A 56,784-nucleotide genomic window follows, 5' to 3' on the forward strand; every position below is an offset into this window, starting at 1 on the left:
TTTCGAAGAATTCTTCAACAACTTCAACCACTTGCGCTTCCGATCTCTCGTTAGCGGGAGGCGAATTCTACAGCGTTACACGCTGCTGTCAACACCTCTTTTTCACCGCTTTCGACCGAGAAGACCGAACCGTCAAAAGAGCCAAACATCACCGCCCCTTCAACTCCTTCCAGGCTTCGATAAACTGAAGCAAGCCACTGTCGAAAACTTCGTAACTCATTGAATCCCAAGTAGTTTTCCGTTTCGACTGCGCCGGAAGTGGGGCGAATTATAGACCTCCAGAATCTGCCGTCAACCGTTAATTTCAGTTTTATTGCAAAACCTGCTTTTTAGCCAATAAACGCGGGATTCGACGGGCAACAGTAGGCACACGCAGCAGTAAAAGCACTGCACCTATAAAGGTATAGATCGCCCACTCCTTGAGATCAGCACGCACGATCCACAACATATGCAGCAATCCCAGCCCCAGAATCACGTACACCACCCGATGCAATTTCTTCCAGCGCACACCCAAACGACGCTGACTGTAACGATTTGAGGTTACTGCCAGTGCCAACAATCCAAGAAAACCCAGCGTACCCACAATAATGTATGGCCGCTTGCGTAACTCCACACCCAACTGTGACCAGTCGAAACCAAGGATGAACGCCATATAGCTGAACAGGTGCAGAACCACATAGGCAAAACACCAGAGCCCCAACTGACGGCGAACAGCAATCCAGCCCGCCCACCCCGTCAATTTCTGCAACGGCGTCATGCTCAACGTGATCAGCAGGAATACCAGCGTCCCCAGCCCCAGTCGATCAACCAGCACCTTGCCGGGATCCGGACCGAGCAAATCGGCAAACGCCTGATAAAACCAAAACAGTGGCCAGATCGCCGCCGCAATAAAAACGCCTGCACGCCAAAACGGATATCGCATCAGTAGTTCTTCCGCAGATCGAGCCCTGTATATAAAGAAGCGACTTCATCCGAGTAGCCGTTGAACATCTGGGTATCGCGTACATTCGGCTTGAACAAACTGTTCGGCAGACGCCGCTCTCTTGCCTGAGTCCAGCGCGGATGATCGACCGTCGGATTCACGTTGGCATAAAAACCGTATTCATCTGCCGCAATGCTCTGCCAGGTAGTCTTGGGCTGCTCGCTGACGAGACTGATCCGCACAATGGATTTCACACTCTTGAAGCCATACTTCCACGGCACCACCAGACGCAGCGGCGCGCCATTCTGATTGGGCAATTCGCGGCCATACATGCCAACCGCCAGAATCGCCAAGGGATTCATCGCCTCATCCAGACGCAAGCCCTCTACATAAGGCCAGTCGATCAGCGCGAAACCCGAGCGCTGCCCAGGCATGCTCTTGGGATCCTGCAAGGTTTCAAAGCGAATGTACTTGGCGTTAGAGGTCGGCTCGACCTGCTTGAGCAGTGCGGAAATCGGAAAACCAATCCAGGGGATGACCATCGACCACGCCTCAACACAGCGAAGACGATAGATACGCTCCTCCAACTGGTACGGCTTCATGAAGTCTTCCAGCGCGTAACGCCCGGGCTTACCCACCTCCCCATCGACGACCACGCTCCACGGCTCGGTTTTCAGCGAGCCGGCATTGGCTGCGGGATCGCCCTTGTCGGTGCCGAACTCATAGAAATTGTTGTAATGGGTCGCGTCTTTATAAGGCGTGATCGCCTCATCCTTGACGTTGACTGCCCCCCACTTGGTAGAAGGGAGCTTCTCGGCAAACCAGGCAGGCGCCTTGCCTGGCTCGACATCAGCATAGCGCGCCGCGTCCTCGGCACTGGCCCAACGCGGCAGGCTGCTCACGGCGATACCGGCCGCAGTAGCTCCGAGCAATTGACGACGGGAGAGATAAATGGACTCAGGCGTGACATCCGACTCATGGCAGTCGGACGCTTTGGGGATTTTGATCAGCATGGCAACTCCGCAGCTTTGGAGGACAGATGCACCCATAGACTGCGGAGTATGCGGGAAATTACATCACTCGGCGTTTTTGTGCCGACGAAGATGCAACAGGTATTGCACCGGTCCGGAAGCCGCGTAGGCGAGGAACACCAGCAGCAAAATACGCGGTGGATCGCTGAACACCACAGCGAACACCAGGACCACGGCGAGGATCGCCACGAACGGCACGCGCCCCTTCAGGTCCAGCTCCTTGAAGCTGTTGTACTTGATGTTGCTGACCATCAGCATGCCGGCAGCCGCCACCATCAGAGCGACCAGGAACGACATCTTCGAACCCTGAATACCGTAATCGCTGAACGCCCAGACAATCCCCGCCACCACGCCTGCCGCCGCCGGGCTGGCCAGGCCGATGAAGTAGCGCTTGTCGGCCGTACCGACCTGAGTATTGAAACGCGCCAGACGCAGCGCTGCACCGGCTACATAGATGAAGGCCACCATCCAGCCGACCTTGCCCATGTCGCCCAGCGCCCAGCCGAACGCCAGCAGCGCCGGTGCCACACCGAAGGCAACCATGTCGGACAGCGAGTCATACTCGGCACCGAAAGCACTTTGCGTATTGGTCATCCGCGCCACGCGGCCATCAAGACCATCGAGCACCATGGCCACGAAAATCGCGATCGCGGCAAAGGCAAAATACTTGCTCGCATTCGCAGAATCCCCGGCGCTCAAGGCAGCCTGGGCACTCATCGAGTTGATGATGGAATAAAACCCTGCAAACAGGTTCGCAGTGGTGAACAGGTTCGGCAGCAGATAGATACCACGATGCCGGACTTTACGACCTTCTGCGTCGTGCCCTTCCTCGACATGTTCATCGATGGGCAGCAGGCTTTCGGCGTCAGAAGCCTGGTTCGGCTCTTCGGGACGTTCGCTCATGGACATTACCTTGCAACGGTTTGGAAAGTTTCGACAGGTGTCTGTGACGACGGTTCGGCCACAAACGATGCAGCTTTATACCAGAACCATCGGTTTCAAACGAAAAAACGCGGCCGAGGCCGCGTTTTTCGTACAAGGGACGACGACTTAGTTTTTGGCTTTGTCGACGATCTTGTTGGCACCGATCCACGGCATCATGGAGCGCAGTTGCTCGCCGATGATTTCGATACCGTGAGCGGCGTTGTTACGACGCTTGGCGGTCATCGAAGGGTAGCCGGTTGCGCCTTCGCTGATGAACATTTTGGCGTATTCGCCGTCCTGAATACGTTTCAGGGCATTGCGCATGGCCTGACGGGATTCGGCGTTGATTACTTCCGGACCGGTCACGTACTCGCCGTATTCAGCGTTGTTGGAGATCGAGTAGTTCATGTTGGCGATACCGCCTTCGTACATGAGGTCAACGATCAGTTTCAGTTCGTGCAGGCATTCGAAGTAGGCCATTTCCGGCGCGTAGCCAGCTTCAACCAGCGTTTCGAAACCGGCCTTCACCAGCTCAACGGTACCGCCGCACAGTACGGCTTGTTCGCCGAACAGGTCGGTTTCGGTCTCGTCCTTGAAGGTGGTTTCAATGATGCCGGTACGACCGCCGCCCACGCCAGCTGCGTAGGACAGCGCAACGTTTTTGGCGTTGCCCGAGGCGTCCTGGTAGATCGCGATCAGGTCAGGGATACCGCCGCCCTTCACGAACTCGGAACGTACGGTGTGGCCCGGAGCTTTCGGCGCGATCATGATCACGTCGAGGTCGGCACGCGGAACAACCTGGTTGTAGTGGATCGCGAAGCCGTGGGAGAAGGCCAGGGTGGCGCCTTTCTTGATGTTCGGCTCGATTTCGTTCTTGTACAGCTGGGACTGGAATTCGTCCGGGGTCAGGATCATGACCAGGTCGGCGCCGGCAACGGCAGCAGCCACGTCGGTCACTTTCAGGCCATGAGCTTCGGCCTTGGCAACAGTGGCCGAACCTTTACGCAGACCGACGGTAACGTCGACACCGGAATCTTTCAGGTTGCACGCCTGGGCGTGGCCCTGGGAACCGTAACCGATGATGGCAACTTTCTTGCCCTGGATGATCGACAGGTCGCAGTCTTTATCGTAGAAAACTTTCATGAATTTCCCCTATATATCCAGGCCGTTCAGGCCATTCGCTAATTTGGTTTAGATGCTGAGTACTTTGTCGCCGCGGGCAATGCCGGTCACGCCGCTACGGACGGTTTCCAGAATCGATGCGGTGCCGATGGACTGAATGAAGCTGTCGAGCTTGTCGCTGGTACCGGTCAATTGAACGGTATACACGCTGGCACTGACGTCGACGATCTGTCCACGGTAAATATCGGTGGTGCGTTTGATCTCGGCGCGCTGGGCGCCAGTGGCCTTGACCTTGACCAGCATCAGCTCACGCTCGATGTGAGCGCTTTCCGACAGGTCCACCAGCTTGACCACTTCGATCAGCTTGTTCAGGTTTTTGGTGATCTGCTCGATGATTTCATCGTGGCCGACAGTGGTCAGCGTCAGACGCGACAGAGTCGGGTCTTCGGTTGGCGCCACCGTCAGGCTTTCAATGTTGTAGTTGCGCTGCGAGAACAGGCCGACTACGCGAGACAAAGCACCGGGTTCGTTTTCCAGAAGCAGGGAAATAATGTGCCGCATGATTAAGTACGCTCCGTCTTGCTCAGCCACATATCGCGCATGGAGCCGTCTTTGATCTGCATCGGATAGACGTGCTCGCTGGTATCGACCGAAATATCGATCACCACCAGACGATCTTTCATGGCGAACGCTTCTTCCATCTTCGACTTCAAATCCTTCGAATCGGTGATGCGCACGCCGACGTGACCGTAGGCTTCAGCCAGTTTGACGAAGTCAGGCAGCGACTCCATATAAGAGTGCGAGTGACGGCTGCCATAGCTCATGTCCTGCCACTGACGAACCATCCCCAGAACACCGTTGTTCAGGATGACGATTTTCACCGGCAAGCCATATTGCAGGCAGGTCGACAGTTCCTGGATGTTCATCTGGATGCTGCCTTCGCCGGTGACGCAGGCAACGTCGTCATCCGGGAAGCTCAACTTGATGCCCATGGCCGCCGGGAAACCGAAGCCCATGGTGCCCAGGCCACCGGAGTTGATCCAGCGGTTCGGCTTGTTGAACTTGTAGTACTGCGCCGCGAACATCTGGTGCTGGCCCACGTCGGACGTGATGAAGGCATCGCCCTTGGTCACTTCGCACAGGGTCTCGATCACGGTCTGCGGCTTGATCAGGCTGCCGTCGCCCTTTTCATAAGGGAACAGGCCGCGATCACCGCGCCACTCATCGACTTGCTTCCACCAACTGGCCACGGACTCCTTGTTCGGGGTCTCGCCGATTTCCTTGAGGATCGCGACCATTTCGGTCAGGACACTCTCCACCGGACCAACGATTGGCACGTCGGCCTTGATGGTCTTGGAGATCGAAGCCGGGTCGATATCGATGTGGATGATCTTGGCGTTCGGGCAGAACTTCGCTGCGCCGTTGATCACACGGTCATCGAAACGTGCGCCAACAGCCAGGATCACGTCGGCATGGTGCATCGCCAGGTTGGCGGTGTAGCTGCCGTGCATGCCGAGCATGCCGATGAACTGACGATCAGTACCCGGGAAACCGCCCAGGCCCATCAAGGTGTTGGTCACTGGCAGGTTGAGCATTTTCGCCAGTTCGGTCAGCGGTGCGGAACCGTTGCCCAGAATCACGCCGCCACCGGAATAGAGCACGGGACGCTTGGCCGCCAGAAGCATTTCTGCCGCCTTGCGGATTTGCCCGGAGTGACCGCGAACGGCCGGGCTGTAGGAGCGCAGCTTGGCTTTTTTCGGGAAAACGTATTCGAACTTCTCGGCCGGGTTGGTCATGTCTTTCGGGATATCGACCACGACCGGGCCCGGACGACCGGATTGCGCCAGGTAGAACGCCTTCTTCATGACTTCCGGGATTTCCGAGGCGTGCTTGATCATGAAGCTGTGCTTCACGATTGGCCGGGAGATACCGATCATGTCGGTTTCCTGGAACGCGTCGGTACCGACCATGGTGCTTGGCACCTGACCGGAAATGATCACCATTGGAATCGAATCCATATAGGCGGTGGCAATACCGGTGATGGCGTTTGTGGCGCCTGGACCGGAAGTCACCAATACCACGCCGGCTTTACCGGTGGCACGGGCGTAGCCGTCAGCCATATGGGTCGCCGCTTGTTCGTGACGAACCAGAATGTGGGTCACTTCCGGTTCTTTGAACAGGGCATCGTAAACATGCAGGAGAGCACCACCCGGGTACCCGTAGATATATTTGACGCCTTCGTCACGCAAGAAGCGGACGAGCATCTCACCGCCAGATAAAAGCTCCACGTTGTTCACCTCTAAAACGCCAGAATACCGTCCACAAAAAGGGGCGGGTCTTAATAGGTTTACTTCTCGGCAGAGCATGAGCGACGGTGGTCGCCGACTACGTCAGCACTGACTGAGCAAGTATTGGGATCGTCCCAAGTGTTGCGGGCCTTTCCCACCCAGCGCGAGGTAACGCGTTGCGGGTGTAACAGGTCGACGCGGATAGGCGCCTCATGATCTGCCGAGTGGGTCTGCTTCTGGCAGTCCCTCTACAGCGGACTTTGGATTCTTCTGTTTCGCCCTCTCCAAGTCAAGCCGTCAATGTGCTTAATTGTGGGTAAGCACATGAGAACGCAAGAAAAAACCTGAAAACAGCTACTCTGTTAGCGTCAATTGCGCAATTTTGCCAAGGAATCAGCATGCGAACGCTTCTGTTAACTCTGCTGATCGGCCTCAGCCCCTGGTGCTCGGCCGCTCAGATCTACAAATGGGTCGACGTTCAAGGCGTCACGCACTTCGATGCGCAGCCGCCGCAAGGGCTGCCGGCGACGACTGTGCAGACGCCCTCCTCGCCCCCACCGAAACCTGCCGCCATGCCTGGCAGTGGTGCGCTGGGCGATCAGAAAGCCATCGACGACAAGGTGAAGAAACAGGTGGCGGAGCAGCAGGCGCAGCTCAAGGCATTTTGCGAACAGGCACGGACGAACCTGGCGCAATTGCAGAACAATCCGCGTTTGCGGGAGGAAGTGGAGGGACAAGTACGGCGGCTGGATGATGCGCAGCGTCAGGAGCGCATTGTCGAAGCGCAGAAGCAGATTGCGCAGAACTGCGAATAAAAATCTGTAGGAGCTGCCGCAGGCTGCGATCTTTTGATGCTGTTTTCAAAAGCAAGATCAAAAGATCGCAGCCTTCGGCAGCTCCTACAGGGGATCGGCTCTAGCGGGAAGCGGTGATCAGCAGATCGAACTCTTTAAGCAGCACCTGCAACTGGCGATCCTTGCCCTGCAGATTACGCTGGGCGAAGACCATTTCAGCCATTTCCTGAATGCCCGAGGCATTGGGCAACGGCAAGTCCTGCTCAAGGATCATCTTCATTCGCGGCAGGAAGATCCATTGCAGCCACTGCTCGAAATCCAGCGTGTCGACCGAAAACGGTTCGACACTGCTCAAGGCTTCGGCTGATGGCTGGATCTCATCCCACCAACCCTGCGTGCGCAGTTCACGCTCGATCAGCAGCAATTGATCGGCGATTTTCGGGAAACGGGTGTCCATCAGAGCGAAACCTTGGCCTTTTGACGAGCCAGTGCAGCGCCGGCGGAGTCGCCCTGCTTCTCACGGGACTGCGCGATGATTTCCCACAGGTTGGCTTGCAGATCCGGACGGCCGTTGGCCATGGTCAGCGCGCGACGGGCGAACTGTTCCGCCTGCGGCGCATCACCTTGGGCCATGCGCACCTGCGCCAGACGGTAGAGCACTTGCGGCTCACGCGGAGCTACACGCTGAGCGCGCTCCAGACTGGAGGATGCACCGTTGAGGTCGCCGCCGGCCTGCTGCTGTTGCGCAGTGGTCAGCAAGGCGAGTACCGGACCATCCAGTTGCTCGTCGGCGGACAGACCTCCGCCACTGCTGGCCGAAGGAATGCCGCTCGGCGTCGAAGGCATGCTGTAGCTGCCAGTGTTGATCGGTGCCGACTCGACCGGCGAAGGATTGTACGGACCCGCCGTAATCCCACCGGACGCCGGACCAGGAACGATCGGCGAGGAGCTGATCGGCGCCGATGTCGCAGCACCGCCACCCGGCACCATCACCACCACACCGGTATCGCCTTGCGGAATGGCCTGGGATTGCGCCTGCCCCTGCACTGGACGTTTGACTGTCGTCTTGCGGAAACCGCCATTGGCCGACAGACGTTCGCTGTTGGACACGGCTGTGCCGGAATCCACCACCGGGATCGAACCACGCTGTACGGTAGAGCAGCCGCTGAGCAAAGCCACGGCGGTCACCGCTGGAATCAACCACTTGTTCACTTGAAACCCTCTTTGCTTAATTCATCCAGCCCTTGACCCAATCCATCACCGACTCCGGCGAAGCAGGCGTTTCGCTTGCACACGCGGCACCGGGTGGCGGTTCACTGCCGCGAATATACGGCATCTGCACGGCTCCCGGACAGTTGGCATCCGACCCTTGCCCGGTACGCGAATCGACCCAGGCCTGAACGATGTTGTCCGGCTGCGGCATGTCCAGCGGCAGCGGATCGGCCTTGCGCATGAAACTGGTCCAGACCTGCAGCGCACCGGTCGCCCCGGTGAACGGGGTCTTGCCGTTGTCGTCACGACCGAGCCAGACCACCGCCAGCAGATCCTGACTGAAACCGGCGAACCAGCTGTCACGCGAGTCGTTACTGGTACCGGTCTTGCCGGCCAGCGTCAGGGTCTTGGGCAGCACGTTGTAAACCGAGCTGCCGGTACCTTCACGCATCACCCGCTGCATGGCGTTCTGGATCAGGTAAATGGACGCCGGATCGAAGCGCTGCTCGATCTGGAACGGATAACGCTTGAGCGGTTCACCCTCGGCGGTCAGTACGCTGCGAATCCCACGCATCGGCGTATTGAAACCACCGTTGGCGAGGGTCTGATACATGGTCGCCACTTCGATCGGGGTCATGCCGCCAGCCCCGAGCAACATCGACGGGAACGCCGGGAATTCCCGGGTCACGCCCAGACGCGCAATGGTCTTGAGCACATTCGGCACACCGACTTCCAGGCCCAGACGCGAGGTCGACAGGTTGTAGGAATGTGCCAGCCCCTGATAGAGGAAGACCGTGCCGTGGGAACGACGGTCATAGTTCTGCGGCTTCCACACCTGGCCGTCCGCGCCTTTGATCGACAGCGGATCATCCGACAGCCAACTGGTCAGCGTGTAGTGGCTCGGTTTCTCCAGCGCAGTCAGATAGACCGCCGGTTTTACCAGAGAACCGATTGGCCGCACGGCGTCCAGCGCCCGGTTGAAACCGGCGTAACTGGCCTGACGGCTACCAATCATCGCCTGCACTTCGCCGGTCTCCGGGTTGGTCACGACCATCGCCGCTTCCACATCATCGGAGCCCTTGCGTCCAGCCAGACGTTTAAAGGTGTCGTTAACCGACGCTTCGGCTTTCATCTGCAGAATCGGGTCGAAACTGGTGAAGATCCGCAAGCCTTCTTCGGTCAAGTCTTCGTCGCGGTAGTCTTCACGCAACTGGCGTTTGACCAGATCGATGAAGCCCGGGAACGAGCTGTCGGCGAGCTTGCCGCGCGTGGTTACACCCAATGGCATTTTCTTCGCCGCCTCGACCTGTTCGGCAGTCGCCACGCCTTGCTGCTCAAGCACATCAAGCACCAGGTTACGGCGCTCCAGCGCGCGCTCCGGGTTGCGACGCGGGTTGTAGTAGGACGGGCCCTTGACCATGCCGACCAGCAGCGCGACCTGATGCAGCTTCAGCTCGGACAAAGGCTGGCCGAAGAAGAACTGGCTGGCCAGACCGAAACCGTGCACGGCACGCTGACCGTCCTGCCCGACGAAGACTTCGTTGAGGTAGGCCTCAAGAATTTCCTTCTTGTCGTAGTGCAGCTCCAGCAGCATCGCCATCATCGCTTCGGTGAGCTTGCGGCTCAGACTGCGCTCGTTGGTGAGGTAGAAGTTCTTCACCAACTGCTGAGTCAGCGTGCTGCCGCCCTGGGTCATTTTGCCGCCAGAGGTGTTGACCCAGATGGCCCGGGCAATCGATTTCGGCGACACGCCCCAGTGGCTGTAGTAGTCGCGGTCTTCAACGGCGACCAACGTATCGAGCAAATACGGCGGCACCTGATCGAGCTTGATCAGGATGCGGTCTTCAAGATTTTTCGGGTAAATGCCGCCGATCATCAGCGGCTCGAGCCGCACCACGGACAACTTCCCGCCATTGAGCCCGGAGAGTTCGGCCACATAGTCGCCAGAGAAACGCACGCGCACCGGCTGCGGTTTCTCCAGGCCTTCATAGAACTGGAAGCCGCGGGTATTCAGATCGACGGTATTGCCACTGACGGCAGCAGCGCCGGGGCCATTGCTCACGGCTTCACGGCGATAGCCCAAGGCGTCGAGTTCGGTGAGGAAATCTTCCTTGCTCAGCTTTTGTCCGACGAACAGCTCGAGCGGACGCGCGTACACCTTCGCCGGAATGGTCCAGCGCTTGCCGGAGAATTTCTCCTGCACCACGGCATCGAGGTAAACGGCGAAGCCGGCCAGCACCACAAGGCCGACCAGACTGAGTTTAATGGCCCAGCCCAGCCACGGCCGCAGGCCCTTGGCAGGTGGTTTTTTCTTGGTACGGGGGGATCGAGTTCGAGTCATGGCGGCGGATTATACGCACTTTATTCATCCTCAACAGGAGCGCTCCGAGGTTTGCGTCAGGCTGGCGAGCGGCCATAATGGCGACCTCGAATTTCCCAGTCTCTGAAGGATCGCCCGTGAGCCAGTCACTGATCGCTGCCCTGCAAAACCCGGCCCTCTACCCGCACCCCGTCGACGGGTTCCAGGTCATCGAAACCCATATCTCGTGGGTGATCCTCACCGGGTCGTTTGCTTATAAAGTGAAGAAGCCGGTGAATTTCGGCTTTCTCGACTTCACCAGCCTCGAAGCGCGCGAGCACTTCTGCGCTGAAGAACTGCGTTTGAATCAGCGCCTGACCGAAGATTTGTATCTGGACGTGTTGCCGGTGACCGGTAGCGTCGAAGCGCCGCGACTGGGCGGCGACGGCCCGGTGATCGAGTATGTGTTGAAGATGCGTCAATTCCCGCAGGCCGGCCTGCTCAGCACCCTGCAAGCCAACGGTGAACTGACCACTCAGCACATCGACGAAATGGCCGAGCAGATCGCCAGATTCCACCTCAATGCGCCAAAAGTCCCGGCCGAACACGAGGCCGGTACACCAGAAAGCGTAATGGCCCCGGTGCGCCAGAACTTCGAACAGATCCTGCCATTCCTCAGCGACAAAAACGATCTGCTGCAACTCGAGGCCCTGCAAGCCTGGGCCGAGAGCAGCTTCGATCGTCTCAAGGCACTGTTCAGCCAGCGCAAGGCCGAGGGTTTCACTCGCGAATGCCACGGCGACATTCACTTGGGCAACGCCACTGTGATCAATGGCAAAGTGGTGATCTTCGACTGCATCGAGTTCAACGAGCCGTTCCGCTTCACCGACGTCTGGGCCGACACCGGTTTCCTGGCGATGGACCTTGAAGACCGCGGTCTGAAATCCCTGGCCCGCCGCTTCATCAGCCAATACCTGGAATTGACCGGCGACTATCAAGGCCTGGAAGTGCTGAACTTCTACAAAGCCTATCGCGCGCTGGTCCGCGCCAAAGTCGCGCTGTTCAGCATGCCGGCAGACGCCACTCCGGTGCAGCGCGCCACCACCCTGCGCCAGTACCGCAACTACGCCAACCTGGCGGAAAGCTATAGCACCATTCCTTCGCGTTTCATGGCCATCACCCACGGCGTATCGGCCGTCGGCAAGAGCCACGTGGCGATGCGCCTGGTCGAAGCACTGGGCGCGGTCCGCCTGCGTTCCGATGTCGAGCGCAAGCGCCTGTTCGGCGAGCAAACCGTGGCCAACGACGTGCAGGCGGGGATTTACAGCGCCGACGCCAGCGCTGCCACCTACGCCCGCTTGCATGAGATTGCCGGAGTCATTCTGCACGCCGGTTTCCCGGTCGTCATTGATGCGACCTACCTCAAGCGCGAGCAACGTGACAGCGCGGCGAAAGTCGCCGAGGCCACCGGCACGCCATTCCTGATTCTCGACTGCAACGCTCCGCAAGCCGTGATCGAAAGCTGGCTGGCGATTCGTCAGGCCGACAAGAAGGACCCTTCCGACGCCACGCTGGCGGTCATCGAGGCCCAACAGGCCAGCCGCGAAGCACTGACGCCAGAAGAAATTCTGCGCAGCAAGCGCGTACAGACCAATGAAAGCGGGACCCTCGACACCGTCGTGGCGCAGATTCGTCAGCGCCTGCCAGGCCTGTAAGAAACTATTTCGGCCGTGAAGCCCTCGCTGGCTTCACGGCCGTCAAATAGTGGCACTATACTGGCGTCATAAAACCAACAGGTGATGTGACATGAGCCAGCCGAAACTTCTCGACACCCCGCTTTATGCCCTGCTGCACAAAGACGACATCGCAGGCTTCAACAAGGAACGCCCGAACGACGGCCCGATCGACATGGTCGGTGGTGACTTCCGTGGTCTCGATCTGCGTGAACTGAACGCCGACGGCGTGGATTTCCGCGACGCCTACTTCCGCTCCGCCGATTTGCGCGGCATCGATTTCCGTAATTCCGCTTTGGAAGGCGCGAGCCTGGCCCATGCGCAGATTTCCGGTGCGTACTTCCCACCGGAACTGAGTGCCGACGAGATCCTGATGTCGATGAATTTTGGTACCCGCCTGCGCTATCGCACCCGCTGATACTTTTTATCTTTCTCTGACCAGACGCCTTTCCCGCGAGGGAGCGGGCTTGCTCGCGAAGGCGTGGTGTCAGTCGATACATCTTGCGGCCGACAGGACGCCTCCGCGAGCAAACCCGCTCCCACATTTATTTCCGCGTTTCTTCCCTCCTTTCTGCGTTCACAGCTGCTTTCTTAGAAGCGTTTGCGTCTAATCCGACCAAACAACCACGCTTTTCCTACTGATGGCTACACTCCTGAGAAGATCGCCCACGCACCATTCGGCCGTCGCAAGGAGGCTTGATGAATGATGAACTGCAACACCTGAAGAATCTTGGCAAGACGTCGGCGCAATGGCTGCATGCCGTGGGCATCCACAGCGCCTCGGACTTGCGTCGCCTGGGGGCGGTGGACGCCTATCGGGCCGTGCGTACCCGCGGGTTTCGCGCATCAAAGGTGTTGTTGTACGCGATCGAAGGGGCACTGATGGATGTGCACTGGAACGATATCCCGGCCGAACGCAAAGACGCCTTGAACAAGCAGCTCGAAGCCATCTCCTCGCGTCACAAGAACTGACCAGGCGCTGACGACCATGTATCTGCTCGGGGAACAATCGGCATCGATCGATGCGCTGATCAATCGTTTGCAGAGCTTGCCCGCACGCTGGCTGGAAGGGCTTGCACCGTGCGGGCCAGCATTTGAGCCGGAAATCTCTGACGACCTGATGGCGCAGCTCCCACGCGATCAGCTGTTTCTGCTGACAGAAGGCGTGATCCACGGCTACATCGGTGGCCGTACGCTGTTTTACTGGCAGGAAGGCGATCTCATCGGCCTGCAGCAAGGTGACGCCTGGACCGATTGCCGACTGCGCAGCGATGGACTATTGCGCTTGCTGCCCTATCGACGAACCGATCTGTTCCGACATTTGTACGCCGAGCCGGAACGGGCTGAGCAATGGCTGGAATATCTGCTGGGGCAGATGGCGCTGCTGGCACACGCGGTGGCCGAACTGAAGCCACGGGAGTTTCGCAGCACCCATGGCTTTAAACGGGTCGAGAGCGGTGACGTGCTGATCCAGCAGGGCGATGCCGCCGATCACGTCTTTGTGATCATCGATGGACATGCCGAAGCGTTTGTTGACGGGCACAAGGTTGGCGACGTGCCCAAGGACGAGATTTTCGGCGCCATGGCCGTGTTCACAGGCGAGCCGCGAAACGCCACGGTCATTGCCCGCGAGCCAAGTACAGTGATGTTGATTCCCGGCGATCAGTTTCTGAGCATGACCCGCAACAATCCGAAGATTGCCCACAGCCTGATCGAGAGCATGGCCCGGCGCATTGGCCAGCTCAACCAGCAAATCACCCAACTGAGTGCGGTGAAAGCTGCGCATTGAGTCCCCTGTTTCCGGGGCATTCCGGCCATTTGCACGACTAAATCACGCGAATGGAAAAACAGTGGTTGACTCGTTAATGAGAATCGCTATGATTATCACAACTGATCGCGAGATCAGTCGATATTCTGAAAAGCCCTTGGTTCGGACTCTCAGATTATCTCCTCATCAGGCTAATCACGGTTATTTGACCCGGTTTTTACCGGGTCTTTTTTTGCCTGTGGAAACTCATTGACCGAACTGTTTGCGCATCTGTGCGCAGTAATCCTGCGCAGGCGCGACCGGGGTGTACCAGACGTAATCGGCCATCGCCGCGCTGACCTCGGCGCCCTGTTCGGCCAGCATCAGCACCGTGGGCGCTTGGGCTGCGCCAAGATCAAGCACATGCAGCGGCACGCCAGCATCCTTGCGCGCATGCCAGGCTCCCGCCAACAGCATGGCGGGGGTTGGTGCCGCCAGCAAACGTTCGGCCATGCGTCGATCACGTTGTTGCTGAACGCTGAGCATCGCCGGCATCTGCGATTTGAGCAGCAAGCCACAGTGGGAGTCGCTGATCTGCTCAAGCAGCGTGGCTTTTACCGTTGCCGCATTGCTGCGAACACCGGTCAAGGCCGGCGGCTGACGATAGACCGCGCGGATCTCGCTGTCGTCCAGATTGGCTGCCAGCAACGGATAGGATTGTGTGAGGGCGAAGCGAACAATCGGTCCATAAAGCTTCCAGTCCCAGCCATCCTGCCAGTCCAGAGCGGCGGCAAGATCGGTGGGCCGCGCTGCTGCATGGCGAACCTGATCAACGTTCGGCTGTTGATCAGGCGTAAGCATCTCCAGCAGCAGACTGCCCTGAGGGCGTTGCTCACCCAGCGACCGCAACAGCCACAACTGCGCAGCGTGATGATCGGCATTGTCATGCTGCTCGCCAATGATCACGTGTGGCGCACCGGCCAGACGTGTCAGCAGTTCCTGCGCGGTCAGCACCTGACCGCTGTGCAGATCGCGTATCTCACCGCTGACCGGTGGTGGCGCAGCAACATGCTGACACCCCGCAAGCCACAACACCGCCAACAACCAGATCCCGCGCATGCCATCACCTCGATGAGAAATCAGCGGGCGATGATCAGCGGATGCCCACGCTCCGGGTGCGGCTGCACCAATACTTCGAGACCGAACACCGCTTTGAGCGAGTCCGGTCGTAAAACTTGCTGCGGCGTATCCAGCGCTACCGGGCGCCCGCCTTCAAGCAGCAACACCCGATCACAATAGCGCGCCGCCAGATTCAGATCATGCAGGATGACCAGCACCGCCGCGCCACGGTCGGCAAATTCGCGCACCGCTTGCAGCGTCGTATGTTGGTGCAGTGGATCTAGCATCGAGGTCGGCTCATCCAGCAACAGCGTTTGCCCGGCCTGCCCCGGCCATAACTGCGCCAGCACCCGCGCCAGATGCACGCGTTGGCGCTCGCCACCCGACAGCGCCAGATAACTGCGCCCGCTCAGATGCCCGGCATCCGCAGCGTCCAGCGCTGCCGCAATGATTTCGTCGTCGCGCACCCGACCACTTTGATACGGCAAGCGGCCCATGCCGACCACTTCTTCCACACGAAAGGCAAAATCCAGCGTCGAGACCTGCGGCAACACCGCCAGACGCTGGGCGCGTTGCGTACCTGTCCAGTGATTCAGCGCCTTGTCGTCGAGCAACACCCCGCCTTCACTCGCCGTCAGCTCACCGCACAAGGCACCGAGCAAGGTGCTTTTGCCGGCACCGTTCGGTCCGAGCACACCCAGCACCTCACCGGGCTCCAGTTGCAGGGTGACGTCGCTGAGGACGGTCTTGCGCCCGCGACGGATGTGCAGATTGTGCGCACACAGCATCAGGCACGTCCTCGCAGCAGCAGATAAAGGAAGAATGGCGCGCCGATAAACGCGGTGACAATACCGATCGGCAACTCCGCCGGCGCCAGTGCCAGCCGCGCCACCAGATCCGCCAGCAACAGCAGGCTCGCACCCGCCAGCACCGACGCCGGCAACAGCACCCGGTGATCGGGCCCGGCCAATAAACGCACCAGATGCGGCACCACCAGCCCGACGAAACCGATCATCCCCGCCGCCGCTACCGCTGCGCCAACACCCAACGCGGTGCAGAACACCAGTTCACGCTTGAGCCGTTCGACATCGATCCCCAGATGCCCTGCCTCGGACTCACCCAGCAACAACGCATTCAGCGCCTTGGCACGACGCGGCAACCACAGCGCAACACCGGCGCTGATGATCAGTAACGGCCATAAACGCGCGTAACTGGCACCATTGAGGCTGCCCAGATTCCAGAAAGTCAGCGTGCGCAAAGTCGCGTCATCCGCCAGATAGGTGAACAACCCGACTGCCGAGCTGGCCAGCGCCGTCAGGGCGATCCCAGCCAGCAGCATAGTCGCGACGTTAGTCTGGCCGTTGCGCCGTCCGAGCCGATAGACCAGCGCCGTTACCCCCAACCCGCCGAGAAACGCGCACGCCGACAACAGGTACGGCCCGAACCACTCTGGCAAACCGCCAAAAAACGCACCGCCGACAATGGCTACAGCCGCACCAAGCGCCGCACCGCTGGAGACCCCGACCAACCCGGGATCGGCCAGCGGATTGCGAAACAAACCCTGCATCGCCACGCCGGACAGCGCCAGTACACCGCCGACGGCCAGGCCGAGCAAGGTACGCGGCAGACGGATCTGCCCGAGAATCAGCTCAGCCTGCTCCAGACCGTCCGGCGCCAGTGGCACACCGAGCATGCGCAGAGCCGCGCGCAACGTATCGAACAGCGGCAGGCTCACCGGCCCCAGCGCCAACGACAGCCAGATGGCCAGCAAACACAGGAGCGTCAGCCCGATAAACAGGCTGCGTGGTTTGACCAGTACGGTCATTGGCCGCTCGCAGTCGGGTAGAGGCCGTCAGACAAACCCTTCAACGCCGCCGGTAAACGCGGCCCGAGCCCGCCGACCAGCAGCGTCGGATCCAGCTCCAGTACCCGTCCGGTCTTGGCCGCACGGCTTGAATTGAGAATGGGGTTTTCCTTGAACAACGCCGCTTTTGCCGCCTCACCGCTCAACGCGCGATCCGCAAACACCAGCACCTCAGGATCAAGCCCGGCCAGCGACTCAACAGAGAACGGCTTGTAACCTGTATGCGTTGCCAGGTTATGTCCGCCGGCCCGTTGCAGCAGCCAGTCGGCGACAGTGTCCTTGCCGGCAATCAACGGTTTGCCGCCGGCATGTCCGATCAGCACCAGCACACCGGGCGCCTTGTGCCGGATCTGCCACTCGGTGACTCGCGCCTTCTGCGTGGCGAGCTGCTGTTGATAACTTTCCAGCAACTGCGTCGCCTGGGCTTGCGCGCCGAGCAACTGCCCGAGATGCGTGAGGTTTTTTTCCAGCGTCGGCAGATCCGGCTGCGCCGAGAACAGTTCGACCTGCACCTTGGCGCTCCTTACCTGAGCGATCACCGGTGGCGGGCCCATTTCTTCGCTGCCGATAAGGATGTCCGGGCGCAGACTGAGAATGCCCTCTGCCGACAGGCTGCGTTGATAGCCGATACTTGGCAGTTTCTTCAGCGACTCGGGATGCTGGCTGGTGGTGTCGACGCCGACCAGTTTCGACTCGCCGCCCAATGCACTGACCCACTCCGAAAGCGCGCCACCGGCACTGACCCAACGCTGTGGCAAGTCGGCAGCTGTCACCTGAAGGCTGGCGAGGAGTCCGACACACAGCACAGCAACGCGGATAATCAGGCGCATACGCAGCTTTCCTTGAACAGTTTTCCCGGGCAGCGATCCGGCAGGCCAAGTATCCTTGGCGGCGGCCGCGCACAGTGGGCGAAGGCGGCCATTTGATAATTGTTTGCATTTAAACGTCAAGCTCGGACATTTCCTGAAACGAGCAGACAGTTGAGGATAGTCATGAAGTTTTTGTGCGCGGGCGCCGATCTCGCCGAGGCCGGCAGCCGTGGGTTCGACATCCACGGCAACAAACTGTTTGCCGTGCGCCGCAATGGTAAGGCCTATGTTTATCTCAACCGTTGCCCGCATCGTGGCGTCGGCCTGGAATGGCACCCCGACCAGTTTCTCGACCCGAGCAACAGCCTGATCCAGTGCGCCACCCACGGCGCACTGTTCCTGATCGAGGATGGCGAATGCGTCGCCGGGCCCTGCGCCGGGCAATCCCTGACCGCCATCCCCTGCCGCGAAGACGCAGAAGGGGTGTGGATTGATGTTTAACCGTTGAGCAACACGTCCAGCCGCCGGTCGATCACCATCTCTTCGTGGTTCAAGCGCACGCCGTAGGCCAGCACTTCAACTCCGCATGCCACCGCCTCGCGCAGGGCATCGGCGTACGCCGCATCGATTTCCTCGGCCGGACGCACTGCGTCAATCCCGCTGAGATTGACGCAATACAGCTGCACCGCCCGAATGCCGTCACGGGCCAGATGCGCCAGTTCACGCAGATGCTTGGCGCCGCGCTGGGTCACCGCATCGGGAAACGCCGCGACATTCGTTCCGTCGAATCCCAGCGTGACACTTTTCACTTCCACGTAGGCCGGACCGCTCGGGTACTCGAGACGGAAATCGATACGGCTCTTTTCCTGGCCGTACGCCACTTCACGTTTAAGCGCCGTAAAGCCGCTCAACTCGTTGATGACTCCCGCCTGCAGCGCCTCTTCCACCAGTGCGTTGGCACGGCCGGTGTTCACGCAAAACAGCCGGCCCTGCGGGGTTTCGCCAATTTCCCAGGTGCCAGGCAGCTTGCGTTTCGGGTCGTTGGAGCGACTGAACCACACCTGTCCGCCCTCAACCTGGCAGTTGAGCATCGAACCGGTGTTCGGGCAGTGAAGGGTCAACAGCTCGCCATTGACCGTTTCAACATCAGCCAGAAAACGTTTATAGCGGCGAATCAGCCGCGCCTCTTCCAGAGCCGGATAAAAACGCATCAGCCTTGCCAGCTCTTCAAACCGCGAGCGATGCGTTCCACCGCTTCCTGTAAGCGAGGGAGGTTTTGCGTGTAGGCAAAACGCACATGATGGCCCGCTTGATAACGACCGAAATCCAGCCCCGGGGTAAAGGCGACGTGCTCGGTTTCGAGGAAATGCCGGCAGAACGCGAAGGCATCGCCGCCGAACTGGCTGATATCGGCATACAAGTAGAACGCACCTTCAGGTTCGACGGCGATATTGAAACCCAACTCGCGCAACGCCGGCAGGAGGAAGTCGCGACGGCGGCCAAATTCGGCGCGGCGCTCTTCGAGAATGCTGATGGTGTCCGGCTCGAAACAGGCCAGTGCGGCGTGCTGCGCCATGCTCGGCGCGCTGATATAGAGATTCTGCGCGAGTTTTTCCAGCTCACTGACGGCCGCATCCGGCGCCACCAGCCAGCCGAGACGCCAACCGGTCATGCCGAAATATTTGGAGAAGCTGTTGAGGACAAAGGCGCTGTCATCGACTTCCAGCACGCTGGCGGCATCAGTGCCGTAAGTCAGGCCATGATAAATCTCGTCCACCACCAGATGGCCGTGCCGCGCCTTGATGGCTGTGGATAATCCGGCCAGTTCGTCGCGGGTCAGGAGGGTGCCGGTCGGGTTGGCAGGCGAAGCCACCAACGCACCAACGCTGTCGTGATCCCAATGCCGCGCCACCAGATCCGGGGTCAGTTGATAGCGCACCTCCGGCCCGACCGGAACCAGTTGTGCCGCGCCTTCAACCAGACGCAGGAAGTGCCGGTTGCACGGGTAGCCCGGATCCGCCAGCAGCCAGTGTTTGCCCGGATCGACCAGCAAGGCGCTGGCCAGCAACAGGGCGCCGGAACCACCGGGGGTGATCAGGATCCTTCGCGGATCAATGTTCAAGCCGTAGCGCGATTGATAAAACCCGGAGATCGCTTCGCGCAATTCAGGAATGCCCCGCGCTGCGGTGTAGCGAGTCTTGCCCGCCGTCAGCGCCGCTTGCCCGGCGCGGATGATCGGTTCGGCTGTGGTGAAGTCCGGCTCGCCGATTTCCAGGTGGATCACATCGTGACCTTCGGCCTGCAGTTCATTGGCCCGCGCCAGCAGCGCCATCACATGGAACGGTTCGATCGCACGACTGCGCGCACTGTAGGGCTGAGCCATTGGTTTTCCTTCGACGGGGAAAAAGAGACGATTCTACCTGTCTGCCGGAACGAGCGAGAACCCGTCGCGGTCACAGCCTCAAGAACGCTGGACTGTAACGATATGCGCGTACGCTCCAGGATTGACTAAAATCAGAGATTGATCAGGCCTCCATCACTGTCAGACATGACTTGCCAAACTTCTGCAAGCGCCGCCCGCCGGGGCCTCGACATCCGGGAGTAGCGCAGGCCGAATTGATCTGGTAAGTTCGCCCGCTTGCAGCCGCAGGGCCGGCAGGTGTCGGTGATGGAGCAATCCTGCGCAATGGATTACAAGAGTAGAGGCGGTCCATTTCATGCCCACCCAAGCAAAGCAACAGGCAAGTCAGACACTCAGCGGTTTCGAACCCTACGTCCCGAAAGCGGGCGAAGAGTACATGGGCGCTCCAATGCGCGCGCACTTCACCAAGATCCTGACCAAGTGGAAACTGGACTTGATGCAGGAAGTCGACCGCACTGTTGATCACATGAAAGACGAAGCGGCCAACTTTCCTGATCCGGCCGACCGTGCCAGTCAGGAAGAAGAGTTCGCCCTCGAGCTGCGCGCCCGCGACCGCGAGCGCAAACTGATCAAGAAGATCGACAAGACCCTGCAACTGATCGAAGACGAAGAGTACGGCTGGTGCGACTCTTGCGGGATCGAGATCGGCGTCAAGCGTCTTGAAGCCCGTCCGACTGCCGACATGTGCGTCGACTGCAAGAACCTGGCGGAAATCAAGGAAAAGCAGGTCGGCAAGTAATCTCGACCCGAACGAAAAACGGAGCGTGCGAACGCTCCGTTTTTGTTTCTGCCTTTTGCCCTTGTGGGAGCAAGCCTGCTCGCGAAAGCGGTGTGTCATTCAACATTTAATCGTCTGACATCAAGCTTTCGCGAGCAGGCTCGCTCCCACCCGTTGACCTGCGTATCGCCTGAAAAGTAGCTTCGTTTCCATGACAGCCAAAATCTCCCCCGCCTACATCGGCCGCTTCGCCCCCACCCCCAGTGGCCACCTGCACTTCGGCTCACTGGTGGCTGCCCTCGCCTCTTACCTCGACGCGCGTGCAGTCAGTGGGCGTTGGCTGGTGCGCATGGAAGATCTCGATCCGCCCCGCGAAGAACCGGGCGCGCAGGCGGCGATTCTCAAGGCGCTGGAAAGTTACGGCTTCGAGTGGGACGGCGAGATGGTGCGCCAGAGTGACCGCCACGCCGCCTACGCCGAAGTGCTCGACAGCCTGTTCAATCACGGCCTCGCCTACGCCTGCATCTGCTCGCGCAAGCAGCTGGAGCCGTATCACGGGATTTATCCGGGCTTGTGCCGCAATGCCGGTCATGGACAGCAAGATGCGGCGATCCGCCTGCGCGTGCCGGAACTGGAATACCACTTTATCGATCGGGTGCAGGGCGAGTTCCGGCAGCATCTGGGGCGCGACGTGGGAGATTTCGTAATCCGCCGCCGCGACGGTCCCTACGCCTACCAACTGGCGGTGGTGCTGGATGACGCCTGGCAAGGCATCACCGACATCGTGCGCGGTGCCGACCTGCTCGACTCCACGCCACGCCAGCTCTACCTGCAAGAACTGCTGGGCCTGCGTCAGCCGCGCTATCTGCACCTGCCACTGATTACGCAGCCGGACGGCAACAAGCTCGGCAAATCCTACCGTTCGCCGCCGCTTGAGGCCGATCAGGCCACGCCGCTGCTGTTGCGAGCCCTGCGTGCGCTGGGGCAAAACCCCGGTGCCGAACTGGCCCATGCCACCCCCGAGGAATTGCTCAAATGGGGCGCAGCCCACTGGGATGCATCGAAGATCCCGCGCACACTGACGTTGCCCGAGGCGCAACTGCAATGACGACACTTGCAGTGGCGCGCCCATCCGTTACCATCGCCGCACGTTTTCGGGCACGCGTATAAAAAAGAGAGGCCGGGATGTACATCTATCGCTTGGTCCTGCTTCTGGTCGTGGGAATCTATCTGTTTTCGCCAGCCATCATGGATTGGTGGATCGACGCCACGGGCGCCTGGTATCGGCCGTATCTGCTGTGGTTGATCCTGATTGTCGTGACCTTCATCCTGCAGAGCCAAAAAGATGCCGATGAGCTTTAGCCTGACCCAGATGATCCTGATCAGCGCCGCGTACCTGGCGGTGCTGTTCGGCGTTGCCTGGATCAGCGAACGGGGCATGATCCCGCGGGCGATCATTCGCCACCCGCTGACCTACACCCTGTCGCTGGGGGTCTACGCCAGTGCCTGGGCGTTTTATGGCACGGTGGGGCTGGCCTATCAGTATGGCTACGGCTTTCTGTCCAGTTACCTCGGGGTGTCTGGTGCGTTTCTGCTCGCACCGGTGCTGCTGTATCCGATCCTGAAAATCACCCGCACCTATCAATTGTCGTCGCTGGCCGATCTGTTCGCGTTCCGCTTTCGCAGCACCTGGGCCGGCGCGCTGACCACGATCTTCATGCTGATCGGCGTATTGCCGCTGCTGGCGTTGCAGATTCAGGCGGTGGCCGATTCCATCGGCATTCTTACCGGTGAGCCGATCCAGAGCCGCGTCGCGCTGGCGTTCTGTGCGCTGATCATTCTGTTCACGATTTTCTTCGGTTCCCGGCATATCGCCACTCGCGAGAAACACGAAGGGCTGGTGTTCGCGATTGCCTTCGAATCGGTGATCAAACTGATCGCCCTCGGCGGCGTCGGTCTATATGCGCTGTACGGCGTGTTCGATGGCCCGCAACAACTCGAACTGTGGCTGCTGCAAAACCAGACCGCCCTCGCCGCCCTGCACACGCCGCTGCAGGAAGGACCATGGCGCACGCTGTTACTGGTGTTTTTCGCCTCGGCGATCGTGATGCCGCACATGTATCACATGACCTTTACCGAGAACCTCAATCCGCGCTCGCTGGTCAGCGCCAGCTGGGGCCTGCCGCTGTTCCTGTTGCTGATGAGCCTGGCGGTGCCGTTGATCCTGTGGGCCGGCCTGAAGCTCGGCGCCACCACCGACCCGGAATATTTCACCCTCGGCATCGGCATCGCCGCCAACAGCAAACCGCTGGCCTTGCTGGCGTACGTCGGCGGGCTATCGGCCGCCAGTGGCCTGATCATCGTCACCACCCTGGCCCTGTCGGGCATGGCGCTGAACCACCTGGTGCTGCCGCTCTATCAGCCGCCGGCCGAAGGCAACATCTATCGCTGGCTGAAGTGGACGCGTCGGGCGCTGATCGTCGCGATCATCATGGCCGGTTTCTGCTTCTACCTGATGCTCGGCGCCGGGCAGGATCTGGCCAACCTCGGCATCGTCGCTTTCGTCGCTACGCTGCAGTTCCTGCCCGGCGTGCTTTCGGTGCTGTACTGGCCGACCGCCAACCGGCGCGGCTTTATCGCCGGCCTGCTGGCGGGGATTGTGGTGTGGGTGGTGACCATGCTGTTGCCACTGGTCGGCAATCTGCAGGGTTTCTACATTCCCCTGCTGAACATGATTTACGTGCTGGACGACACCAGTTGGCACATGGCGGCGATCGCCTCGCTGGCAGCCAACGTATTGATGTTCACCCTGATCTCGCTGTTCACCAACGCCAGCCCCGAAGAAGCCAGCGCCGCCGAAGCCTGCGCGGTGGATAACGTGCGTCGTCCGCAACGCCGCGAACTGCATGCTGCTTCGCCCCAGGAGTTCGCCACGCAACTGGCCAAACCGCTGGGCGCCAAGGCGGCGCAGAAAGAAGTCGAGCAGGCCCTGCGCGACCTCTATCTGCCGTTCGACGAGCGCCGTCCTTATGCCTTGCGCCGCTTGCGCGACCGCATCGAAGCCAACCTCTCCGGCCTGATGGGCCCGAGCGTGGCGCAGGACATGGTCGAAACCTTCCTGCCGTACAAGGCCGGCGGCGAAAACTATGTGACCGAAGACATCCACTTCATCGAAAGCCGCCTCGAGGATTACCACTCGCGCCTCACCGGACTGGCCGCCGAACTCGACGCCCTGCGCCGCTACCACCGCCAGACCTTGCAGGAGTTGCCGATGGGCGTCTGCTCGCTGGCCAAGGATCAAGAGATCCTGATGTGGAACAAGGCCATGGAAGAACTCACCGGCATCGCTGCGCAACGGGTGGTCGGTTCACGCCTGAGCACCATCGCCGATCCGTGGAAGCCATTGCTGCAAGGCTTCATCAACCTGCCCGACGAGCACTTGCACAAGCAGCACCTGGCTCTCGACGGCCAGACCCGCTGGCTCAATCTGCACAAAGCGGCGATCGACGAACCGTTGGCGCCGGGCAACAGTGGTCTGGTGCTGTTGGTGGAAGACCTGACCGAAACGCAGATGCTCGAAGACAAACTGGTGCACTCCGAGCGCCTGGCGAGCATCGGTCGCCTGGCGGCGGGTGTGGCCCATGAAATCGGCAACCCGATCACCGGCATCGCCTGTCTGGCGCAGAACCTGCGCGAAGAGCGCGAAGAAGACGGCGAACTGACGGAAATCAGCGGGCAGATCCTCGAGCAGACCAAGCGCGTGTCGCGCATCGTGCAGTCGCTGATGAGCTTTGCCCACGCCGGCAGCCATCAGCACAGCGACGAGCCGGTTTGTCTGGCCGAAGTCGCGCAGGACGCCATCGGTCTGCTGGCGCTGAACCGGCGCAACTTCGAAGTGCAGTTCTACAACCTGTGCGATCCGGATCACTGGGTCGAAGGCGATCCGCAGCGGCTCGCCCAAGTGCTGATCAATCTGCTCTCCAACGCCCGTGATGCCTCGCCTGCGGGCAGCGCCGTGCGGGTCAAGAGTGAAGCCGGCGAACACACGGTCGATCTGATCGTCGAAGACGAAGGCAGTGGTATTCCGCAGAACATCATGGACCGATTGTTCGAACCTTTCTTCACCACCAAGGACCCGGGTGAAGGTACCGGTCTGGGCCTTGCACTGGTCTATTCCATCGTTGAAGAGCATTATGGACAAATCACCATCGACAGCCCGGCTGATGTACAGAGCCAGCGCGGCACCCGAATCCGGGTGACCTTACCGCGTCATGTCGAAGCGACGTCCGCTGTGAACTGAGACCGTCGAGAGTATCGAATCAATGCCGCACATTTTGATCGTCGAAGACGAAACCATTATCCGCTCCGCCTTGCGCCGCCTGCTGGAACGCAACCAGTACCAGGTCAGCGAAGCCGGTTCAGTGCAGGAAGCACAAGAACGCTTCAGTATTCCCACATTCGATCTGATCGTCAGCGACCTGCGCCTGCCTGGCGCCCCCGGCACCGAGCTGATCAAGCTCGGCCAGGGCAAACCGGTGCTGATCATGACCAGCTACGCCAGCCTGCGCTCGGCGGTCGACTCGATGAAGATGGGCGCGGTGGACTACATCGCCAAACCTTTCGATCACGATGAAATGCTTCAGGCGGTTGCGCGGATCCTGCGTGATCACCAGTCGGCGCCTGCCGCCGGCGAAGCGCTTGCCGGCAAACCGAGCAGTGGCAGCGGTAAATCGTCTGTCGACAACAGCAACGGCGAGATCGGCATCATCGGCTCGTGCCCGCCGATGCAGGACCTGTACAGCAAGATCCGCAAAGTCGCGCCGACCGATTCCAATGTCCTGATCCAGGGCGAGTCCGGCACCGGTAAAGAACTGGTGGCCCGCGCCCTGCACAACCTGTCCAAGCGTGCCAAGGCACCGATGATTTCGGTGAACTGCGCGGCCATCCCGGAAAGCCTGATCGAGTCCGAACTGTTCGGCCACGAAAAAGGTGCGTTCACTGGCGCCAGCGCCGGGCGCGCCGGTCTGGTGGAAGCGGCGGATGGCGGCACGCTGTTCCTCGACGAGATCGGCGAACTGCCGCTGGAAGCCCAGGCTCGTCTGCTGCGTGTGCTGCAGGAAGGCGAGATTCGCCGCGTGGGTTCGGTGCAGTCGCAAAAGGTCGATGTGCGTTTGATCGCCGCGACCCACCGTGACCTCAAGAGCCTGGCGAAAATCGGCCAGTTCCGTGAAGACCTGTATTACCGCCTGCACGTGATTGCCCTGAAATTGCCGGCATTGCGCGAACGTGGCGCCGACGTCAACGAAATCGCTACGGCGTTCCTCGCCCGACAAAGTGCGCGCATCAACCGTACCGACCTGAAATTTGCCGCCGACGCCGAACAGGCCATCCGGCATTATTCCTGGCCGGGTAACGTGCGAGAGCTGGAGAACGCGGTAGAGCGCGCGGTGATTCTGAGCGAAAGCCCGGAAATCTCTGCCGACCTACTGGGCATCGACATCGAGCTGAGCGATCTGGAAGACGACGAGTTCATCGGCTTGCCCGCGCAAACCGCGGGTAACACCAGCAACAGCAGCCATGAGCCGACCGAAGACCTGTCGCTGGAAGACTACTTCCAGCACTTCGTTCTTGAGCATCAGGATCACATGACCGAGACCGAGCTGGCGCGCAAACTGGGCGTCAGCCGCAAGTGCCTGTGGGAACGCCGTCAGCGCCTGGGCATTCCACGGCGCAAGACCGGGGTCACCAGCGAGAGCTGAACGTTACTTGTAGAGTGTGCGGGTAACGCTTGAAGACGTGAAAAAACTGTTACCTCAGCTTTTTCACGTAACAGAAGCCGGGGTTATCGGTAACGAAACCCCGGCTTTTTTTCGCCCCGAGAAAACCGTTATATCGACCTAACCCCTTGTTTTATTGGGCTTCGCAAAAGTTGGCACGGCACCTGCTATATGTTTGGTACAAGAACAATAACAAGCAATGCACAAGACAATAAAAATAAGACGAATCGACTCACGCACAATAAAAACAAGACGGCGAGAGGCGCAGCTAACTGATTCTTTTGGAGAGGCGTTGTATTTGGGGCTAGCCCCACGACCAGGCCGAGAACAACAAAAACTGTCCTAAGACAGAGCCTGTACTGGTTGGATCGCAAGATCACTGCAACACAGCGACCAAAGCAATCCGTTTGCTCTTGGCTCCCGATTGGGAGGGTCATGAAGGAAAAGCTTCATGACGAGGGCACTCAACAAAAACAAGAAGCCCGAATCAATAATAAAAAGAGCACGCAACTACTTCTTGGGGAGCTTCGGCTCCCCTTGTAGTTTCTGTCTTTCGGCAAAAACCTCCGTTTCGACCCTGCCCGATGCCTGTAGCCTGCGGCTTGCAGCGCAAATCTGCTGCGTCCTACACCATCCCCCGACTAAATGCTAGAATCTGCGCCCATCATGCGGTCATTCTTTGGTATGGCCGAACATTCCTTCAAACAGTGCATCCCATGCTGAAGAAGCTGTTCCAGTCATTCCGAACACCCGTGCGTCGTACGCAACACATCCGCAGCACTCCTGAAGTGCTCAACAGCGGCCAACATTCGCTGCAAAAGGGGCAATTCAGCCGCTATGCGGTGAATATCGTCGAACGCTTGCAGGGCGCCGGTTACCAGGCCTATCTGGTCGGCGGTTGCGTGCGTGACATGCTCCTGGGCATCACGCCCAAGGATTTCGACGTCGCCACCAGCGCTACCCCCGAGCAAGTCCGGGCCGAATTCCGCAATGCGCGGATCATCGGTCGCCGCTTCAAACTGGTGCACATTCATTTCGGTCGCGAAATCATCGAAGTCGCGACCTTCCGCGCCAATCACCCGGTCAATGAAGACGACGAGGACAGCAACCAGTCTTCGCGCAACGAGAGCGGGCGGATTCTGCGCGACAACGTCTACGGCACCCTGGAAGAAGACGCGCAACGCCGCGACTTCACCATCAACGCTTTGTATTACGATCCGGTCAGTGAGCGCATTCTCGATTACGCCAACGGCGTGCACGACATCCGTAATCACCTGATCCGGTTGATCGGCGATCCAAAGCAGCGTTACCAGGAAGATCCGGTGCGCATGCTGCGGGCCGTGCGTTTCGCCGCCAAGTTGAATTTCGGCATCGAGAAGCACACCGTGCAGCCGATCCGTGACCTGGCGCCGATGCTGCGCGAGATCCCGTCCGCTCGCCTGTTCGAGGAAGTTCTCAAGCTGTTCCTCTCCGGCCACGGCGCGATCACCTTCGAGATGCTGGTCGATCTGCAACTGTTTGCCCCGCTGTTCCCGGCCAGTGCCGACGCACTGGAATACAACCCGGAATACACCCACACGTTGATCAGCGAAGCGTTGACCAACACCGACCTGCGCATAAAACAGAACAAGCCGGTAACTCCGGCGTTCCTGTTTGCCGCCCTGCTGTGGCCTGCCCTGCCGGCCCGCGTATTGCGCCTGCAAGAGCGTGGCATGCCGCCGATTCCGGCCATGCAGGAAGCCGCGCATGAGCTGATCGCCGAACAATGTCAGCGCATCGCCATTCCAAAGCGCTTCACCATGCCGATCCGCGAAATCTGGGACATGCAGGAACGTCTGCCACGCCGCAGCGGCAAACGCGCCGACCTGCTGCTGGACAATCCACGTTTCCGCGCCGGTTACGACTTCCTGCTGCTGCGTGAAAGCGCTGGCGAGGAAACCGACGGTCTGGGCGAATGGTGGACGGATTATCAGGACGCCAACGACAGCGAACGTCGCGACATGATCCGCGATCTCAGCGGCAAAGGTGATGACGCCAGCGGTGCGCCACGCAAACGTCGCCGCAGCAGTGGCTCCAAGCGCAAGCGCGCCGGGGCTTCCAGCTCGACGGGCGAATAAGGCATGGAACGCATCTACATCGGTCTGGGCAGCAACCTCGCTGACCCGGCCGAACAATTGCGCAGCGCGCTCAATGCGCTGGGGCAATTGCCGCAGACTTCCCTTGCTGGTGTTTCGGCGTTCTATCAGAGCGATTCACTGCTGCCGGGGCAACCGCGTTACACCAACGCGGTCGCTGCCCTCGACAGTGATCTCGCGCCGCTCGACCTGCTTGATGCCCTGCAAACCATCGAAAACGATCAAGGTCGGGAGCGCCTGGAGCGCTGGGGGCCGCGTACGCTGGATCTGGATATCCTGTTGTTCGGTGATCGCCTGATCGACGAGCCGCGCCTGAAAGTCCCGCACTACCAGATTCAGGAGCGTGCGTTCGTGCTCTATCCTCTGGCCGAACTGGCCCCCAAGGATCTGCGCCTGGCCGATGGCCGCACATTGGCTGACCTGCTCGCCGCCTGCCCGTTCGTCGGCCTCGAACGCCTCTCCCACGCCTGACGCAAATCTCCCCCTGTGGATGGGGCCTCTGTGGCGAGGGGATTCATCCCCGATCGGCTGCGCAGCAGTCGCAAAACCGGCTAATACGGTGTGACTGATTAATGCGTACTACCATTTAAGGGCCGCTTCGCAGCCCATCGGGGATAAATCCCCTCGCCACAAAAGCGATGTTCCGTGTTCGTTTTTTGTCGGACAAAAAACCTCCCGATCAGCCCCGCCGTGCCGCTGAATCGCATCAGTAACGCCGGTAACACTCCCCTCGTAACAATGCGGTAACACACGTAATTGACTTCCTAGGTTCTCCTCACGACTATAGGCGTCCCGCTGCCGCCAACCCGGCACATACGGGCGCAATCCAGGCCTTATAAGCACGACAAAAGACCGTGCGCCTGAGTAGACGAAGAATCACGCGCGTTACTCGCAGTAGTTTCCAGAGCGCCTGAACGAGGATTTTTTACATGCCAGCCATCACCCTGACCACGCTCCAGAGCCTCAAGCAGAAAGGTGAAAAGATCACCATGCTGACCTGCTATGACGCGACCTTCGCCCACGCCTGCAACGAGGCCGGTGTCGAAGTGCTGCTGGTGGGCGACTCCCTCGGCATGGTTCTGCAAGGGCACGACAGCACCTTGCCGGTGACCATCGCAGAAATGGCCTATCACACCGCTTGCGTCAAACACGGCAACACCGACGCCCTGATCCTGGCTGACCTGCCGTTCATGGCCAACGCCACGATCGAGCAAACTTTGACCAACAGCGCCACACTGATGCAGGCCGGCGCGCACATGATCAAGGTTGAAGGTGCATTGTGGCTGGCGGAGTCAATCCGTCTGCTGGCCGAGCGCGGTGTACCGGTCTGCGCACACATGGGCCTGACCCCACAGGCGGTGAACATTCTTGGCGGCTATAAAGTGCAGGGCCGCAACGAGAACCAGGCGCGGCAGATGCGTGCCGATGCGATCTCGCTGGAACAGGCTGGGGCCGCCATGCTGCTGCTCGAATGCGTGCCGAGCGAACTGGCGGCGGAAATCAGCCAGGCCGTGAAGATTCCGGTCATCGGGATTGGCGCCGGTAGCGATACCGACGGGCAGGTACTGGTACTGCACGACATGCTCGGCCTGTCGATCACGGGTCGCGTACCGAAATTCGTCAAAAACTTCATGCAGGGTCAGGACAGCATCCAGTCCGCCCTGAAGGCCTACGTCAACGAAGTCAAAGGCGTTACTTTCCCTGGCCTCGAACACGGATTCTCTGCATGAACACTGTCAAAACCGTACGCGAACTGCGTGCCGCCGTGGCCCGCGCCCGCAGTGAAGGCAAGCGCATCGGCTTCGTGCCGACCATGGGCAACCTGCACAGCGGTCACATTGCGTTGATCACCAAAGCCACTCAGCGCGTGGATTTCGTGGTCGCAAGCATTTTCGTCAACCCGCTGCAGTTCGGCGCCGGCGAAGACCTCGACAAGTACCCGCGCACCCTGGCGGCGGATCAGGAAAAGCTGCTGCAAGCAGGCTGCCATTTGCTGTTCGCCCCGACCGTCGAAGAGATGTACCCCGACGGCATGGCCGGGCAGACCCGGGTCAGCGTGCCGCAACTGTCTGAAGGTCTGTGCGGCGCCAGCCGTCCGGGGCACTTCGAAGGTGTGGCGACCGTGGTCAGCAAGCTGTTCAACATGGTGCAGCCGGACTTGGCGATCTTCGGTCAGAAGGACTTCCAGCAACTGGCGGTGATCCGCGCGCTGGTGCATGACCTGAACATGCCGATCCAGATCATCGGCGAACCGACCGTGCGTGCCGCCGACGGTCTGGCGCTGTCGTCGCGCAACGGCTTCCTCAGCGAAGATCAACGTGCGGTGGCCCCGGTGGTTTATCGGACCCTGAGCGCAATCGCCGAGTCGATCAAGCAAGGCGAGCGCGACTATCCGGCGCTGGTCGCCGCTCAGGTGCAACAGCTGGAGGCCGCCGGCCTGCGCCCGGACTATCTGGAAATCCGCCACGCCCTGACCTTGCGTCCGGCAACGGCTGAAGACCGCGATCTGGTGATTCTGGTAGCCGCGTTCCTCGGCACCACGCGGTTGATCGACAACTTGCATCTGAATCTCGATAGCCCAGCTTAAAAAACAGCGCAATACCCCTGTGGGAGCGAGCCTGCTCGCGAATGCGATCTGTCAGTTGACAACGATGTCGACTGTTCCGACGCTTTCGCGAGCAGGCTCGCTCCCACATTGGTTTCTGGTGTCCACACAGACCATATTGCCGCCCCCAAAGCCTTCGGGCACACTGCCCGCCGTTTGCATCCAACCCGGGAAATCCCTCATGCACGCCATCATGCTCAAGGCCAAGCTGCACCGCGCCGAAGTCACTCATGCGGTACTCGATTACGAAGGTTCCTGCGCCATTGATGGCGAGTGGCTGGACTTGTCCGGCATCCGTGAATACGAGCAGATCCAGATTTACAACGTCGACAATGGCGAGCGCTTCACCACCTACGCGATTCGTGGCGAAGAAGGTTCGCGGATGATTTCGGTGAACGGCGCAGCCGCGCATAAAGCCAAAGTCGGCGACCGCGTGATCATTTGCGCCTACGCCCATTACAGCGAAGCGGAACTGGTCAATTTCAAACCGCGCATGCTGTACATGGCGCCGGGCAATGAGCTGAGCCACACCAGCAACGCGATTCCGGTTCAGCTCGCCTGAGCCGCTTCGACGCGCCACTCCCCTTCCGTTGGTCGGCCCGTTCCCGGTTTTGATGTTAAAAAAGTACAGGGAACAGGTCAGAAGAAGTCAAGACAGATCGCAGCGCGAGGTTTACTGTATTCGCCCTGCGTTGAAAAATCGTGTCGACGCATTTGACCCTCGCCCAACCAGGGCGTATCGGTCTGTTCTGTGTTCAAAAGGCCGTTCAAGTAAAAAGGAAAACCGCAGCGATGGCGTACTACCGCACTCCTCATGACGTTACCGCTCTGCCTGCCTGGCAGGCGTTGAAAGATCACCGCCAAGCCATGCAGGATTTCAGCATGCGCGAGGCCTTCAACGCCGATCCGCAGCGCTTTAATCAATTCACGCTCAGCAGCTGCGGCCTGTTTCTCGATTATTCGAAGAACCTGATCAACGCCGAGACCCGCAACCTGCTGGTGGGCCTGGCCAATGAAGTCGATCTGAAAGGCGCGATCAAAGCGCTGTTCGACGGCGAAATCGTCAACGCCTCCGAAGGCCGCCCGGCGCTGCATACCGCCCTGCGCCGACCAGTGGGCGACAAGCTGTCGGTCAATGGCGTCAACGTGATGCCGGAAGTGCACAAGGTGCTGAACCAGATCACCGATCTGGTTGGCCGCATCCACGACGGTCTGTGGCGTGGTTACACCGAGAAGCCGATCACTGACGTGGTCAACATCGGCATCGGTGGCTCGTTCCTCGGCCCTGAGCTGGTTTCCGAAGCGTTGCTGTCCTATGCGCAGAAAGGTGTGCGCTGCCATTACCTGGCGAACATCGACGGCAGTGAGTTCCACGAGCTGACGCAGAAGCTGCGCGCCGAAACCACGCTGTTCATCGTTTCGTCGAAATCCTTCAACACCCTCGAGACCCTGAAAAACGCTCAGGCCGCCCGCGCCTGGTATCTGGCGCAGGGCGGCTCGGAAGCCGAGCTGTATCGCCACTTCATCGCGGTATCGAGCAACAACGCGGCGGCCGTCGCGTTCGGCATCCGCGAAGAAAACATCTTCCCGATGTGGGACTGGGTCGGCGGTCGTTACTCGCTGTGGTCGGCCATCGGTCTGCCGATTGCCCTGGCCATCGGCATGTCCAATTTCAAGGAGCTGCTGTCCGGTGCCTTCACCATGGACCAGCATTTCCAGAGCGCACCGTTCGAACAGAACATGCCGGTGCTGCTGGCCTTGCTCGGCGTGTGGTACGGCAACTTCTGGGGCGCGCAAAGCCACGCGATCCTGCCGTACGACCACTACCTGCGCAACATCACCAAGCACTTGCAACAGTTGGACATGGAATCCAACGGCAAGAGCGTGCGTCAGGACGGCACCTCGGTGTCGACCGATACCGGCCCGGTGATCTGGGGCGGCGTCGGCTGTAACGGTCAACACGCGTACCACCAGTTGCTGCACCAGGGCACCCAACTGATCCCGGCCGACTTCATCGTGCCGATCGTCAGCTTCAACCCGGTCTCCGATCACCATCAGTGGCTGTACGCCAACTGCCTGTCGCAGAGCCAGGCGCTGATGCTCGGCAAAACCCTGTCGGAAGCCGAGGCCGAACTGCGCGAAAAAGGCATGAGCGAAGAGCAAGTGCGCAAACTCGCGCCGCACAAGGTGATTCCGGGCAACCGCCCGAGCAACACCCTTGTGGTCGAGCGCATCAGTCCGCGTCGTCTTGGCGCGCTGGTCGCCATGTACGAGCACAAAGTGTTCGTGCAGAGCGTGGTCTGGGGCATCAACGCCTTCGACCAGTGGGGCGTGGAACTGGGCAAGGAATTGGGCAAAGGCGTTTACAACCGTCTGGTCGGCAGCGATGAAACCGTTGCTGACGATGCTTCCACCCAAGGCCTGATCAACTACTTCCGCGGTCGTCACCGCGGGTGATATGTATGGGGCTGCCCACAAATCCTGTGGGCAAGCCATTTCCAATGTGGGAGCGAGCCTGCTCGCGAATTCGGTGTGTCATTCAGCATCTTTGTGACTGATACAGCGCATTCGCGAGCAGGCTCGCTCCCACAGTTGTTTCAGGGATGACTTGAACCTCCAGGCCGCTCGGCGCATCTTTATTCCTGTCGCACAACAAGAATAAGGAACCGTCATGTTCGATATCAGCACGTTCCCCAAAGCCGATGCCGTCCGCCGGGCTGCGCAGTTGAGTCAGGACGACTACAAGCGCCTGTACCGCGAATCGATTGAACACCCCAGCACCTTCTGGGCCGAACAGGCCACGCGCTTCCTCGACTGGAGCACACCGTGGCAGACCGTTCAGCGCTACGACCTGAAAACCGGTGAAGCGGCCTGGTTTGCCGGCGGCCAACTGAACGTCAGCTACAACTGCATCGACCGCCACCTCGCACAGCGCGGCGAGCAGACCGCGATTCTCTGGGAAGGCGACGACCCTGCCGAATCGGCGCAGATCACTTACAAAAAACTCCACCACCACGTCTGCCGCCTGGCCAACGTCCTGAAAAGCCGTGGCGTGAAAAAAGGCGACCGGGTGTGCATCTACATGCCGATGATCCCCGAGGCGGCCTACGCGATGCTCGCCTGCGCGCGGATCGGCGCGATTCACTCGGTGGTGTTCGGTGGCTTCTCCCCGGACTCCTTGCGCGACCGTATCCTCGACGCCGACTGCCGCACGGTGATCACCGCCGATGAAGGCGTGCGCGGCGGCAAATTCGTACCGCTCAAGCAAAACGTCGACAAGGCCCTGCGCAGTTGCCCGGACGTCAGCACCGTGGTCGTGGTCGAACGCACTCAAGGCAAGGTCGATTGGGTCGAGGGCCGTGACCTCTGGTATCACCAGGCCGTGCGTGACGTCAGCGACGACTGCCCGCCGGAGCCGATGGACGCCGAAGATCCGCTGTTCATCCTCTACACCTCCGGCAGCACCGGCAAACCCAAGGGCGTGCTGCACACCACCGGCGGCTACCTGCTGCAAGCGGCGATGACCTTCAAGTACGTGCTCGATTACCGAGAGGGCGAAGTGTTCTGGTGTACCGCCGACGTCGGCTGGGTCACCGGCCACAGTTATATCGTCTACGGTCCGCTGGCCAATGGCGCGACCACGCTGATTTTCGAAGGCGTGCCGAGTTATCCGAGCACTTCGCGCTTCTGGCAGGTGATCGACAAACACCACGTCAACATCTTCTACACCGCGCCGACCGCCCTGCGCGCGCTGATGCGCGAAGGTGCCGGGCCATTGCAGGAAACGTCGCGCCAAAGCCTCAGACTGCTCGGCAGTGTCGGTGAGCCGATCAACCCGGAAGCGTGGGAATGGTACTTCAACGTGGTCGGCGAACAGCGCTGCCCGATTGTCGATACCTGGTGGCAGACCGAAACCGGCGGCATCATGCTCAGCCCGCTGGTCAGTGCCCAGCGGATCAAACCGGGTTGCGCCACGCAGCCGATGTTCGGCGTGCAACCGGTGTTGCTCGACGAGCACGGCAAGGAAATCAAAGGCGCCGGCAGCGGCGTGCTGGCGATCAAGTCGAGTTGGCCGGCGCAGATCCGCAGCGTCTACCGCGACCCGCAACGGATGGTCGACACCTATTTCAAACCCTACCCCGGCTATTACTTCACCGGTGACGGCGCACGCCGCGACGAGGACGGCGATTACTGGATCACCGGGCGCATCGATGACGTGATCAACGTCTCCGGCCACCGCATCGGCACCGCCGAAGTCGAAAGCGCGCTGGTGCTGCACGACAGCATCGCCGAAGCGGCCGTGGTCGGTTACCCGCACGACGTCAAAGGCCAGGGCATCTATGCCTTCGTCACGCCCATGAACGGCGTCGAGCCAAGCGATGAGCTGAAGAAAGAGTTGCTCGCCCACGTCAGCAAGGAAATCGGCAGCTTCGCCAAACCGGACCTGATCCAGTGGGCGCCGGCCTTGCCGAAAACCCGCTCGGGCAAGATCATGCGGCGCATCTTGCGCAAGATCGCCTGCAACGAACTCGACAGCCTCGGTGACACCTCGACCCTGGCCGATCCGAGCGTGGTGCAAGGTTTGATCGACAAGCGCCTCAATCAGTAACATCCGTGGCGCGGTCACCCGGCCGCGCCCGTTCATCATCTATGAGTTGTCATGGAATTCATCCGCAGCCGTATCGAAAACCAACTCATGAGCCTGACCGGGCTGTCCCTCGGTCAGCTCGATCTGGAAAACCCCAAGGGCGATCCCGGGCTGTTCGGGCCGGACTCGATCAGTTGGCAAGTGCACGGCGATTTCAGCAGCATGCTGATCGGCGGCATTAGCGCGTTGTTGCTGCAAGCCCTGCATCCGCTGGCGCTGGCCGGGGTCTGGGATCATTCGAATTTTCGTCAGGACATGCTCGGGCGTTTGCGCCGCACCAGTCAATTTGTTTCCGGCACCACCTTCGGCTCGCGCCGCGACGCCGAATGGCTGATCGACAAAGTGCGCACCATTCACCTGCAAGTGGTCGGTATCGCGCCGGACGGCCGACCGTATGCGGCCAGCGATCCGGACCTGCTGACCTGGGTGCACGTAGCCGAGGTCAGCCATTTTCTTGCCGCGCACCTGCGTTACCGCAACCCGCAATTGTCGGGGGCGGATCAGGATCGCTACTACGCAGAAATCGCCGTGGTCGCCGAGCGCCTGGGTGCGCGGGAGGTGCCGAAATCGCGACAGGCCGTGGCCAATTATCTGCAACGCCTGCGCCCGCAACTGCTCTGTGATGAGCGCAGCCGCGAAGTCCTGCGCCTGCTGCTCGACGCCCCGGCCCCAAGCGTGCTGGCCCGACCTTTTGGCGACCTGATGATGAAGGCTGGCATCGATCTGCTGCCGGACTGGGCCAGCGCCATGTTCGGCATACGGCAGAATCCGCTGCAACGCCAGCTGATCCGCGCCAGCGTCAAGCGCAGCGCACCGATGCTGCGCTGGGCGATGCGCAATGGTTCGGTGCAGCGAGCCAAACGACGGATGGGTCTGTTGACCTGAAAGCTTCGCGAGCAGGCTCGCTCCCACAGCAGATTTGATTTGCAGCATAGATCCTGTGTGGGAGCGGCCTGCTCGCGAAGGGCACAACTCGATTGCCCGCCAAGCTGCTAAACTCCCGCGCCCCCATTCTCACCAGCAAGGCGCACGCATGTCTTCCTTGAATCAGGCGCTGCGCGCCGCCCTCGATAAACGCCAGGATCTGCTCGCTGAGCTGCACAACCAGGGTACCGATTGCTATCGGCTGTTCCACGGCAGCCAGGAAGGCGCCGGCGGCCTGACGGTGGACCGCTATGGTCCGCAACTGCTGGTGCAGAGCTTTCACCAGACGCTGGAGCGTGACGACCTGCTGCAACTGCACGCCATGGTCAACCAGACCTTGGGCTTCGAAACCCTGCTGGTCTACAACGACCGCTCCCGGGGCAACTCGCGGATCGATCGTGAAGACAGTGTCTACAAAGCCGACGAGGCCGCGCTGGTGGATCTGGTCGGTCATGAGTGGGGCCTGAACTATCGCGTGCGCGGGCGGCATGCCGGCCAGGATCCGCTGCTGTTCCTCGACCTGCGCAACACTCGCGGCTGGGTCAAGGATCACGCCAAGGGTAAAAGCGTGCTCAACCTCTTTGCCTACACCTGTGGCGTCGGCCTGAGTGCCGCTGCCGGTGGTGCGCGTGAGGTGTGCAATCTGGATTTCGCCGAAGGCAATCTGGCGGTCGGCCGTGAGAACGGCCTGCTCAACCCGCAATTGCCCGAGATGCAATTTATCCAGTCCGATTATTTCCCGGCGATCCGTCAGCTCGCCGGGCTGCCGATCAGCCAGCGGCGCGGGCAGAAACTGCCGAGCTATCAGCGCCTCGAACAGCGCCAATACGATCTGGTGCTGCTCGATCCTCCGGCCTGGGCCAAGAGCGCATTCGGCACCGTCGACCTGCTGCGCGACTATCAAAGCCTGCTCAAACCGGCGCTGCTGACCACCGCCGACAACGGCGTGCTGATCTGCTGCAACAACCTGGCGAAAGTCAGCATGGACGACTGGCGTGAACAGGTGCTGCGTTGTGCCGAGAAGGCCGGGCGACCGGTCCGCGACTGGAGCGTGATGACCCCGGGCGCCGACTTCCCGTCGCTGGATCAACAGCCACCGCTGAAGACCCTGATCCTGCAGCTGTAACCCCCCTGCGGGACTGGCAACCATCCAATGTGGGAGCGAGCTTGCTCGCGAAGGCGGCGCGTCAGTCAGCATATTTCTCGACTGATCCGCAGCCTTCGCGAGCAAGCTCGCTCCCACAGTGTGTTGGTCCTACAGAAGAATCTGAACAATCCTGCCCCCCACGATGTACTTCGGAACCAGAATCGCGTGCCATACTCCAAGGCACTCCGATTCAGACAGATGAAGCCGCACATGCCCAAAGGATTGATTCGCGCGATTGGCGCCTTGTTGACTGCTCTGGCCCTCTACAGCCTGCTGGGGTTTCTGATTTTGCCGGGCATTGCCCTGCGCATTGCCAACCAGCAACTGGCGAACTACGCCACGGTGCCTGCGCACATCCAGCGCATCGAGCTCAATCCGTTCAGCCTTGAAGTCACCCTGTGGGGCCTGGTCGTCGGTGAGCCGGGCAAGGAGCAGGTCGGCTTCGAGCGGCTGTACGCCAACCTGCAACTCGACAGCCTGTGGACCAAAGCACTGCATCTGGCCGATATCGAGCTGGACAAGCCCAAGACTGAAATTCTCTTCGCCAAGGACGGCCAGCTCAATCTGCTCGGTCTGTTCAAGATTCCCGCCGGCGAGCCGACCCCGACCGACCCGAATGCCAAACCGTTCCCGCTGCGCATCGACCGCATTCAGTTGGCCGGCGGCAACGTGCATTTCGAGGACGCGCGGCCGAGCGAGCCCATCGAGTTCCTTTACGACAAACTCGACTTCGAACTGAAAAACCTCAGCACCCTGCCCGAAGACAATGCCGACATGACCCTGGTGGCTGCCGGCCCGGCCGGTGGGCAGATCGACTGGAAGGGCAACTTCAGCCTGATCCCGTTCACCTCTGAAGGCACCTTGAAAGTCACCGACGGCAAGATGAAATCCTTCTGGCCCTATGTGCGTGACGCGCTGCCGCTGGTGCTCGAAGACGGTGTGATCAACCTCAGCACCGAGTACAAACTGAATCTGTCGAAACAAACCGAACTGCTGCTGAACAACGTCGCGGTGAATATCGCGCCGTTCGCAATCAAGGCGCCGGACGGACGTCCGCTGGCCAGACTCGAACGCCTCGATGTCAGCGAAACCTCGCTGGACCTGGCCAAACAGCAAGTGGTGGTCGGCAAGATCCGCAGCAACAAACTGGAAACCTGGGCCGCGCTCGAGGCCGACGGCCAGCTCGACTGGCAGAAACTGTTCGCCAGTCAGCCGTCAAAACCTGCCGCCAAGGCCGCCGCCGAACCCAAGTCCACTCCGGCCGCCGCCGACTCGCCGAAAGAACCGGCAGCGCCGAGCAAGCCCTGGCAGGTGCTGCTCAAGGATGTGCAGTTGCGCAACTACACCGTGCATCTCGCCGACCGTTCGGCCAACCCGCCGGTGGCGCTGGATGTGACGCCGCTGAATATCGACCTGCAGGATTTCGACAGCCTCAACGGTTCGCCTTTCAAGGTCAGGCTCGACAGCGGTCTGGGCAAACAAGGCAAGATCAACGCCGACGGCGTGGTCAACCTCGCACCGGTTACCGCCCAGCTCAACGTGAAGACCCAGGACATCGACCTGCGTGTCGCGCAGTCCTACATCAATCCGTTCATTCGCCTGGAACTGCGCAGCGGCATGCTCGGCAGTGACCTCAAGGTCAACCTCAAGAGCACCGAGCCACTGGCACTCAGCGTTACCGGGCGCGCGCAGATCGATCAACTGCACACCCTCGACACCCTGAAAACCCGCGACTTCCTCAAATGGCAGCAAGTGGTGGTTGAAGGCATCAACTATCAACACGGTGACAGTGTGTCGATCGACAAGGTCAACCTGTTCCAGCCGTACGTGCGGTTCATGATCAACGATGACCGCACCACCAACATTGATGATTTGCTGATCCCGCAACCTGCCGATTCCGGGGCGAAAACGGCAGCGGCCAAACCCGCCAATCACTCGAAACCGCTGGGCATTCACATTGGCGGTATCGCGATCAATGACGGCTCGGCCAACTTCGCCGACTTCAGCCTGACCCCGAACTTCGCCACGGCAATCCAGCAACTCAACGGCCAGATCGGCACCATCGACAGCCGTCAGGCGAAACCGGCCAGCGTCGACGTCAAGGGCAAGGTCGACCGCTATGCGCCGGTGACCATCAAAGGTGCGGTCAATCCGTTCGACCCGATGGCCAGCCTCGATATCGCTACCAGTTTCAAACGCGTCGAACTGACCACGCTCACCCCGTATTCCGGCAAATTCGCCGGCTACCGCATCCGCAAGGGCCGGCTCAATCTCGACCTGCACTACCTGATCACCAAGGGCCAGTTGAAGGCTGAAAACAAAGTGGTGGTCGAGCAGCTGCAACTCGGCGAGAAAGTCGACAGCCCGGATGCCGTGAGCCTGCCGTTGAAACTGGCGATTGCCCTGCTCAAGGACGTCGATGGCAAGATTTCCATCGAACTGCCGGTCACCGGCGACCTCAACAACCCGCAATTCAGCGTAATGCCGATTGTCTGGCAGACCCTGCGCAATCTGATCGTCAAAGCGGCTGCCGCGCCGTTCAAGCTGATTGGCGGACTGGTCAGTGGCGGCGGCTCTGAAGACCTCGGCACCGTGTCCTTTGCACCCGGGTCGAGCGATCTGAGCAAAGACGCCGAATCAGCGCTGGACAAACTGTCCCAGGCGCTCAAGGAACGTCCGGCCCTGCGCCTGGAGATCGAAGGTACCGCCGCGCAAAGCAGCGACGGGCCGCTGCTGGCCGAACAGCGTCTGGAACGCGAATACCAGTACAACTACTACAAGATGCTCCAGCGCCGTGGCGACAAGGTGCCGGCCCAGGCTTCCCTGCTGCAAGTGCCGGAAAGCGAGAAAGGCCCGTTGCTCGAAGGCATCTACCGCACGCGTCTGAAAACCCAGCCGCCGGCCGAATGGAAGGATCTGGGCAAGGAAGAACGCACGGCGAAAATGCGTGACGGCGTGATCAAGTTCTGGAGTTCCAGCGATGTCCTCCTGCGCCAGTTGGGACAGGAACGCGCCAGCAGCATCAAGGACTATCTCGTCGACAAAGGCCAGTTGGCGGACGACCGTGTGTACTTCATCGATGCCAATCTGGGCGAGGCCGAGAGCGATGGCCGGGTCGTGACGCAAATGCACCTGGACGCCGAATGATGAACCGCAAATGGCGGGTGGCTTTGACGCTGCTGCTCGCCGCCAGCCCTGCGCTGGCCTCCGACACGCTGCGTTGTGGCAGCCAACTGGTCAGTCTCGGCGACCGTGCCAGCGAAGTGCTGCAGAAATGCGGCGAACCGGTCAGCCGCGATGTCCTCGGCTACAAGCGCAGCGCCAACCGGCGTGAAGAATTTCAGGTCGAGGAATGGACCTACGGCCCGAGCAACGGCATGTATCAATACCTGCGCTTTGAAGGCAATCGCCTGCGGCAGATCAACAGCAAGCGCGGTAACTGAAAGATCAAAAGATCGCAGCCTCCGACACCGCCCACAGGGAAATGCATTCCACTGTAGACGCTGCCGGAGGCTGCGATCTTTTGCTTCTACCCAATAGAACGGGCCCCGACACAAGTGCCGGGGCCCGTAATGGTCACATCCGTGTGACCGTTCGCATGAACTCTAAAGTTGCGGCAGACGTATTGCTCGGCCCGTCTGTCGCGTCTTCTCCCGGTCCAGGCGAGAAGTCATGCCTTACTCGGCTTTCAGGCCGTCAGCGGAGACCGCTTTGACACCTTTGATTTTCTTGGTGATGTTCACAGCGGTGGTTTTCTGAGCTTCGGTGACAGCGACGTCAGAAGACAGGGAAACCACACCTTTGTTGGTTTCGACTTTGATGTCGGTACCAGGAATGCCTTTTTCGGTTACCAGGTCGCTTTTGACTTTGGTAGTGATCCAGGTATCGGAAGTAGCTTCTTTAGCCTTGGTCATTTCACCAGCAGCCAGAGTCATTGGAGCCTGAGTAGCCTGGGTGGATTGTGCAAAGGCACCGGAAGCCATGGTCAGGGTCAGCGCGGTAGCAGCAGCGGCAGTGATAGCGAACTTCTTCATACGAGTAACTCCTGTTTTTCTGGAAAGTCTGCTGGTTGTCTTGTCAGCAGGGTTACTGGGTATATTGCGAACGCTGTGCCAACTTTTCAAAAGACAATAAATCGTTATAAATCAATAAGTTATGAATTAGATAAATTTTCGAAATCATGCAATTTGCATGACGCGTGCATTATCGACATGCAAGTTGCGGTTTTTTGGAAAGTTCCTAAATGGCTGAAATTATTGAAGCTTTTTTTACTGCTCTGGAAATGAAAATGCCCCGAAGATCGGGGCATTTGCCATTCAGGCCCTCGCATCAAGTGCCGCTGGCAGTGCAACCTTTTGGCGAGTAGTCAGGGTTGACGGTGGTTGCGCAGGTCCACACGCCAGAGGTGCTGCCCGTTGCAGCGCCGGAACGGGTGAGCGTGATTGTCTTGCCCAATACCGGACCCGGTGCGTTCACCAGTGTGCAAGTGATGGTGCCGGCACCGGTCGAGGCCGTCCCGGAGGCCGCCAGTGTGCAGTTCGACGTGGTCGCGGAAGCGCCGCCCGCCACCAGTGTCAGCGTCGGATCCGTACCTTGATTGATGGTGTCTTCAAACGGCACTTTGAGCGCGCTGATTTCTGCCAGACCTGCTGTCACTTTCGAACGGGCCTGGTATTTGGAGTATTGCGGCAAGGCGATGGTCGCCAGAATGCCGATGATCGCCACCACGATCAGCAGCTCGATCAGAGTGAAACCTTTTTGGTTGTTCATAGACAGGCTCTCCATGCATGAGTCGGAATCTCATGATCTGCCAAGAGCCCAGCACAGGCCATGCCAACCGCCTGCAGACCCCGTGCGCTGGGCATAAACGCGCGATATCGCGCTTTCCTACAACCTGTAACCGCACTATCTGACACTTTTTGTCACCTGCACCGGGGGTGTTTGGCGCTGTCACTTGACTAGGCTATAAGTCATGAACTGTCAGCTTCCGGAATTCTCATGAATGACATCGCTCTGAGCGGTCTGGCCAAGCAGTTGGTACAGGCCGAACTGCTCACGGAAAAAAGCGCCCAGCAGGCTTGGCAACAGGCGCAGCGCAATCGGTTGTCGCTGGTCAGCTATCTGGTGCAGAACAAACTGGTGAAGAGCTCACAGGTGGCCGAGATCGCTTCCGAGCATTTCGGCATGGCCTTCATGGACCTCAATTGCCTGGACAAGGAAACCCAGCCCAAAGGCCTGGTCAGTGAAAAACTGGTGAGGCAGCACCACGCCCTGCCCTTGTGGCGCCGTGGCAACAAGCTGTTCGTGGGCATTTCCGACCCGAGCAATCATCAGGCGATCAATGACATCCAGTTCAGCACCGGGCTGAGCACCGAAGCCATTCTGGTGGAGGACGACAAGCTCACCGAGGCCATCGAGAAATTCTTCGACACCCACGCCAGCGGCCTGGAGGACATGGCCGACGTCGATCTCGACGGCGTAGACGTCGAGTCCGTCGACGACAGCCGCCAGGACGCCATCGGCGGGCTCGACGCCGATGACGCGCCGGTCGTGCGCTTCGTGCACAAGATGCTGCTCGATGCGATCAAGAGTGGCTCCTCCGACCTGCACTTCGAACCCTACGAGAAAAATTTCCGGGTGCGTGTGCGCACCGACGGCATCCTGCGCGAGGTGGCCAAACCGCCGATCCAGTTGGCCGGGCGAATCGCCGCACGCCTGAAGGTCATGGCCAGCCTGGATATCTCGGAACGCCGCAAACCGCAGGACGGGCGGATCAAGATGCGTCTGTCGAAGACCAAGTCGATCGACTTCCGGGTCAACACCCTGCCAACCCTGTGGGGTGAAAAAGTGGTGATCCGGATCCTCGATCCGTCGAGCGCACAGATCGGCATCGATGCATTGGGTTACGAGCCGGCGCAGAAAGACCTGTACATGGCGGCGCTCAAGCAGCCGCAGGGCATGATTCTGGTGACCGGGCCGACCGGCTCGGGGAAAACCGTGTCGCTGTATACCGGCCTGAATATTCTCAATACCGTCGACATCAACATTTCCACCGCCGAAGACCCGGTGGAAATCAACATGGAAGGCATCAACCAGGTCAACGTCAATCCGAAACAGGGTCTGGATTTTGCCCAGGCCCTGCGTTCGTTTCTGCGGCAGGACCCGGACGTGATCATGGTCGGCGAAATCCGCGACCTGGAAACTGCCGAGATCGCGATCAAGGCCGCACAGACCGGCCACCTGGTGCTGTCCACGCTGCACACCAACAGTGCCGCCGAAACCCTGACCCGCCTGCACAACATGGGCATTCCCGGGTTCAACATCGCCACCTCGGTGAGCCTGATCATCGCCCAGCGCCTGGCGCGCAAGCTGTGCAACCACTGCAAGAAACCGATCGAAATCCCCCGCGAAACGCTGATCAAGGAAGGTTTCCCTCCGGAACAGATCGGCAATTTCACGATCTACGAGCCGGTCGGTTGCGATCACTGCAACGGCGGCTACAAGGGGCGCGTGGGGATTTATGAAGTGGTGAAAAACACTTCCGAGCTGCAGCGGCTGATCATGGCCGAAGGCAACTCGCTGGAAATCGACAGCCAGATGCGTCGCGACGGCTTCGACGACCTGCGCACCTCGGGCCTGCACAAGGCCATGCAAGGCATCACCAGCCTGGAAGAAATCAACCGGGTCACCAAGGACTGAACATGGCGGTCAAGGCAGCGAAAATCAGCATCTACGCCTGGGAAGGCACGGATCGCAAAGGCAGCAAGGTCACGGGCGAGTTGAGCGGGCAGAACCCTGCGCTGATCAAGGCCCAGCTGCGCAAACAAGGCATCAACCCGGGCAAGGTGCGCAAGAAATCCACCTCCTTGCTCAGCCTCGGCAAACGCATCAAGGCCCAGGACATCGCCCTGTTCACCCGGCAGATGGCAACCATGATGAAGGCTGGCGTGCCGTTGTTGCAGTCGTTCGACATCATTGGCGAAGGCTTCGACAACCCGGCGATGCGCAAACTGGTGGACGAAGTGAAGCAAGAGGTGGCAGCCGGCAACAGCTTCGCCGCCGCCCTGCGCAAGAAGCCGCAGTATTTCGATGAGCTGTATTGCAACCTGGTGGATGCCGGCGAGCAATCCGGTGCACTCGATACGTTGCTCGAACGAGTCGCAACCTATAAGGAAAAAAGCGAAGCGCTCAAGGCCAAGATCAAGAAAGCCATGACCTACCCCACAGCCGTGGTGCTGGTGGCGATGGTGGTCACGGGGATTTTGCTGGTGAAAGTGGTGCCGCAGTTTCAGGCGGTATTTTCCGGTTTCGGCGCTGAACTGCCGGCCTTCACGCTGATGGTGATCAGCATCTCCGAGTTCATGCAGCAATGGTGGTGGGCGGTGCTCGGCGCCCTGATTGCAGCAGTGTTCGGCATCCGTCATGCGCTGAAGACATCCCAGGCATTGCGCGACCGCAAGGACACCTGGCTGCTGAAGCTGCCGCTGGTGGGCACGCTGATGTACAAATCGGCGGTGGCGCGATTTGCCCGCACCTTGTCGACCACCTTCGCCGCTGGCGTACCGCTGGTGGAGGCACTGGATTCGGTAGCCGGCGCTACCGGCAACGTGGTGTTCAAACGTGCAGTGCTGCGTATCCGCCAGGACGTCGCCACCGGCATGCAGCTGAATTTTTCCATGCGCAGCACCGGGGTGTTCCCGAACATGGCGGTACAGATGACCGCGATCGGTGAGGAGTCGGGCGCGCTGGATGACATGCTCGACAAGGTCGCCGGTTTTTATGAGGACGAAGTGGATAACATGGTCGACAACCTCACCAGCCTGATGGAGCCGTTCATCATGGTGGTGCTCGGGGTCATCGTCGGCGGGCTGGTCGTGGCTATGTACCTGCCGATTTTCCAGCTCGGCTCAGCGATCTGACATGCCTATCGACCAACTCTTCAGTCTGTATCCGCTGGCCTTTGTGTGCACCGCCCTGCTGCTGGGCCTGGTGGTGGGCAGTTTCCTCAACGTGCTGGTCTGGCGTCTGCCGAAAATGCTCGAGCGCGATTGGCGCCAGCAGGCGCAGGACGTCCTCGGCCTGCCGAGCGAAACGCCACTGCCGACCTACAACCTGATGCTGCCGCACTCCCAGTGTCCGCACTGCGGCCACCGGATTCGGCCGTGGGAAAACATTCCGCTGCTCAGCTACCTGTTGCTGCGCGGACGCTGTTCGGCGTGTACCGCCCCGATCAGCAAACGTTATCCCCTGACCGAACTGGCTTGCGGCCTGCTCTCGGCATTCGTCGCCTGGCACCTGGGTTTCGGCTGGCCGGCCGGCTTGTTGATCGTCCTCACCTGGGGCCTGCTGGCGATGAGCCTGATCGACACCGAACATCAGTTGCTGCCCGATGTACTGGTGTTGCCGTTGTTGTGGCTGGGGTTGATCGTCAACAGCTTCGGGCTGTTCGTCTCGCTACACGCCGCGCTGTGGGGCGCGGTGGCCGGCTACATGGCGCTGTGGTCGGTGTTCTGGCTGTTCAAGCTGCTGACCGGCAAGGACGGCATCGGCCACGGCGATTTCAAGCTGCTGGCGCTGCTCGGGGCCTGGGGCGGCTGGCAGATTCTGCCGCTGACGATTCTGCTATCGTCGCTGGTGGGAGCGATTGTCGGGGTGATTCTGCTGCAGCTGCGTGAACAGAAAACCTCGACGCCGATGCCCTTCGGCCCGTATCTGGCAATTGCCGGCTGGATTGCCTTGCTCTGGGGTGGTCAAATAACCGACTTCTATTGGCAGTTTGTCGGTTTGAAATGAATACCCCTGTGGAAAAACCCTGGATTCTCGGCCTGACCGGCGGCATCGGCAGCGGTAAAAGCGCCGCGGCCCAGCACTTCATCGATCTCGGAATCCATGTGGTCGACGCCGATCATGCGGCGCGCTGGGTGGTCGAGCCGGGGCGTCCGGCACTGGCGAAGATTGCCGAACACTTTGGCCCCGGCGTCCTGCAGGCCGATGGCACGCTGGACCGTGCGGCCCTGCGCAAGTTGATCTTTGAAGTGCCGGAAGAACGCCGCTGGCTCGAAGCCCTGCTGCATCCGTTGATCGCCGAGGAAATCGCTCACCATCTGGCGCTGGCAAAATCGCCTTATGCGATTCTGGTGTCACCGCTGCTGATCGAATCCGGGCAATACGCGATGACCCAGCGCATCCTGGTGATCGACGCCCCGCAACAACTGCAGATCAAACGCACCTTGCAGCGCGACCAGACCAGCGAACAGCAGGTCCAGGCGATCCTCAAGGCCCAGTCGAGCCGCGAAGACCGCTTGAGCCGTGCCGATGATGTGGTGGTCAACGACCGCGACCTCGCCTGGCTGCACAGCGAAGTCGAGCGCCTGCATCACTTTTACCTGACTTTATCCGGAGGCCAAGCATGAGCCCGATCCCAACCGTTGACTGCCCAACCTGCGGCGCCCCCGTGGAATTCACCCCAGAGAACAAATTCCGCCCGTTCTGCTCCGATCGCTGCAAGCTGATCGACCTCGGCGCCTGGGCGTCCGAAGAGCACAAGATTCCGGTCGCTCCGGATGCCGAAGACGAAATGTTCTCCGGCGATTTCGACCCGCGTCACTGATCGCGATCAAGGCCGCATGAAGCCGTAGTCCTGATCGTCGTCGAGGTTTTCCGCGAGAAAGCGCAATTCATCGGCCAGGTCTTCGGCGTTGCGCACCGTCTTGCTCTGTTGCACCACCGCGCTGAGCAAGGCGCGCAAACTCAGGCCCGGATCGAAGCCGACCTCCAGCGCCATCTCCAGACTCTGCCGCGTTTCCTGCCTCGCCCACTCGTAAACACTCATGCCGCTGCTCCTGAAGGGATTTGATTGAGCATGAAATGCCGCGAGGGTGACGGATTTGATGTGGATCAAGACTTGGGATCGTCGTCCTTCCACGGCGCCGAAAGGTAGCGGGTGCGGTTGAAGGTCTCCAGCCACTCGGGACTGAACACCACCAGCGCGCTGATCACCATGCCGTTGATGAACGCTTCGGGGAAAATCAGCAGCCACAGGTAGCCGATGAAGTCTTCCAGCCATTCCGGCATGGCAAACAGGCCGTCGTACCACAGCAGGCCCAGGCTCAACGTCAGGCACAACAAGGCCGACAACGCCGCAGCAAAGAATCCGGAACAGAAGATATACACGAACGGATTTCGCGGCTGGGCACGCTCGACGATGATCGCCACGCACTCAGTGATCAACACCGGCAACAGGATCAGCAACGTACCGTTGACCCCGACCGCCAGCAGATCCTGACGCCCGAGCAACACCAACCCCATCTGCGCCACCAGCCCGCCGACAATCGCCAGCGGCCAGTCCAGCAAAAGTGTCACGGCGGTCATGCCGATGAAGTGATAAGAAACCCCGGTGTCGAAATCCCTGCGCACCATCCACAGCAAAAACACGGCGAACACGGTGCCGAACAGCAGGTGCTGACGGCGACTGTCGCTGAACAACTCGACCCACGGCGCACGACAGATCGCCCAGATAAGCACCGGCAGATAGATCAGCCAGCCGACCGTCAGGCTTTGCGATGACAGCAACTCGGCGCCGATCATGGGCGGGCCTTCTCCAGTGCCTCGTGCAGTTGGGCCGCGTCGGTGTACTCATGTTGCTCGAGCAGTCGGCCGTCCTTGAGTTGCAGCCACAGCACCGAGCCTTCGGCGCCGGGATAACGCGACGCCACCCTGCCTTCACGATCAAGCATGACCCGATAGCTGTAGTCACGCATCGCCGGAACCGCGAACATCTTCGCGATCAGCGCCGGCATGCGCTGGATGTCAGCGACGAACACGGCGTGGCGCGCCTCCAGATAGCCTTCTGGCTGGTCTTTCAACGCCTGCTTGATCAGCTTGGCGCCGTCCATGTCGCGCGCCACCAGCAGCGTCGTGGTGCGGTTATCGAGGGTGAACGGCTGATCGTATTGATCCAGCAACGTCCAGGGCGCCAGCCGCTCACCGATTTCCAGCGCCTGGGCCCACAGCGGAATCACAGCCAACACCAGCAGCCAGCGAAATTTCACGTTCATCCCCTCGATTTGGCATTAATGGACGGTTTTCCTCAGTCTACACCGCCCATTGCAACCGCCCACTGACACACATTGCCGCGTGGTGCTTTCAGCTTGTCGCAATTGAACGCTAAGCTTGGGCTTATGGATGACTCAGATTATTTACGCCTGCTCACCATCGCGGCCGAGCAAGCCAACGCGTTCCTGTCCAATGCCCGCAAATGGGAGCGTGAGCGTTGGGTCTGCCAGCGCCTGCTGCAAGGCTTGAACATTCCTTACCGCGCCGATGAGTTTGCCCCTGCTGGCGAGCCGCCGGACGTGCTGTTTCGCGATGCCAATTTCGAAGTGTTTTTCGTGCTCGACGAAGGCCGCCGACTCAACGACGAATGGCGCGACGAACTGCAACGCCGCCGCAGTGCATTTTCCCTCAGCCAACTGGTGCGCCGTGAAGCCAAGCCACGGCGGATCCCGGCCAATGAATTCTTGCTGCGGCTGGCGCCGACCTTGCGCAAAAAAGCGCACAACTACAAGGAACGCGGCATGGATCTGGGCGAACTGGACATCATCGCCTTCGCCAGCCTCAAGCGCGAAGTGCTGGACCTCAACAGCCACTTTCCACCGCCGACCGAATACCTGCGTCAGGGCTGGCGCTCGCTGTCGCTGGTCGGGCCGACCTTCGCCCGGGTGCTGTTCGCGCATCCTGATGCACCGGATTTCCTGCGCAGCAACCTCGGTCGCAGCATCGTCTTCGATGTCGGAATCAGCCTGTGACGCCGCTGCAGCAGTTGATTGCCGACCTCCCGCAGACCGGGCGCGTGCGCTGGATCGGCGTGCGCCCCGAGTCTCGCGGGCCGATGATCGAACTCGACGCGGTGGAAGCACGACTGGAGGCCGGACTGACTGGCGATCACGCCCGCCCGGGAGTACGCAACGCGCGGCAAGTGACGTTGATCCAGTTCGAACACCTGGCCGTGATCAGCGCGTTGATGGGCCGGTCAGAGGATCATCCGGTCAAGCCTGAAGACCTGCGGCGCAATCTGGTCATCAGCGGTATCAATCTGTTTAGTCTCAAGGGTCGGCGCTTTCGCATCGGTCAGGCAATATTCGAGACCACTGGCTGGTGTCAGCCCTGCGCGCGCCTGCAAAACAACCTCGGCCCCGGCACCTTTCAAGCGGTGCGCGGGCATGGCGGAATTACCGCTCGGGTGTTACAAAGCGGGATCATCCGCCTCGACGACGGTGTTTCGGTCGAACCGGTTCCGGCCAGTGGCTATGCTGCGTTCAATCCGGGATAAAAACCGCTGTAGCGTCTCCACCTTCAGCAACGTCTACCTGACGAGGCCTTTATGACCAGCCGCCTGAACCCCGAAGACCAGAAGCATGTCGAAGAGTACCTGCAGTTGTCCCAACACCGTGTCGAGCGCCGGCCTTTCCGGCCGTGGATGCTCCTGGTGCTGGTGCTGGCAGTGACCATTGGTCTGGGCTTGCTGAGCCGACTTATCAGTTACCTGACGCTATGAGCTGCCTGGCGCTCGCTCGGGTAACCGCACCGATTTCCTTTAAAAACCTTGCGAGTTATCCCTATGTCCCATCGTATTGTCATTGTCGGCGGCGGCGCCGGCGGTCTGGAGCTGGCTACCCGTCTGGGTAAGACTCTGGGCAAGCGCGGCACGGCCAGCGTGATGCTGGTCGACGCGAACCTGACGCACATCTGGAAACCCCTGCTGCACGAAGTGGCCGCCGGATCGCTGAACTCTTCCGAAGACGAACTCAACTATGTTGCCCAGGCGAAATGGAACCACTTCGAGTTCCAGCTGGGGCGCATGAGCGGGCTTGATCGGGCGCAGAAGAAAATCCAGCTGGCCGCCACCTACGACGAGAACGGCGTGGAACTGGTACCGGCGCGTGAAGTGCCTTACGACTCGCTGGTGATCAGCGTCGGCAGCACCACCAACGATTTCGGCACCCAGGGCGCGGCGCAGCACTGCCTGTTCCTCGACACCCGCAAACAGGCCGAGCGTTTCCACCAGCAGTTGCTCAATCACTATCTGCGCGCGCACGCCGGACAGACCGACGTGGTCGAGCAGATCAGCGTGGCCATCGTCGGTGCCGGCGCCACGGGTGTCGAGCTGGCGGCAGAACTGCACAACGCGGCGCATGAACTGGCGGCTTATGGTCTGGACCGGATCAAACCGGAGAACATGCACATCACCCTGATCGAAGCCGGCCCGCGAGTGCTGCCAGCCCTGCCGGAACGCATCAGCGGCCCGGTGCACAAGACTTTGGAGAAACTCGGGGTCAATGTCATGACCAATGCGGCGGTCAGCGAAGTGACCGCCGACAGCCTGATCACCGCCGATGGCAACGTGATCAAGGCCAGCCTGAAAGTCTGGGCCGCCGGGATCCGCGCACCGGGTTTCCTCAAAGACATCGACGGTCTGGAAACCAACCGCATCAATCAGCTGCAAGTGCTGCCGACGTTGCAGACCACCCGCGACGAAAACATTTTCGCCTTCGGTGACTGTGCCGCGTGCCCGCAACCGGGTTCGGATCGCAACGTGCCGCCGCGTGCACAAGCCGCACACCAACAGGCATCGTTGCTGGCCAAGTCGCTGAAGCTGCGTATCGAGGGCAAAACCCTGCCGGAGTACAAGTACACCGACTACGGCTCGCTGATCTCGCTGTCGCGTTTTTCCGCTGTGGGTAACTTGATGGGCAACCTGACCGGCAGCGTGATGCTCGAAGGCTGGCTGGCGCGGATGTTCTACGTGTCGCTGTACCGCATGCACCAGATGGCGCTGTACGGACCGTTCCGCACGGCGATGCTGATGCTGGGCAGCAAGATCGGTCGAGGTACCGAGCCACGCCTGAAGCTGCATTGATCTAAAACTGTGGGAGCGAGCCTGCTCGCGAAGAGGTCGTGTCATTCAACATTCATGTCGACTGATACACCGCTTTCGCGAGCAAGCCCGCTCCCACATTGTTTTGCGCAGCTCAAAAATCGAGCTCACTCCTGCAATCGATCTCTGCACATCAGAGCTGAAAGCGGCGCACCATGCCTTGCAGCGCGTTGGCCAGTTGCGACAGTTCGTGGCTCGACGCACGGGTCTGATCGGCACCCGTCGCCGAACGGACCGACAGGTCGCGAATGTTCACCAGATTACGATCCACTTCCCGCGCGACTTGCGCCTGCTCTTCGGCGGCACTGGCGATCACCAGATTACGCTCATGGATCTCATGCACCGAAGCGGTGATGGTTTCCAGCGCCTCCCCGGCGCGCTCGGCCAATGCCAGCGTGGTCGTGGCCCGTGCAGCGCTGGCCTGCATCGAATCCAGCGCCAGGCTTGAACCACTGCGCATGCCCTGCACCATCTGCTCGATCTCCTGCGTCGATTGCTGGGTGCGATAGGCCAGCGCCCGCACTTCGTCGGCGACCACCGCAAAACCTCGCCCACTTTCCCCTGCGCGGGCCGCCTCGATGGCGGCGTTGAGCGCAAGCAGGTTGGTCTGCTCGGCAATGGCACGGATCACATCCAGCACTTTGCCGATGTCCTGTGACTGGTTGGCCAGCGATTGCACCAACTCGCCAGTGTGCTGCACGTCGCTGGCCAGCGCATTGATGGCCGATGCGGTATCACTGACCCGCGCCTGCCCCAGTTGCGCCGACTCACTGGATTGGCGGGTGGCATCGGATGTCGACACGGCATTGCGAGCGACTTCTTCAACGGCTGTGGTCATTTCATTGACCGCCGTCGCTGCCTGTTCGATTTCATTGTTCTGCTGCTGCAAGCCTTGTGTGCTGTCGAGCGTCACCGCATTGAGTTCATCGGCAGCGGTCGCCAGTTGCGTGGCCGAACCGCTGATGCCTTGCAGCGTTTCCCGCAGGTTCTGCTGCATGGTCGCCAGCGCCTGGAGCAATCGGCTGACTTCATCGTTACCGTGGGTTTCGATCGGCCGGGTCAGGTCGCCCCGGGCCACGCTTTCGGCAGCGCTGACGGCGCTGCTCAGCGGACGGACGATGCTGCGGGTGAGCAACATCGCCAGCGCCACCGTAGCCAGCGCCGCCAGCCCTATGAACAGGCTGACGATGGTGCGCGAGGTCTGGTAGTGGTCAGCGGATTTCTGGCTTTCCGCGGCGACCTGCCTGGCGAACAGATCCGCCAGGTCATTGAGCTGCTTGCCGGAGCCATCGACCACGGTCTTCATATCAATCAGCAACAGTTTGGTCAGTTCGTCCCGCTGGCCTTGATCGGCCAAGGTGAAGGATTGCGCGATGCCGGTGCGATAGGCAGCGAAGGTCTTTTTGAACTGGTCATAAAGCTGCTGGCCTTCCGCCGTGGTGACCAGTTTGTCGTAGGCGGCGATCTTCTCGCTCAGCTCCTTGTCGCGGGTATCCATCTGGCTGCGGTAAGTCGCGATGTTCTGCGGATCCTGATCAAGGGCCATGCGCAGGGAAATCGTACGAATCCGCAACATCAGCTCGCGAATTTCGTCACCGCCGCGAATGCTCGGCAGCCAGCGGCTCTCGACCGCGACCTCACTGTCACGGATGCTCGACATCTGCCCCAAGGCAAATACGCCGAGCAACGCCACCAGGACCGCGATCAGGGCAAAACCCAGCGCGGCACGTGGAGCAATATTCAACTGACGAAGCAACATGACGAACGCCCTTATTCTTGTATTGGCCAGATTGAAGGGGCGAACAGTGGCAGCCCCTCTCGTTAGCGGGCTATCGGCAAGTTGTACGATGACTTGAAAGGAATTGTCTGGCGCGAGGACAAAAAAAATCCCCGTATCTTTCGATACGAGGATTTTTAATATGGTCGGGGTAAGGGGATTCGAACTCCTGACATCCTGCTCCCAAAGCAGGCGCGCTACCGGACTGCGCTATACCCCGGTAAAAAAAAGGCGACCTTTCAAAGATCGCCTTCTTCGATCAGCGCTTTTGGCCTCTGATCTTAAGATTCGATCCCAGTGTTACCTGGTTTCAAAAATGGTGGGTCGTGTGGGATTCGAACCTACGACCAATTGGTTAAAAGCCAACTGCTCTACCAACTGAGCTAACGACCCAAAAATGGTCGGGGTAAGGGGATTCGAACTCCTGACATCCTGCTCCCAAAGCAGGCGCGCTACCGGACTGCGCTATACCCCGGTTTGAAATTGGCTCCGTGACCAGGACTCGAACCTGGGACCCAATGATTAACAGTCATTTGCTCTACCGACTGAGCTATCACGGAACTACATATTTCAATTTACAACGGTGAAACTTACAGCTCTTAGACGCCGTTCGCATCGCTGCGTTCGTGTGTCTGAGGCGCGCTATTCTACAACCTAGAACACCTCTGTCAACCCCCTAAATCGCTTTCAAGTTAATGATTTGCAACTTATTTCAGATTTCAGCTCGGTGAGCTGAGATGCTGCGGGTGACTGACTGCGGGGCGCACTTTACAAGCCTTTTCCTTAGAGTTCAACAGCCTAACGAAAAAAAGGCCTCGCAAAGCGAGGCCTTCCTTATTTCATTGGCTTTACCGCTCAGTCGAAAACGATTTCGTCGCTCACGACCTTGCCGGTTGCCGTGTCGCCCGGCAGGAAATGCCCCGACAGGATCAACTGCGCCAACGGGTTTTCGATCCAGCGCTGGATTGCACGTTTGAGCGGACGTGCGCCATACACCGGGTCGTAACCCACGGCAATCAGCTTGTCCATCGCTTCCGGGCTCAGTTCCAGCTTCAGCTCGCGCTCGGCCAGACGACTGCGCAGACGGCCCAACTGGATCTCGGTAATGCCCGCGATCTGATCCCGCGCCAATGGCTCGAAGATCACCACTTCGTCGACCCGGTTGATGAACTCGGGACGGAAGTGACTGGTCAGCGCGTCCATCACCGCTGCACGCTGCGCCTCACGGTCACCGACCAGTTCCTGGATCTGCGACGAGCCGAGGTTCGAGGTCATGACAATCACGGTATTACGGAAATCCACCGTACGTCCGTGGCTGTCGGTCAGGCGTCCATCCTCCAGCACTTGCAGCAGGATGTTGAACACATCCGGGTGCGCCTTCTCGACCTCATCCAGCAGGATCACCGAGTAAGGTTTGCGGCGTACCGCTTCGGTCAGGTAACCGCCCTCCTCATAGCCAACATAGCCCGGTGGCGCACCGATCAGCCGCGCCACGGAATGTTTCTCCATGAACTCGGACATGTCGATCCGCACCATTGCCTCTTCCGTATCGAAGAGGAATTCGGCCAGTGCCTTGCACAGCTCGGTTTTACCGACCCCGGTCGGGCCGAGGAACATGAACGAACCGCTCGGACGATTCGGATCCGCCAGCCCGGCACGCGAGCGCCGTACGGCGTTGGCCACCGCGACCACCGCTTCGTCCTGACCGATCACGCGCTGGTGCAACAGGCTTTCCATCTTCATCAGCTTGTCGCGCTCGCCTTCGAGCATTTTCGACACCGGAATGCCGGTCCACTTCGAAACGACTTCGGCGATTTCCTCTTCGGTCACCTTGCTGCGCAGCAACTGGTTTTCGCTCTTGCCGTGTTGGTCGACCATTTGCAGGCTGCGTTCCAGATCCGGGATCACCCCGTACTGCAATTCGGCCATGCGGTTAAGGTCGCCTTTACGGCGCGCGGCTTCCAGTTCCTGACGCGATTGCTCGATCTTTTGCTGAATCTGCGCCGAACCCTGTACCTCGGCTTTTTCCGAGTTCCAGATTTCTTCCAGATCCGAGTACTCACGTTCGAGGCGGACAATTTCTTCCTGGAGTTTTTCCAGGCGTTTCATCGCCGCTTCATCGCTTTCTTTCTTCAGTGCCTGGGATTCAACCTTGAGCTGAATCAACCGACGCTCCAGACGATCGAGCACTTCCGGCTTGGAGTCGATCTCCATGCGGATGCGGCTGGCGGCCTCGTCGATCAGGTCGATGGCCTTGTCCGGCAACTGCCGATCAGTGATGTAGCGATGGCTGAGCTTGGCGGCCGCGATGATCGCACCGTCAGTGATCGCCACCTTATGGTGAACCTCATAACGCTCCTTGAGGCCACGCAGGATCGCGATGGTGTCTTCTTCGCTCGGCTCGTCCACCAGCACTTTCTGGAAACGCCGCTCAAGCGCCGCATCCTTCTCTATGTATTGGCGGTACTCGTTGAGCGTAGTTGCGCCGACGCAGTGCAGCTCACCGCGCGCCAGTGCCGGCTTGAGCATGTTGCCGGCATCCATCGAGCCTTCGCCCTTACCGGCGCCGACCATGGTGTGCAGCTCGTCGATGAACAGAATGATCTGCCCTTCCTGCTTCGACAGTTCGTTGAGCAGCGCTTTGAGGCGTTCTTCGAACTCACCGCGATACTTGGCACCGGCAATCAGCGCGCCCATGTCCAGCGACAACAGGCGCTTGCCCTTGAGGCCGTCCGGCACTTCGCCGTTGATGATGCGCTGGGCCAGACCTTCGGCAATCGCGGTCTTACCCACACCAGGCTCACCGATCAGCACCGGGTTGTTCTTGGTGC

At 60.0% G+C, this 56,784-nt stretch carries 53 protein-coding genes and 4 tRNA genes (1 of these 57 cut by a window edge); 31 read left to right on the forward strand and 26 right to left on the reverse strand.

The genetic code is table 11. The annotated features are described in order from the left end of the window. Window positions 1-310 precede the first annotated feature (310 nt). The 6 genes from msrQ to HXW87_RS27620 all read right to left on the reverse strand — a co-directional run bounded on the left by msrQ (window position 311) and on the right by HXW87_RS27620 (window position 6,287). The gene (gene msrQ / locus HXW87_RS27595; RefSeq protein WP_239778135.1) at window positions 311-922 is read right to left on the reverse strand and encodes a protein-methionine-sulfoxide reductase heme-binding subunit MsrQ; all 612 of its coding nucleotides are present in this window, start codon (window positions 920-922) and stop codon (window positions 311-313) included. Beyond that, window positions 922-1,935, reverse strand: a complete 1,014-nt coding sequence (gene msrP, locus HXW87_RS27600; protein ID WP_239778137.1) for a protein-methionine-sulfoxide reductase catalytic subunit MsrP — start codon at window positions 1,933-1,935, stop codon at window positions 922-924. The genes msrQ and msrP overlap by 1 nt, the downstream gene beginning before the upstream one ends. A 63-nt stretch (window positions 1,936-1,998) precedes the next feature. After that, window positions 1,999-2,856: a CDP-diacylglycerol--serine O-phosphatidyltransferase gene (gene pssA / locus HXW87_RS27605; RefSeq protein WP_003228213.1), complete on the reverse strand. Its 858-nt coding sequence runs from the start codon at window positions 2,854-2,856 to the stop codon at window positions 1,999-2,001. A gap of 147 nt (window positions 2,857-3,003) precedes the next feature. Further along, complete coding sequence (ilvC, locus tag HXW87_RS27610; protein WP_007959661.1) at window positions 3,004-4,020, reverse strand: ketol-acid reductoisomerase; 1,017 nt, start codon at window positions 4,018-4,020, stop codon at window positions 3,004-3,006. A 48-nt stretch (window positions 4,021-4,068) separates the two neighbouring features. Next, window positions 4,069-4,560: an acetolactate synthase small subunit gene (gene ilvN, locus HXW87_RS27615; RefSeq protein WP_003205610.1), complete on the reverse strand. Its 492-nt coding sequence runs from the start codon at window positions 4,558-4,560 to the stop codon at window positions 4,069-4,071. Between the two features lie 2 nt (window positions 4,561-4,562). Next, window positions 4,563-6,287: an acetolactate synthase 3 large subunit gene (locus HXW87_RS27620; protein WP_041065497.1), complete on the reverse strand. Its 1,725-nt coding sequence runs from the start codon at window positions 6,285-6,287 to the stop codon at window positions 4,563-4,565. A 398-nt stretch (window positions 6,288-6,685) separates the two neighbouring features. On the opposite strand from HXW87_RS27620, the gene HXW87_RS27625 reads away from it, so the two are divergent. Further along, on the forward strand, window positions 6,686-7,102 hold the full coding sequence (locus HXW87_RS27625) for a DUF4124 domain-containing protein (RefSeq protein WP_239778138.1): 417 nt from the start codon (window positions 6,686-6,688) through the stop codon (window positions 7,100-7,102). A gap of 100 nt (window positions 7,103-7,202) precedes the next feature. Here the strand turns inward: HXW87_RS27625 and HXW87_RS27630 are convergent, their stop codons facing one another. From HXW87_RS27630 to mrcB, 3 genes are read right to left on the reverse strand one after another with little or no spacing between them, the layout of a single operon-like run. Further along, window positions 7,203-7,538, reverse strand: a complete 336-nt coding sequence (locus tag HXW87_RS27630) for a YqcC family protein (RefSeq protein ID WP_047296574.1) — start codon at window positions 7,536-7,538, stop codon at window positions 7,203-7,205. Further along, on the reverse strand, window positions 7,538-8,293 hold the full coding sequence (locus tag HXW87_RS27635; RefSeq protein ID WP_047296575.1) for a lipoprotein: 756 nt from the start codon (window positions 8,291-8,293) through the stop codon (window positions 7,538-7,540). Before HXW87_RS27635 ends, HXW87_RS27630 begins: the two co-directional genes overlap by 1 nt. Window positions 8,294-8,309: 16 nt before the next feature. Continuing rightward, window positions 8,310-10,634, reverse strand: coding sequence for a penicillin-binding protein 1B (mrcB, locus tag HXW87_RS27640; RefSeq protein WP_239778140.1), 2,325 nt, complete (start codon window positions 10,632-10,634; stop codon window positions 8,310-8,312). A 116-nt stretch (window positions 10,635-10,750) separates the two neighbouring features. Here mrcB and HXW87_RS27645 point away from each other — a divergent pair, with 116 nt between their 5' ends. The 4 genes from HXW87_RS27645 to HXW87_RS27660 all read left to right on the forward strand — a co-directional run bounded on the left by HXW87_RS27645 (window position 10,751) and on the right by HXW87_RS27660 (window position 14,114). Then, entirely contained in the window at window positions 10,751-12,307 is a 1,557-nt protein-coding gene (locus HXW87_RS27645; RefSeq protein WP_239778141.1) for a bifunctional aminoglycoside phosphotransferase/ATP-binding protein, read from the forward strand. A gap of 91 nt (window positions 12,308-12,398) precedes the next feature. After that, window positions 12,399-12,743: a pentapeptide repeat-containing protein gene (locus HXW87_RS27650; protein WP_041065444.1), complete on the forward strand. Its 345-nt coding sequence runs from the start codon at window positions 12,399-12,401 to the stop codon at window positions 12,741-12,743. A 281-nt stretch (window positions 12,744-13,024) separates the two neighbouring features. Continuing rightward, window positions 13,025-13,297, forward strand: a complete 273-nt coding sequence (locus HXW87_RS27655; RefSeq protein ID WP_003228231.1) for a TfoX/Sxy family protein — start codon at window positions 13,025-13,027, stop codon at window positions 13,295-13,297. Between the two features lie 16 nt (window positions 13,298-13,313). Continuing rightward, entirely contained in the window at window positions 13,314-14,114 is an 801-nt protein-coding gene (locus HXW87_RS27660; protein WP_239778142.1) for a cyclic nucleotide-binding domain-containing protein, read from the forward strand. A gap of 225 nt (window positions 14,115-14,339) precedes the next feature. Here the strand turns inward: HXW87_RS27660 and HXW87_RS27665 are convergent, their stop codons facing one another. Genes HXW87_RS27665 through HXW87_RS27680 form a run of 4 tightly spaced genes read right to left on the reverse strand, consistent with a single transcriptional unit; the run spans window position 14,340 to window position 17,885 of the window. Beyond that, entirely contained in the window at window positions 14,340-15,191 is an 852-nt protein-coding gene (locus HXW87_RS27665) for a ChaN family lipoprotein (RefSeq protein ID WP_239778144.1), read from the reverse strand. Window positions 15,192-15,211: 20 nt separating this feature from the next. Beyond that, complete coding sequence (locus HXW87_RS27670) at window positions 15,212-15,979, reverse strand: heme ABC transporter ATP-binding protein (RefSeq protein ID WP_239778146.1); 768 nt, start codon at window positions 15,977-15,979, stop codon at window positions 15,212-15,214. Beyond that, a complete protein-coding gene (locus HXW87_RS27675; protein WP_198758351.1) occupies window positions 15,979-16,962 on the reverse strand; it encodes an iron ABC transporter permease in 984 nt (327 codons plus the stop codon). The genes HXW87_RS27670 and HXW87_RS27675 overlap by 1 nt, the downstream gene beginning before the upstream one ends. Before the next feature lie 50 nt (window positions 16,963-17,012). Then, entirely contained in the window at window positions 17,013-17,885 is an 873-nt protein-coding gene (locus tag HXW87_RS27680; RefSeq protein WP_239778147.1) for an ABC transporter substrate-binding protein, read from the reverse strand. A 162-nt stretch (window positions 17,886-18,047) separates the two neighbouring features. On the opposite strand from HXW87_RS27680, the gene HXW87_RS27685 reads away from it, so the two are divergent. Beyond that, a complete protein-coding gene (locus tag HXW87_RS27685) occupies window positions 18,048-18,365 on the forward strand; it encodes a Rieske (2Fe-2S) protein (protein WP_047296587.1) in 318 nt (105 codons plus the stop codon). Here the strand turns inward: HXW87_RS27685 and sfsA are convergent. Continuing rightward, window positions 18,362-19,075 carry a DNA/RNA nuclease SfsA gene (gene sfsA, locus HXW87_RS27690; RefSeq protein WP_131671603.1) on the reverse strand — a complete coding sequence of 238 codons (714 nt, stop codon included), beginning with the start codon at window positions 19,073-19,075 and terminating at the stop codon, window positions 18,362-18,364. The genes HXW87_RS27685 and sfsA overlap by 4 nt on opposite strands. Beyond that, window positions 19,075-20,247, reverse strand: a complete 1,173-nt coding sequence (locus tag HXW87_RS27695) for a pyridoxal phosphate-dependent aminotransferase (protein WP_121187213.1) — start codon at window positions 20,245-20,247, stop codon at window positions 19,075-19,077. The genes sfsA and HXW87_RS27695 overlap by 1 nt, the downstream gene beginning before the upstream one ends. A 334-nt stretch (window positions 20,248-20,581) precedes the next feature. On the opposite strand from HXW87_RS27695, the gene dksA reads away from it, so the two are divergent. The 16 genes from dksA to HXW87_RS27775 all read left to right on the forward strand — a co-directional run bounded on the left by dksA (window position 20,582) and on the right by HXW87_RS27775 (window position 41,683). Further along, on the forward strand, window positions 20,582-21,025 hold the full coding sequence (gene dksA, locus HXW87_RS27700; RefSeq protein ID WP_007959616.1) for an RNA polymerase-binding protein DksA: 444 nt from the start codon (window positions 20,582-20,584) through the stop codon (window positions 21,023-21,025). A gap of 202 nt (window positions 21,026-21,227) precedes the next feature. Then, window positions 21,228-22,112 carry a tRNA glutamyl-Q(34) synthetase GluQRS gene (gene gluQRS / locus HXW87_RS27705; protein WP_239779191.1) on the forward strand — a complete coding sequence of 295 codons (885 nt, stop codon included), beginning with the start codon at window positions 21,228-21,230 and terminating at the stop codon, window positions 22,110-22,112. A 77-nt stretch (window positions 22,113-22,189) separates the two neighbouring features. Beyond that, entirely contained in the window at window positions 22,190-22,366 is a 177-nt protein-coding gene (locus HXW87_RS27710) for a hypothetical protein (protein WP_003176118.1), read from the forward strand. Beyond that, window positions 22,350-25,304, forward strand: a complete 2,955-nt coding sequence (locus HXW87_RS27715) for a sensor histidine kinase (RefSeq protein WP_161794896.1) — start codon at window positions 22,350-22,352, stop codon at window positions 25,302-25,304. The genes HXW87_RS27710 and HXW87_RS27715 overlap by 17 nt, the downstream gene beginning before the upstream one ends. Window positions 25,305-25,326: 22 nt before the next feature. After that, the gene (locus HXW87_RS27720; RefSeq protein WP_095668305.1) at window positions 25,327-26,763 is read left to right on the forward strand and encodes a sigma-54 dependent transcriptional regulator; all 1,437 of its coding nucleotides are present in this window, start codon (window positions 25,327-25,329) and stop codon (window positions 26,761-26,763) included. 734 nt (window positions 26,764-27,497) lie between these two features. Beyond that, a complete protein-coding gene (locus HXW87_RS27725; protein ID WP_041065404.1) occupies window positions 27,498-28,898 on the forward strand; it encodes a polynucleotide adenylyltransferase PcnB in 1,401 nt (466 codons plus the stop codon). Between the two features lie 3 nt (window positions 28,899-28,901). After that, window positions 28,902-29,387 carry a 2-amino-4-hydroxy-6-hydroxymethyldihydropteridine diphosphokinase gene (gene folK / locus HXW87_RS27730; RefSeq protein WP_047296601.1) on the forward strand — a complete coding sequence of 162 codons (486 nt, stop codon included), beginning with the start codon at window positions 28,902-28,904 and terminating at the stop codon, window positions 29,385-29,387. Between the two features lie 458 nt (window positions 29,388-29,845). After that, complete coding sequence (gene panB, locus HXW87_RS27735) at window positions 29,846-30,646, forward strand: 3-methyl-2-oxobutanoate hydroxymethyltransferase (RefSeq protein WP_239778149.1); 801 nt, start codon at window positions 29,846-29,848, stop codon at window positions 30,644-30,646. After that, window positions 30,643-31,503, forward strand: coding sequence for a pantoate--beta-alanine ligase (gene panC / locus HXW87_RS27740; protein ID WP_047296603.1), 861 nt, complete (start codon window positions 30,643-30,645; stop codon window positions 31,501-31,503). The genes panB and panC overlap by 4 nt, the downstream gene beginning before the upstream one ends. 199 nt (window positions 31,504-31,702) lie before the next feature. Next, the gene (gene panD / locus HXW87_RS27745) at window positions 31,703-32,083 is read left to right on the forward strand and encodes an aspartate 1-decarboxylase (RefSeq protein ID WP_003205654.1); all 381 of its coding nucleotides are present in this window, start codon (window positions 31,703-31,705) and stop codon (window positions 32,081-32,083) included. A gap of 230 nt (window positions 32,084-32,313) precedes the next feature. Further along, the gene (gene pgi, locus HXW87_RS27750) at window positions 32,314-33,978 is read left to right on the forward strand and encodes a glucose-6-phosphate isomerase (RefSeq protein WP_239778151.1); all 1,665 of its coding nucleotides are present in this window, start codon (window positions 32,314-32,316) and stop codon (window positions 33,976-33,978) included. A 214-nt stretch (window positions 33,979-34,192) separates the two neighbouring features. Next, window positions 34,193-36,130, forward strand: a complete 1,938-nt coding sequence (gene acs / locus HXW87_RS27755; RefSeq protein WP_182402513.1) for an acetate--CoA ligase — start codon at window positions 34,193-34,195, stop codon at window positions 36,128-36,130. Window positions 36,131-36,181: 51 nt separating this feature from the next. After that, entirely contained in the window at window positions 36,182-37,054 is an 873-nt protein-coding gene (locus HXW87_RS27760; protein ID WP_239778152.1) for an oxygenase MpaB family protein, read from the forward strand. A 148-nt stretch (window positions 37,055-37,202) separates the two neighbouring features. Further along, the gene (locus tag HXW87_RS27765) at window positions 37,203-38,219 is read left to right on the forward strand and encodes a class I SAM-dependent methyltransferase (RefSeq protein ID WP_239778154.1); all 1,017 of its coding nucleotides are present in this window, start codon (window positions 37,203-37,205) and stop codon (window positions 38,217-38,219) included. 219 nt (window positions 38,220-38,438) lie between these two features. Next, window positions 38,439-41,387, forward strand: a complete 2,949-nt coding sequence (locus tag HXW87_RS27770) for a DUF748 domain-containing protein (protein ID WP_239778155.1) — start codon at window positions 38,439-38,441, stop codon at window positions 41,385-41,387. Further along, the gene (locus tag HXW87_RS27775; protein WP_041065375.1) at window positions 41,387-41,683 is read left to right on the forward strand and encodes a DUF2845 domain-containing protein; all 297 of its coding nucleotides are present in this window, start codon (window positions 41,387-41,389) and stop codon (window positions 41,681-41,683) included. The genes HXW87_RS27770 and HXW87_RS27775 overlap by 1 nt, the downstream gene beginning before the upstream one ends. Before the next feature lie 234 nt (window positions 41,684-41,917). Here HXW87_RS27775 and HXW87_RS27780 read toward each other — a convergent pair whose 3' ends face one another. Both HXW87_RS27780 and HXW87_RS27785 read right to left on the reverse strand, forming a co-directional pair. After that, entirely contained in the window at window positions 41,918-42,274 is a 357-nt protein-coding gene (locus HXW87_RS27780) for a BON domain-containing protein (RefSeq protein ID WP_007963876.1), read from the reverse strand. Between the two features lie 295 nt (window positions 42,275-42,569). Then, window positions 42,570-43,010 (reverse strand): pilin, encoded by a 441-nt coding sequence (locus HXW87_RS27785; protein ID WP_041065372.1) that lies wholly within the window; start codon window positions 43,008-43,010, stop codon window positions 42,570-42,572. Between the two features lie 228 nt (window positions 43,011-43,238). On the opposite strand from HXW87_RS27785, the gene pilB reads away from it, so the two are divergent. The 5 genes from pilB to yacG are packed head-to-tail and all read left to right on the forward strand — an operon-like array spanning window position 43,239 to window position 47,850. Next, window positions 43,239-44,939, forward strand: coding sequence for a type IV-A pilus assembly ATPase PilB (gene pilB / locus HXW87_RS27790; RefSeq protein WP_047296617.1), 1,701 nt, complete (start codon window positions 43,239-43,241; stop codon window positions 44,937-44,939). Window positions 44,940-44,941: 2 nt separating this feature from the next. Beyond that, entirely contained in the window at window positions 44,942-46,159 is a 1,218-nt protein-coding gene (locus tag HXW87_RS27795; RefSeq protein WP_095668296.1) for a type II secretion system F family protein, read from the forward strand. A gap of 1 nt (window position 46,160) precedes the next feature. Beyond that, window positions 46,161-47,033, forward strand: coding sequence for an A24 family peptidase (locus HXW87_RS27800; RefSeq protein ID WP_095668295.1), 873 nt, complete (start codon window positions 46,161-46,163; stop codon window positions 47,031-47,033). After that, window positions 47,030-47,653: a dephospho-CoA kinase gene (gene coaE / locus HXW87_RS27805; RefSeq protein ID WP_182402521.1), complete on the forward strand. Its 624-nt coding sequence runs from the start codon at window positions 47,030-47,032 to the stop codon at window positions 47,651-47,653. Before HXW87_RS27800 ends, coaE begins: the two co-directional genes overlap by 4 nt. Beyond that, entirely contained in the window at window positions 47,650-47,850 is a 201-nt protein-coding gene (yacG, locus tag HXW87_RS27810; RefSeq protein WP_007963861.1) for a DNA gyrase inhibitor YacG, read from the forward strand. Before coaE ends, yacG begins: the two co-directional genes overlap by 4 nt. Before the next feature lie 6 nt (window positions 47,851-47,856). On the opposite strand, the gene HXW87_RS27815 is transcribed toward yacG, so the two are convergent. From HXW87_RS27815 to HXW87_RS27825, 3 genes are all read right to left on the reverse strand, one after another. Beyond that, window positions 47,857-48,072, reverse strand: coding sequence for a hypothetical protein (locus tag HXW87_RS27815; RefSeq protein WP_041065358.1), 216 nt, complete (start codon window positions 48,070-48,072; stop codon window positions 47,857-47,859). Window positions 48,073-48,137: 65 nt separating this feature from the next. After that, entirely contained in the window at window positions 48,138-48,827 is a 690-nt protein-coding gene (locus tag HXW87_RS27820; RefSeq protein WP_182402523.1) for an energy-coupling factor ABC transporter permease, read from the reverse strand. Then, the gene (locus HXW87_RS27825) at window positions 48,824-49,291 is read right to left on the reverse strand and encodes a hypothetical protein (RefSeq protein ID WP_047296911.1); all 468 of its coding nucleotides are present in this window, start codon (window positions 49,289-49,291) and stop codon (window positions 48,824-48,826) included. Before HXW87_RS27825 ends, HXW87_RS27820 begins: the two co-directional genes overlap by 4 nt. 129 nt (window positions 49,292-49,420) lie before the next feature. On the opposite strand from HXW87_RS27825, the gene HXW87_RS27830 reads away from it, so the two are divergent. From HXW87_RS27830 to HXW87_RS27845, 4 genes are all read left to right on the forward strand, one after another. After that, on the forward strand, window positions 49,421-50,047 hold the full coding sequence (locus HXW87_RS27830; protein ID WP_003228301.1) for a DUF1780 domain-containing protein: 627 nt from the start codon (window positions 49,421-49,423) through the stop codon (window positions 50,045-50,047). Next, window positions 50,044-50,571 (forward strand): MOSC domain-containing protein, encoded by a 528-nt coding sequence (locus tag HXW87_RS27835; RefSeq protein WP_239778157.1) that lies wholly within the window; start codon window positions 50,044-50,046, stop codon window positions 50,569-50,571. The genes HXW87_RS27830 and HXW87_RS27835 overlap by 4 nt, the downstream gene beginning before the upstream one ends. A 51-nt stretch (window positions 50,572-50,622) precedes the next feature. Next, on the forward strand, window positions 50,623-50,796 hold the full coding sequence (locus HXW87_RS27840) for a DUF3094 family protein (RefSeq protein ID WP_003228304.1): 174 nt from the start codon (window positions 50,623-50,625) through the stop codon (window positions 50,794-50,796). A 63-nt stretch (window positions 50,797-50,859) separates the two neighbouring features. After that, window positions 50,860-52,158, forward strand: a complete 1,299-nt coding sequence (locus HXW87_RS27845; RefSeq protein ID WP_047296626.1) for an NAD(P)/FAD-dependent oxidoreductase — start codon at window positions 50,860-50,862, stop codon at window positions 52,156-52,158. A 151-nt stretch (window positions 52,159-52,309) separates the two neighbouring features. Here HXW87_RS27845 and HXW87_RS27850 read toward each other — a convergent pair whose 3' ends face one another. The 6 genes from HXW87_RS27850 to clpB all read right to left on the reverse strand — a co-directional run. Then, complete coding sequence (locus tag HXW87_RS27850; protein WP_239778160.1) at window positions 52,310-53,935, reverse strand: methyl-accepting chemotaxis protein; 1,626 nt, start codon at window positions 53,933-53,935, stop codon at window positions 52,310-52,312. Window positions 53,936-54,096: 161 nt separating this feature from the next. Then, window positions 54,097-54,173: transfer RNA gene (locus HXW87_RS27855), tRNA-Pro, on the reverse strand. A 97-nt stretch (window positions 54,174-54,270) separates the two neighbouring features. Beyond that, window positions 54,271-54,346 (reverse strand) — tRNA-Lys (locus tag HXW87_RS27860). A gap of 5 nt (window positions 54,347-54,351) precedes the next feature. Further along, window positions 54,352-54,428: transfer RNA gene (locus HXW87_RS27865), tRNA-Pro, on the reverse strand. Between the two features lie 9 nt (window positions 54,429-54,437). Then, window positions 54,438-54,513 (reverse strand) — tRNA-Asn (locus HXW87_RS27870). A 295-nt stretch (window positions 54,514-54,808) separates the two neighbouring features. Further along, a protein-coding gene (clpB, locus tag HXW87_RS27875) for an ATP-dependent chaperone ClpB (RefSeq protein WP_047296631.1) crosses the window boundary here: on the reverse strand, window positions 54,809-56,784 show its 3' portion. The gene runs 589 nt beyond the window's last position; 1,976 of the gene's 2,565 nt are visible here — the last part of the coding sequence; its start codon lies off the right edge, out of view — the gene reads right to left on this strand; the stop codon is at window positions 54,809-54,811.

Origin of the sequence: Pseudomonas sp. Y5-11, assembly GCF_022368695.1 — a bacterium.
Classification (GTDB): Bacteria; Pseudomonadota; Gammaproteobacteria; order Pseudomonadales; family Pseudomonadaceae; genus Aquipseudomonas; species Aquipseudomonas parakoreensis.

Excerpts from the sequence above, each read along its gene's own strand:
- msrQ (WP_239778135.1), bottom strand. The coding sequence starts at position 922 with ATGCGATATCCGTTTTGGCGTGCAGGCGTTTTTATTGCGGCGGCGATC.
- msrP (WP_239778137.1), bottom strand. The coding sequence starts at position 1,935 with ATGCTGATCAAAATCCCCAAAGCGTCCGACTGCCATGAGTCGGATGTC.
- pssA (WP_003228213.1), bottom strand. The coding sequence starts at position 2,856 with ATGAGCGAACGTCCCGAAGAGCCGAACCAGGCTTCTGACGCCGAAAGC.
- ilvC (WP_007959661.1), bottom strand. The coding sequence starts at position 4,020 with ATGAAAGTTTTCTACGATAAAGACTGCGACCTGTCGATCATCCAGGGC.
- ilvN (WP_003205610.1), bottom strand. The coding sequence starts at position 4,560 with ATGCGGCACATTATTTCCCTGCTTCTGGAAAACGAACCCGGTGCTTTG.
- HXW87_RS27625 (WP_239778138.1), top strand. The coding sequence starts at position 6,686 with ATGCGAACGCTTCTGTTAACTCTGCTGATCGGCCTCAGCCCCTGGTGC.
- HXW87_RS27630 (WP_047296574.1), bottom strand. The coding sequence starts at position 7,538 with ATGGACACCCGTTTCCCGAAAATCGCCGATCAATTGCTGCTGATCGAG.
- mrcB (WP_239778140.1), bottom strand. The coding sequence starts at position 10,634 with ATGACTCGAACTCGATCCCCCCGTACCAAGAAAAAACCACCTGCCAAG.
- HXW87_RS27650 (WP_041065444.1), top strand. The coding sequence starts at position 12,399 with ATGAGCCAGCCGAAACTTCTCGACACCCCGCTTTATGCCCTGCTGCAC.
- HXW87_RS27655 (WP_003228231.1), top strand. The coding sequence starts at position 13,025 with ATGAATGATGAACTGCAACACCTGAAGAATCTTGGCAAGACGTCGGCG.
- HXW87_RS27660 (WP_239778142.1), top strand. The coding sequence starts at position 13,314 with ATGTATCTGCTCGGGGAACAATCGGCATCGATCGATGCGCTGATCAAT.
- HXW87_RS27665 (WP_239778144.1), bottom strand. The coding sequence starts at position 15,191 with ATGCGCGGGATCTGGTTGTTGGCGGTGTTGTGGCTTGCGGGGTGTCAG.
- HXW87_RS27670 (WP_239778146.1), bottom strand. The coding sequence starts at position 15,979 with ATGCTGTGTGCGCACAATCTGCACATCCGTCGCGGGCGCAAGACCGTC.
- HXW87_RS27680 (WP_239778147.1), bottom strand. The coding sequence starts at position 17,885 with ATGCGCCTGATTATCCGCGTTGCTGTGCTGTGTGTCGGACTCCTCGCC.
- HXW87_RS27685 (WP_047296587.1), top strand. The coding sequence starts at position 18,048 with ATGAAGTTTTTGTGCGCGGGCGCCGATCTCGCCGAGGCCGGCAGCCGT.
- sfsA (WP_131671603.1), bottom strand. The coding sequence starts at position 19,075 with ATGCGTTTTTATCCGGCTCTGGAAGAGGCGCGGCTGATTCGCCGCTAT.
- HXW87_RS27695 (WP_121187213.1), bottom strand. The coding sequence starts at position 20,247 with ATGGCTCAGCCCTACAGTGCGCGCAGTCGTGCGATCGAACCGTTCCAT.
- dksA (WP_007959616.1), top strand. The coding sequence starts at position 20,582 with ATGCCCACCCAAGCAAAGCAACAGGCAAGTCAGACACTCAGCGGTTTC.
- HXW87_RS27710 (WP_003176118.1), top strand. The coding sequence starts at position 22,190 with ATGTACATCTATCGCTTGGTCCTGCTTCTGGTCGTGGGAATCTATCTG.
- HXW87_RS27715 (WP_161794896.1), top strand. The coding sequence starts at position 22,350 with ATGCCGATGAGCTTTAGCCTGACCCAGATGATCCTGATCAGCGCCGCG.
- HXW87_RS27720 (WP_095668305.1), top strand. The coding sequence starts at position 25,327 with ATGCCGCACATTTTGATCGTCGAAGACGAAACCATTATCCGCTCCGCC.
- HXW87_RS27725 (WP_041065404.1), top strand. The coding sequence starts at position 27,498 with ATGCTGAAGAAGCTGTTCCAGTCATTCCGAACACCCGTGCGTCGTACG.
- folK (WP_047296601.1), top strand. The coding sequence starts at position 28,902 with ATGGAACGCATCTACATCGGTCTGGGCAGCAACCTCGCTGACCCGGCC.
- panB (WP_239778149.1), top strand. The coding sequence starts at position 29,846 with ATGCCAGCCATCACCCTGACCACGCTCCAGAGCCTCAAGCAGAAAGGT.
- panC (WP_047296603.1), top strand. The coding sequence starts at position 30,643 with ATGAACACTGTCAAAACCGTACGCGAACTGCGTGCCGCCGTGGCCCGC.
- panD (WP_003205654.1), top strand. The coding sequence starts at position 31,703 with ATGCACGCCATCATGCTCAAGGCCAAGCTGCACCGCGCCGAAGTCACT.
- pgi (WP_239778151.1), top strand. The coding sequence starts at position 32,314 with ATGGCGTACTACCGCACTCCTCATGACGTTACCGCTCTGCCTGCCTGG.
- acs (WP_182402513.1), top strand. The coding sequence starts at position 34,193 with ATGTTCGATATCAGCACGTTCCCCAAAGCCGATGCCGTCCGCCGGGCT.
- HXW87_RS27760 (WP_239778152.1), top strand. The coding sequence starts at position 36,182 with ATGGAATTCATCCGCAGCCGTATCGAAAACCAACTCATGAGCCTGACC.
- HXW87_RS27765 (WP_239778154.1), top strand. The coding sequence starts at position 37,203 with ATGTCTTCCTTGAATCAGGCGCTGCGCGCCGCCCTCGATAAACGCCAG.
- HXW87_RS27770 (WP_239778155.1), top strand. The coding sequence starts at position 38,439 with ATGAAGCCGCACATGCCCAAAGGATTGATTCGCGCGATTGGCGCCTTG.
- HXW87_RS27775 (WP_041065375.1), top strand. The coding sequence starts at position 41,387 with ATGAACCGCAAATGGCGGGTGGCTTTGACGCTGCTGCTCGCCGCCAGC.
- HXW87_RS27780 (WP_007963876.1), bottom strand. The coding sequence starts at position 42,274 with ATGAAGAAGTTCGCTATCACTGCCGCTGCTGCTACCGCGCTGACCCTG.
- HXW87_RS27785 (WP_041065372.1), bottom strand. The coding sequence starts at position 43,010 with ATGAACAACCAAAAAGGTTTCACTCTGATCGAGCTGCTGATCGTGGTG.
- pilB (WP_047296617.1), top strand. The coding sequence starts at position 43,239 with ATGAATGACATCGCTCTGAGCGGTCTGGCCAAGCAGTTGGTACAGGCC.
- HXW87_RS27795 (WP_095668296.1), top strand. The coding sequence starts at position 44,942 with ATGGCGGTCAAGGCAGCGAAAATCAGCATCTACGCCTGGGAAGGCACG.
- HXW87_RS27800 (WP_095668295.1), top strand. The coding sequence starts at position 46,161 with ATGCCTATCGACCAACTCTTCAGTCTGTATCCGCTGGCCTTTGTGTGC.
- coaE (WP_182402521.1), top strand. The coding sequence starts at position 47,030 with ATGAATACCCCTGTGGAAAAACCCTGGATTCTCGGCCTGACCGGCGGC.
- yacG (WP_007963861.1), top strand. The coding sequence starts at position 47,650 with ATGAGCCCGATCCCAACCGTTGACTGCCCAACCTGCGGCGCCCCCGTG.
- HXW87_RS27815 (WP_041065358.1), bottom strand. The coding sequence starts at position 48,072 with ATGAGTGTTTACGAGTGGGCGAGGCAGGAAACGCGGCAGAGTCTGGAG.
- HXW87_RS27820 (WP_182402523.1), bottom strand. The coding sequence starts at position 48,827 with ATGATCGGCGCCGAGTTGCTGTCATCGCAAAGCCTGACGGTCGGCTGG.
- HXW87_RS27830 (WP_003228301.1), top strand. The coding sequence starts at position 49,421 with ATGGATGACTCAGATTATTTACGCCTGCTCACCATCGCGGCCGAGCAA.
- HXW87_RS27840 (WP_003228304.1), top strand. The coding sequence starts at position 50,623 with ATGACCAGCCGCCTGAACCCCGAAGACCAGAAGCATGTCGAAGAGTAC.
- HXW87_RS27845 (WP_047296626.1), top strand. The coding sequence starts at position 50,860 with ATGTCCCATCGTATTGTCATTGTCGGCGGCGGCGCCGGCGGTCTGGAG.
- HXW87_RS27850 (WP_239778160.1), bottom strand. The coding sequence starts at position 53,935 with ATGTTGCTTCGTCAGTTGAATATTGCTCCACGTGCCGCGCTGGGTTTT.